The organism is Streptomyces viridiviolaceus (genome assembly GCF_014650995.1).
Classification (GTDB): domain Bacteria; phylum Actinomycetota; class Actinomycetes; order Streptomycetales; family Streptomycetaceae; genus Streptomyces; species Streptomyces viridiviolaceus.
The window spans coordinates 33658-87878 of the sequence record NZ_BMWA01000005.1 but is presented as its reverse complement, the minus strand read 5'-3'; the positions used below and the strand labels follow the sequence as shown (position 1 = coordinate 87878).

Sequence of the window (54221 nt, the reverse complement as noted above, 5' to 3'; positions counted from 1 at the left end):
GCGCGCTCCTGGCGGTCCAGGCCGGCGCGCTCCTCGAGGAGTTCGGCCAGGCGCTGTTCCGCCCGCCGGGCCGACTCCAGCCCGCCGAGTTCCTCGGCGGCCCGGCGCGCGGCGGCGGCCAGCCCGGACGCGCCGGCGTCCGCGAAGTCGTCCGGCAAGAGGGTGCGCGCGTGCGCCTCCGCACCGGCCGCGCGCCGGTGTTCGGCGTCGGCGGCGTCCCGCAGCTCCAGGGCGGGGGCGACGGTCTCGGCCTTGCGGGCGCGTGCCATGCGCTCCTCGGCCGCCCGGTGGGCGTCGGCCCGTTCCTGAAGCCGCTCGGCCCGCTCCCGCGCCTCGGCGAACCGCCGCTGCAACCGGTCCCGTTCGCGTACGTCGGCCAGGTCGCGCTCGGCGCCGGCCTGCGCGGACTCGGCGGCCGTGAGCCGGCAGTCGGCGACGGCCAGCTGCTCCCGGGCCGTGCTGCGGGCGACGGCGGCGGCGCTCAGGACGGCCTCGGCCAGTCCCGGCTCGCCCGGGGCCAGCTCCGGCAGTTCCATCGCGTCGCCGGCGGCCTGCTGCATGCGGTGCGCGTCGGCCAGCAGCGCGGCGTCGCCCTCGCGCACCCGGGCCTCGGTCGTGCGGCGCCGCTCGGCGAGGCGCTTCTCGACCTCGGCGAAGCGGCGGGTGTCGAACAGCCGGCCGAGCAGCTTGCCGCGTGCCTCGGCGTCCGCGCGCAGGAAGCGCGCGAAGTCGCCCTGGGGCAGCAGCACGACCTGGCAGAACTGCTCGCGGCTCATGCCGAGCAGCTGGGTGATCTCCTCGCCGATCTCCTGGTGGGAGCGGCTGAGGTCCTTCCACACCCCGGCCACCGCGTCGTACTCGCGCAGCCAGGTCTGGGCCTTGTCGACCGTCGTGCCCTTGCCGCGCAGCTTCGGGCGTTCCCACGGGGGCTGCCGGGTGACCTCCAGCCGCCGTCCCGCGACGGTGAGTTCGAGGCGCACCTCGGTGCGCGTGCCGACGGCGGCGTGGTCGCTGCGCAGGGTGATGCCCTGTCCTGCCTGGCGGGCGCCCGGCACCGAGCCGTACAGGGCGTAGCACACGGCGTCGAGGACGGAGCTCTTGCCGGCGCCGGTGGGGCCGTGCAGCAGGAACAGTCCGGCCGCCGAGAGGTGGTCGAAGTCGACGCTCTGCGACCCGGCGAAGGGCCCGAACGCGGTGATGTCCAGCCGGTGCAGCCTCACCGGGCCACCTCCCGTGCCGTCTCCTCCGCGCGCACCGCGTCGAACGCGTCCCGCAGCACGGCCCGCTCGTGGTCGTCGGGTCCCGCGCCGCGCACGTGGGTCACGAAGTCCTCGGCGATCTGCTGCTCGCTGCGGCCCGCGAGACGCCGGGCGTAGGACACGGCCGGGTCGTCCGGGGCCCGCTCCGGGTCGAAGACGAGGCTCAGCGTGTGCGGGAACCGCTCGGTGAGGCGGGCCATGGGGTCGGCGGGGCGGACCGGGTCGGTCAGGGTCGCCTCGACCCACGCCTCCTCGTGCCGGGCCAGCTCGGGGTCGGCGAGCAGCTCCTCGAGGGTGCCGCGCAGGCGGGCCAGCGGACGCGGTACCGGGCAGTCGACGCGCTCGGCGCCGACCGAGCCGTCCGCGCTCAGGTCGACGAGCCACATGCTCTTGCGGTGGCCCGCCTCGGAGAAGGAGTACGGCAGCGGGGAGCCGGAGTAGCGGACCCGGTCGGTGATGGCCTGGCAGCCGTGCAGGTGGCCGAGCGCCACGTAGTCGACGCCGTCGAAGACACCGGAGGGCACGGCGGCCACGCCGCCGACGGTGATGTCCCGCTCGCTGTCGCTGGGCTCGCCGCCGGTGACGAAGGCGTGGGCGAGGACGACGGACCGGGTGCCGGGCGCGCGCGTGGCGAGGTCGGCGCGGACCCGGTCCATGGCGGCGGCGAGCACGGCCTCGTGGCCTGCCCTGTCGACCCCGAACTCGGCTTTGACCAGGGCGGGTTCGAGGTAGGGGAGACCGTAGAAGGCGACCTCCCCGTGCGCGTCCGACAGCAGCACGGGGGTGGCGCACCCGGCGGGGTCGGTGCGGAGGTGGATGCCGGCGCGGCCGATGAGCCCGGCGCCCACGCCGAGGCGGCGGGCCGAGTCGTGGTTGCCGGAGATCATCAGGGTCGGCACGCCGAGGTCGGCCAGGCGGTGCAGGGCGTCGTCGAACAGCTCGACCGCGGCCAGCGGCGGCACCGCCCGGTCGTAGACGTCTCCCGAGACGACCACGGCGTCGACGTCGTGCTCGCGCACGGTCGCCACGAGGTGGCCGATGAACGCGGACTGGGCGCCCAGCATGTTCACCCGGTGGAAGGCCCTGCCGAGATGCCAGTCGGAGGTGTGCAGAATCCTCAAGGCGCCGCTCCGACCCGCATGCTCTTCCTCGCTCCCCCTTCGGACCGGCACGGTCCCCACTGTTTGGCACCGACCACGCTAACCCCTGCCGGCACCTGCCCCCTCACGGACCTCAGTGTGCCACCGGTCACGGGCGGCGGGTGGCCGTGGGCGTCCGGTACCGGGAGGCGCGCTCAGTTCGGGGAGGAGTGCCGCAGGTGTGCCGCGGCCGCGCTGCGGCCGGTCTCCAGGTGCTTGGCGACCAGACGCTCGACGCGCGGCACGTCACGGGCGGCGATCGCGTCGTAGAGGTCCTCGTGCTCCTCGGCGACGGCCGGCAGGTCGTCGTGCTGTCCGAGCAGCCAGCGCATACGGCTGCGCAGCGTGCGCTCCAGCTCGCTCAGCAGTTCGTTCGCGGCCAGCGACGTCACCGTCTCGTGGAAGTCGGCCGCGGCGCGCCTCGCCCGCACGGCGTCGCCGCTGCGCGCCGCCTGCAGCTCGGCGTCGACGTCGGCACGCAGCTTCTGCAGGCCCGCGCGGGTGCGCCGCTGGGACGCCAGCCGGAAGGTCAGGGTCTCCAGTGCGGAACGGACCTCGTCCAGGTCCGAGACGTCGGTGTCGCTGAACTCGCGCACCACCGCCCAGGTACGTGGCCGAGGGGTCACCAGGCCCTCGGTGACGAGCGCCTTCAGCGCGTCGCGGACGGGCAGGCGGCTCACGCCGAGCTCGGCGGCCAGCTCACGCTCGACGAGTCTGCTGCCGGGTCGGCGCACGCCGTCGAGGATGTCGTCCCGCACGTGGCGAGTGACCCGGTCCGACTCGGGCTCGAAGCCTTCGGAACCTGCCATGCCGCTCATTCTCTCATCGGATCCGCGCAGGTCGGATGCGGTGGCGCCGCCCGGCCGACCGCCCTCGGGCGGGATCAAGCCGGTGCGTAGCCCCGCTCGCGCACCAGGCGGACCGCGAGCTCCTCGAACGCGCGGGCGGCCGCGCTCCGGTACGCGCTGTCGCGGCGCAGGAGGGTCACCCTGCGCGCGGGCAGCGGCGGATCGAGGGGGACGGGCCTGAGGTGCGGGTGGTCGTCGGTGACGGCGTCGGGCAGCACCGTGGCCAGCGAGGGGGTGCGCTGCACGATCTCGGTGAGGGCCTGGATGGAGTTGGCCTCCACGGCGATGGGCGGGCTGATGCGGTGCTCGGCGAAGTAGCCGTCGATGTGTCCGCGTGTGACGAAGTCGCTGCTCAGCAGCGCCAGACGCTGCTCGGCGAGCCGGTCGACGGGCATCGTCCGGTGCGGCGCGGGGTCCGTGCCGTGGGCGGTCACCACCAGGCTCAGGTTTTCGGTGAACAGGGCGCGGGCGGTGATGCCGGGGGAACGAGGCCCCTCGAACGCGATCCCGAGATCGATCTCGTCGGCCAGCAGACCGGCGTCGATGCGGTCCTGTGCGGTCTCCCGCACCTGGAGGGTGATCCCGGGGTGACGGCTGTGCAGCTCCTGCACCAGGGGACCGACGAGGTAGGCCGTGAAGGTCGGTGTCGTCGCCAGGCGGAGGCTGCCCCGGGAGAGATCGGCGACGTCCCGCACGGCGCGGTCCGCCGCGGCCAGGTCCCTGAGAGCGCGCCTGGCGTAGTGCACGTAGGCGTCGCCGGCGTCGGTGAGGCGGACGCTGCGGCCGCTGCGGTCGAGCAGCTGGACGCCGACCACTCGCTCGAGCTGCTTGATCTGCTGGGACAGCGTGGGCTGGGAGATGCGCAGCTCCTCGGCGGCGCGCGTGAAGTTGCCGTGCTCGGCCACGGCGATCAGATAGCGGAGGTGGCGCAGCTCGGGGCCCATGGCCGGAACTATACGTTCGGCCACGCCTGCGAACCCGCCTGCACGGGCCCGCCCGGCGGGCAGGTATAGACGCCAGCAATAGCAGCCATGGGCATCAAGTCTTGGACTCTATAGATGCTCGTCATGCAGGGTGGACCACGTCAGCCCGCAGGGCACGGACAGCCACCGAGGGGGCTGCCTCTCGACCCGGGCACGCACCCCTGCGACACCGTGGCGTCGGCTCCGCCCCCCTTCGCCGCCGTCCCTCACCCGCCGAGCGCCGGTGAGGTCCGGCACCCCGAGAAAGGCATTCTCCCCATGCTTCACGCCCAGTTCTCCCCCGCCGCCCGTGAGGCCGTCACCGCGGCCGCCGTGGAGTCCAAGACCCGCAAGGACCTCACGTGGCAGCAGATCGCCGACGCCGCCGGCCTCTCGGTGGCCTTCGTGACCGCCGCGGTCCTCGGCCAGCACGCCCTGCCGAAGGACTCCGCCGAGGCGGTCGGCAAGCTGCTCGGTCTGGACGAGGACGCGGTGCTGCTGCTGCAGACCGTCCCGACCCGCGGTTCCATCCCGGGCGGCATCCCCACGGACCCGACGATCTACCGCTTCTACGAGATGCTCCAGGTCTACGGCACCACGCTCAAGGCCCTGGTCCACGAGCAGTTCGGCGACGGCATCATCAGCGCGATCAACTTCAGGCTCGACGTGAAGAAGGTCGCCGACCCCGAGGGCGGCGAGCGGGCCGTCATCACCCTGGACGGCAAGTACCTGCCGACCAAGCCGTTCTGACCCCGCGCCGGAGTGCGTCCGGCGCCCGGGAGCGCGGCGGTCAGGACGGCCTTGCCTGCCCGCCGCCCCCTGTGACCCACCGGTCGCCGCCGTCGGCGCGTACGGCCCGTGGCAGCGGCGCGACGGCGGTGACCGGCGGGTCAGCCGATCGGACGACACGGCCGTCAGCCGTTCCGCTCGCCGGTCCCAGCCGGTGCACCGACCGGGGAGCGGAGCCGGCGGGCGGAGGCTGGAGGCACAGCGCAAGAAGCGCTGCGTCGTCCACGGCCGGCGGGCACGGGCCCACGGGTCGCCCGTCCGGCGTCCGGGACGACGCGATACGACAGGGAGTTGCCTGCCATGCAGCACAGGGCCAAGAAGTTCTCCACCCGCGCCAAGGCCATCGCCTCGGCCGCGGCCGTCGCGGCGGTCGGCGCCGGGGTCGCCGGCGCGTTCTCGGCCTCCGCCGACACCACGTCCGCCGCCCCGGCGGCCGCCCCGATCGCGGTGGGGTCCGAGGCCACGACCACCAGCGCCCACCTCACTGCGGACGCGGCCACCCGGGCCGCCCGGGCCGCGCTGGACGCCGCCGAGCAGGAGGGGCAGCGGGTGACCGTGGCGGTGGTGGACCGCAACGGCAACACCGTCGTCACCCTGCGCGGCGACGGCGCCGGCCCGCAGTCCTACGAGTCGGCCGTGAGGAAGGCGTTCACCGCGGTCGCCTGGAACGCGCCCACCTCCGAGCTGGCCGAGCGCCTGGAGAACGCCCCGAACCTCAAGGACATCCCGGGCACGCTGTTCCTGGGCGGCGGCGCCCCGGTCGCCCACGACGACGCGCCGATCGCCGGCATCGGCGTCGCGGGCGCCCCCTCCGGCGACCTGGACGAGAAGTTCGCCCGGGCCGGCGTCGCGGCCCTCGGCGACGGCCGCTGACAGCACCGCCGAGCGCCCCGGAGTGAGCACATCCCTGCCCGGACGGGCCGCTCGGGCACCGGCGGCGTGCGGGCGGCCCCGTCCCGCCCGCCGCCGCCACCGGCCGCTCCGGTCCTGGAGCGCGCGCCTCGGTGCGGCCCTGCTGCCCGTCACCCTGCGAAGGAAAGTCGTCATGTCCGAAAAGTCACCTTCCCCGAACGATCTCGCCCTGCTGACCGCCGCTCGTCGCGGTGACGTCGACGCCGCGCGCGAAGCGCTGGCCGCGGGCGCCGACCCGGAGGCTCGCGACGCCGACGGCCGCACGCCGGTCCTGCGGGCCGCCCTGGCAGGTCAGGTGGCGGTGGCCGAACTGCTGGTCGCCGCGGGCGCCGACGTGAACGCGCAGGACCCCCGCGAGGACAGCGCGTGGCTGGTCACCGGCGTCACGGGCAGCGTGGCGATGATGCGGGCCCTGCTGCCCGGCGGTCCGGACGTGACGCTGACCAACCGCTTCGGCGGTGTCTCCGTGATCCCGGCCGCCGAACGCGGGCACGTGGCGTACGTGCGCGCCGTGCTCGCCGAGACGGACATGGACGTCGACCACGTCAACCGGCTGGGCTGGACGGCGCTCCTGGAGGCAGTGCTCCTCGGCGACGGCACCCGTCCGTACCAGGAGGTGGTGGAGGCCCTGCTCTCGGCGGGCGCCGACCCGCTGCTGCCGGACGGCGACGGCGTCACGGCCCGCACCCATGCCGAGCGCATCGGCTTCCGTGAGACGGCGGACCTGCTGCGGAAGGCCGAAGCACGGGTGACCGGCCTCCGCGGGAAGGGCCGGCAGCGATGATCAGGCACACCGCCACGGGCGCGCTCGCCGCACTGGCCGCCGCGGCGATGCTCGCCGGGTGCACGCCCAGCGGCGGGCAGGACGCACCACCCGCGTCGGCACCACCGGCATCCGCACCCTCGGGACCCGCCCCGGCGCGCACGCCCGAAGGCACCCTGCTGGTCACCGACTTCGAGGCGGACACGGTCACATTCGTCGACCCCTCCCGGCGGGGCGCGGCCGCCGACCTGGGCTCGGTGCGGGTCGGCACCGCGCCGTACGGGATCGCGCTCGGCGACGACGGCACGGCGTGGGTGGCGACCGCGGAGGGCGTCGCCGCCGTGGACACCCGCACCCGCGAGCGCACCGCGCTGATCCCGTACACGACGGACACGGGCCCGGTGACGACCGGCGAGTACCGCGGCGGCGGCATGGGCATCGCGCTCTCCCCGGACGGCCGGCAGGTCTACGTCGGCGTGAACGTCCCCGGCCGCCCCGGCACGCTGGAGGTCATCGACACCGGGCGGCGGAAGGTGACCGGGACCGTGCCGGTCGGCCGCCGCCCCTTCGACGTCGACGTCTCCCGCGACGGCCGCCACGTCTACGCCACGAACCACGACTCCTTCGACGTCACCGTCGTCGACACCGGCGACCGGACGGCCCGCCGCATCGAGGTCGCCCCGTACGGCACCGAAGGCGGCCTCGGTTCCTGGCTCAAGCCGCACTACACCGCCGTACGCCCCTCCGACGGCGCCCTGCTGCTCCCGTTCGAGGGCGAGCGCCTCGCGGTGGTCGACCCCGGCACCGGCCGGGTCCGCATCGAGCGCATGACCGCCAACACCCACCAGCACGGGGTGACGACGGGCGAGGACGGCACCCTCTTCGCGGTCGGTACCGGCCCGATCGACCCGTCGGAGGACGACGGCCCGTCCCTGACCGTCCGCACCCCCGACGGCCGCGAACGCGTCGTCCCCCTCGACGGCCCCCACGAGGACGTCGCCCTGTCGGCCGACGGCGCCACCGCCTACGTGTCCGGCGGGTTCACCCGCGACGGCTACTGGAACGGCCTGAGCATCGTCGACGTGGCCACGGGCGAGGTGACGCGCCTCCCGGTCGGGCGGCGCCCGCTCGGCATCGCGGTCCTCCAGGCCCGGTCAGGCGTCCCCGTACGCCTCTCCGCCCAGCTCGAGACCGGCCGTGCCGGCGGTGGCGTCGGCGAGCCACGCCCGGAAGGCGTCCACGTCGGCGTCCGGTAGGCCGATCTCGATGGTGACGGCCTCGGCGTACCGCACGTCGCGCACCGTGCGCCCGGTCGCGCGCAGGTCGTTCTGGAGCTTGCCGGCCCGCTGGTGGTCGACCGTCACCGTGGCCAGGCGGAACCGGCGGCGGGTGAGCGTACCGAGGGTGTCCAGTGCCTCGCCGACCGCTCCGCCGTAGGCGCGGATGAGTCCGCCGGCGCCGAGCTTGACGCCGCCGTAGTACCGCGTGACGACGGCGACCACGTACCGCATGTCGCGGCGCAGCAGCATCTGGAGCATGGGGACGCCGGCCGTGCCGCCGGGCTCGCCGTCGTCGCTGGCCTTCTGGACCGCGGCGTCGGCGCCGATGACGTACGCCCAGCAGTTGTGGGTGGCGTCGGCGTGCTCCTTGCGCACGGCCGCGATGAACTCCTGGGCCTCCTCCTCGGTGGCCGCCGGGGCGAGGGCGCACAGGAAGCGCGAGCGGTTGATCTCGGTTTCGTGCACGCCCGCGCGGGCGACCGTGCGGTACTCGTCCTGCATCCCGCCAGCCTATGCGCTCACCGTTTCGCGCCCCTCGGCACCGTCATCGCCGTCAGCAGCGCCGTGCCCGGGGCGAGCGCCCGCCAGGCGGTGCCGTGCCAGGCCAGGACGGCGATCGCCGAGGTGGGGAACTTCGCCCGGACCCGGTCCAGCGCGTCGTCCAGGTCGTCCTCGGCCAGGGTCAGGACCAGTTCCTCGAGACCGGGGTTGTGCCCGATCAGCAGCAGCGTCTCCACCTCGGCCGGCACCTCGCGCACGACCGTCAGCAGTTCGGGTACGCCGGCGGCGTACAGCCGCCCGTCGTGACGCACCGGCGGCGGGGTGCCCCACTGGGCGGAGGCCAGCTCCCAGGTCTGGCGGGCGCGCACGGCGGTGGAGCACAGGGCGAGGTCCGGCAGGCAGTCGGCCTCGGCCAGGGCCCGCCCGGCGGCGGGGGCGTCGCGCCGGCCGCGCCCGGCGAGAGGACGGTCGTGGTCGGCGACACCGGCGGGGCGGGCCGACTTGGCGTGCCGCAGGACGACGAGGCGGCGCAGCTGGCCGGGGCGCGCGCTCACGCCGGGGAGCCCAGGTCGCGGGTGAGGTCGAGACCGAGGAGCCGGTCGGCGTAGGCGTGGATCTCGAACCGGGCGCCGTCGGGGAGGTCCGGATCGGTCTCCACCTGGCCCAGCACCCGGAGGACCCCGGGGGTGTCCAGGTCGTCCTCCCAGGCGGTCCGGAGCCGGTCGCGCACCTCGTCGGGGACGGGGCGCGAGGGCTGCCGCGCCCAGGCGGCGACCGCGCGGCGCCGGCCCAGCAGCGCGGCGTGGGCGTCGTCCAGCACGGCCGTGTCGAGCCGCAGGCGCGCGTCCCGTCGCCGCCGGAGCAGGGCGAGGCGCAGGGCGTAGGGGTCGGCGGAGTGCGTGACGCCCGGTTCCGCCTGCTCGACGGGCGCGACGGCGACCGTCGCCCTGTCCGCGGCCGCGCCGCCCTCGCGCACGACACGGATGGTCTGCGCCGCGCCCGGTCCGGGGCCGGCGTCCCGGCCACGCTCGAAGGGCCGCACGCCGAGGGCCGCGGCGTCCGCGCGCAGCTCCGCCTGTTCCTCCTCGTCGGCCAGCAGCGCCCAGACGGGTGTGCCGCCTAGTTCCAGGGCACGGACGAGGACGTCGGCGACGAGCAGCACCCGCAGGCCGGTGGCGTCGCGGTCCTGCGCGTACGCCTCCACGCGGGTGGGGACTCGGGGGGCGGGGGCGGCGGGGACCGGCTCGCCGGTCCGGGCGTCGATGATGCGCAGCACGGGGTGAGCGTAGGCGGGTCCCGGTCCCGGCGCACAGGGAGCGCGCGTTCGGCGTCCGCGTCCTGGGGGAATCACCGCCTGCCGTCGTCCGTTGTGGCAGACGCAGGTCCGCAGACGCAGACCCGTCCAGGAGTCCAAGGAGGCCGCCGGATGTACGGCGACGACGCAACCGTTCGCAGGATCCTCAACGAGCTGGGCGACACCTGGGCCGTGGTGGGCCTGTCGTCCAACCGGCGGCGCGCGGCGTACGGCGTCGCCGAGGTGCTCCAGCGCTTCGGCAAGCGGATCGTGCCGGTGCACCCCAAGGCCGAGACCGTGCACGGCGAGCCGGGGTACGCCTCCGTCGCGGACATCCCCTTCGACGTGGACGTCGTCGACGTCTTCGTCAACAGCGACCTGGCCGGTCAGGTCGCCGACGAGGCGGTCGCGAAGGGCGCCGGGGCCGTGTGGTTCCAGCTCGGCGTCGTCGACGAGGCCGCCTACGGCCGGACCCGTGCCGCGGGCCTGGAGATGGTGATGGACCGGTGCCCGGCCATCGAGATCCCGCGGCTCCGGCTTCGTCGGCCGGAGTGAGCCGACGGGCCGTCAGCAGCCGGCGTTGACGTCGTCGGCGCCCTCGCGGACGCCGGGGTGGGGGCGGCGTCCGCGATGCTCGTGGTCGTCCCGTGGAGCCTGCTGCGCGAGGCGACGGACCTGCGGACCGAGCGCGCCGCGGTGGTCCGAAGCCGTCACCGGGTCGTCGCCGACGGGAACACCACCGCTCCGGTGACGACCGCGAAGGCCCCGGCCATCGTGTGCCGCCGGGCCCGGCGCAGCGCCCCGCGCACCTGCCAGGCGGGCGCCGGTTCCAGCAGTGCCCGGCGGCGCCGCAGGGCCTTGGTCGGCGTTGGCACGGGCCACGGCACCGGGGCCCCGGCGCAGGGTCAGGTGGGCGGCGGCCTGCGGCTGTGCGCCCATCTGCCGGCTGCGGCGCTGCTGGAGGCCTGCCGGGCGGTGGCCCCGGTCCGGCTGGACGGGCGCGCGGCGCCGGCCCGGCTGACGTAACCGGGCGCATCTGCGGCCGCTGTGGGCGCCGGGTGCCCGCCGAGCCCGCCGATCCGTCCCGTGCGGCGGCGCTCGCCCGGGACGCGGCACGCGCCCTGACGGCCGTGGACCCGGGGGGCCACGGACCCCGGCCCGGGCGCCCAGGCGCACCGCCGGCTCAAGCCCCCCGCAGTGCTCGCGGCGGGCCAGGGGGAGGGGCCGGTCCGGCCAGCCGCCAGGCGCGGGCCGCGGCGGCGGAGCGCTGGGCCTCGGCGGCCCTGCCGCTGACCCAGGTGCACGAGCCGCCGCTCCCGCTTCCCGGCTCCCTCACCCTGCGCGTCCACTGCCCGCACCACCCGGTGCCGCCCGACGGGCCGGACACCTGGGTCCTGGCCCCCGAGCCCGAACCGGACGAGCTGCGCAGGCTGCTGACCGCGAACCTCGGCAGGCTCCGGGAACCAGAGGCGGTCGACCGTCGCTCCGAGAGGTCTGGCGACGGCTGCCGGCGTCGGTCCCGGCGACGCGTCTGCACATGCCGCGACGGCCGTCACGACCGGCCCCCCTCACGGGTCAGGAAGTACGTGAGGGACACGGAGCGGTCTCCGCGTCCGAGGGGGTGGTTGAATGCCCCGGGGACAAGGGAGTTGGGGGCGAATGATCGGGACCATGTTCCGCAGCGAGGACCTGCCTGCGGAAGGACCACTGGCGGGAACCGCTCGACCCCTGTCGTTCGCGGCAGAGCCCGCGATCGCCGCCCTCCTCACCCGGTCCGGCACCGGACTGCGCCGTAAGGCGGGCGTGGCGGTCGCGGGGCCCGGGAGAACGACGATGCGCCGTCCTGGCGCCTCGCGTTGTGATGGGCCGTAGTGGCCGGCATGCCGTGCACAGACGGCCGCGAGCAGGTCTTCCATGCCGTCATCCACAAGGCAGCCGGGCCGGCACTTCTCATTTTCGTCGATACTCAAGGAGTAGTTGGTATGCGCCCTAAGCGAATCGTCGGGACCGCACTGGCCGCGGCGGCCGCCGGTGCCCTGGCATGGCTGGCGGTGCCGGGCGGCGCACCTGCCGCCGAGCGCGCCGCGTCCGAGCCGCTCACGTCCGTCGCCGACGAGGCTCCCGGCTATGCCGTGGAGGACTTCAACTACCCGCAGGCCGACAAGATCCTCGCGGAACAGGGCATCGTGCTGAAGCGCGGCGACGGCCGCATCGTGCTCGCCGACTGCGCGAGCGGCACCGACCTGCTGAGGGTCATGGCCCGCCGGAACGCGGAGACGATCTGCTTCAGAACCACCGGGAACTCCGGCTGGCTGACCCTGGAGATCCCCGCCGTGTACGTCATCCGCGGCAATGACTACAACACCGAGGTCGACATGACGGTCGGCTCCGAGGAGAAGACCTACTCCATCGAGAAGAACACCTGGACCGCGGTGGGCGAGAGCGCGGACGAACAGGGACGCGAGCACATGCTGGTGGAGATCAGGACGGCCAAGTAGCCGTGCCCTCCCCCATGTCGAACATCTTCCACAGGAATGAACACCACTTGATGTCTGCACACCGCTCACGCGCGGCAGTGGCCGCGTACCTCATAGCCGCGTCCGTGGCAGCCGCCGGAGTTCCCGCGTCGGCCCATGCCACCACCGGGACCGCCGTCTCGGACTCCTCGTACGCGTTCACGGCGCGACTGGAGATAGGCGACGGGGAGGACACTCTGCGGGCCTGCTCCGGTGCCCTGGTCGACACCCAGTGGGTGCTGACCGCCGCCTCCTGCTTCACCGGCGGGCTCAAGGAGCTCGCTCCGGGCAAGCCGGCCGAGAAGACCGTCGCCACGATCGGCCGTGCCGATCTGACGGGCACCGACGGCCATGTCAGCGAGATCATCGACCTCGTGCCCCGGCCGGGCCGTGACCTGGTCATGGCGCGCCTGGCCACACCGGCCACCGGCATCACGCCGGTCAAGGTGTCCGCCACCGCCGCGGCTCAGGGCGACACGCTCACGGCCGCCGGGTACGGCCGTACGAAGACCGAGTGGGCGCCCACCCGACTGCACACGGCCTCCTTCACGGTCGGCTCCGTCGGCGGGTCGGAGGTGAACGTCGCCGGCAAGACCGCGGATGACGCGATCTGCAAGGGCGACGCAGGGGGACCGCTGCTGCGCGTCAGCAACGGCATTCCGGAGCTCGTGGGTATCAGCAGCCGCTCCTGGCAGGGGGGTTGTTTCGGGAGCGACCCGGCGGAGACCCGGACCGACGCGATCGCCGCCAGAGCCGACGGCGTCGTGCCCGGTTCCCGGCTCGCCGCGGGTCAGCAGCTGACGTCCGGCGACAGCCTGGTCTCGTCCGGGGCCCGCGCGACCATGCAGACGGACGGCAACCTCGTCGTCACGTCCCCGGCCGGCCAGACGCTGTGGTCCACCGGCACCGCCGGCAACCCCGGGGCGACCGCCACGTTCGACGCCGGCGGCAACCTGGTCGTGCGCGACGCCGGGGGCACCGCGACCCTGTGGGAGTCCAAGACCGCCGCCGTGGGTGGTTCCGTCGTGCTGCAGGCCGGTGGAGACCTGGTCGTCCGCGACGCCCAGGGTGTCTCCCAGTGGTCCAGCAACAGCGCGCCGCGCCACGACTACAACGGCGACGGCCGCAGCGACATGGGCGCCTGGTACGACTTCACGGCCGGCACCGACGCGACCTACACGTTCTTCGGCAAGGAGGACGGCTCCATCAGCAGTTGGCTGAAGTCGTTCGCCTCTCCCGTCGGCGGCTGGGAGGCCAAGAACCACAAGCTGGTCACCGGTGATTTCAACGGTGACGGCCGCGGTGACATCGCCGCCGTGTACGGCTACAGCGACACCAGCGTCAAGATCTGGCTGTTCGCGGGCAAGCCCGACGGTGGTTTCAGCAACCCCGTCCAGGCCTGGAGCGCCGCGGCCGGCAGCTTCCACATCACCTACATGACGCCGCAGGCCGGAGACTTCAACGGCGACGGCCGCGACGACATCGCCGTCTGGTACGCCTATGCGGACGGGACCACCAAGCTGTGGACCTTCACCTCCACCGCCCAGGGCACCTTCAACGCTCCGTCCAGTTCCTGGTCCGCCCCCAGCGGTACCTGGGCGCGCACACGCGCGAAGTTCGTCACCGGTGACTTCACCGGTGACGGGCGCGACGACCTGAGCGTCTTCTACGGCCAGGGTGACGACACCGTCAAGACGTACGTCTTCCCCGCCCAGGCGAATGGCGGCTTCGCGGCACCGACCGTGTGGTGGCAGAGCCTGTCACTGGACTGGAGCCGTACCTATCCGCACTCGGGTGACTTCAACGGTGACGGCCGTGACGACGCAGCCGTCTGGTACGACTACGCGGATGGCAGTGACAAGGTCTCCACCATCCTGTCGGAGAACGTCGCGGGGACGGATCGGTTCGGCTCCGCCAGGGTCACCCTCAGCAGCGCCGCCGGCAACCTGGACGTCAAGCGCTTCCAGTTGGTCGTGGGCGACTACAACGGCGACGGCCGCGACGACCTGGCCATCATGAACCACCAGGCCGACCAGGCCGTGAAGATGTGGACCTGGACCGCCCGCCCCGACGCCGTGTTCAACAGCGCCGTGGCCGGCTTCACCGCCCCGGCGACCAGCTGGCTGTACGCCTCCACCACCTTCGTCAACACGTACAGGAACTGATCCGGCCCGTGGCACCCGACGGCCGGGGACGGCACGTGAGACACCGCGTCCCGTCCTCGGCCGACGGGCAGCGGCGTCGACACCGGGTGTCCCCGACGTCGCATCGTCCGCCTGCAGGGCGCGTCGCGCGGTGACCGGTGCGTGCTCTGGGGGGTCGGGGCCTGGTCCCGGTCCGCTCCAGCAGGGCTTAGAGCGCGTCCGGCCGGAGGGTGTCGGCCGGCGCCTCCACGCCCTGGTCGCAGCGGAAGGAGCAGCCGGGCCGCGCCGTCGGCGCACCTTGGAGGCGCCTGTGCCGCCCTCGCGCAGCCGGCACCGGAGGGGCACAGGGTGCACTGGAGACCGCCGTCGACGGGGCGGTGGAGCTTCGCCGGCGCCCATTCGCCCACCACGTCACCCCGCTCTGCGCGCCGCACCCGCCTCGGAACCCCGCCGTACCCGTTCCCGGGGCACTCGGGGCGTCGACATAATGTTCGGGTGACCCCCACGGACTCCCCCCTCAACTCCCCTGCCGCGCAACGTTTTCCGGTCGTCGTCGTGGGCGCCGGACCCGCCGGTCTCACCGTCGGGAGCGTCCTGCGCGCCGCGGGCGTGGACTGTCTGGTCCTGGAGACCGAGAGCCGCTCCTTCATCGAGCACCGGCCGCGTGCGGGGGTGATCGAGGAGTGGGCCGTACGGGGGCTGGAACGGCGCGGGCTGGCGCGGAACCTGCTGGAGCGGGCGCAGGTGCACGGCGAGTGCGAGTTCCGGTTCGGCGGGGAGCGGTACCGGTTCCGGTACGCGGAGCTGTCGGGCCGTCACCATTTCGTCTATCCCCAGCAGTTCCTGGTCGCGGACCTGGTGCACGAGTACGCGGACGTACGGGGCGGAGAGATCCGGTTCGGGGTGCGGGACGTGCGTCTGCACGGTCTGGAATCCGGCCGGCCGTCGGTGTCGTACATCTGCGCGGAGTCGGGTGAACGGCGCCTGGTGGAGTGCGACTTCGTCGCGGGCTGCGACGGTGCGCGGGGGGTGACGCGTGCCGCGATGCCGCCGCAGCGGGTCCGGGTCGCCCGGTACGACTACGGCGTCGGCTGGCTGGCGTTGCTCGCCGAGGCGCCGCCGTCCAGCGACTGCGTGGTGTTCGGCATGCATCGGCGCGGTTTCGCCGGGCACATGCAGCGCAGCCCCGAGGTGACCCGCTACTACCTCCAGTGCCCGCCGGGGGACGACCCGGGGAACTGGCCGCACGAGCGGGTCTGGGCGGAGCTGCGGGAACGGCTCGGGGCGGCCGGCGCACCGCCGCTCACGGAAGGGCGGCTGATCGAGAGGCGCGTCCTCGACATGCACAACTACGTCGTCGAACCCATGGCGTTCGGGCGGCTGTTCCTGGCCGGCGACGCCGCCCACCTCACCGCGCCCATCGCGGCGAAGGGCATGAACCTCGCCCTGCACGACGCCTTCCTGCTCGGCGACGGGCTGGTCGCGCGGCTGACGAAGGGCGACGACAGCGCGCTGGCCGGCTACTCGGCGACGTGTCTGGCCCGGGTCTGGGACTACCAGGAGTTCTCCCAGTGGCTGTCGGAGGTGTACCACGGCACGGCGGCCGGCGACCCGTACCGTGCGGGCACCGCGCTGGCCCGGCTGCGCCGGCTGTTCGACTCCCCCGTCGCGGCGGCGGCGTTCGCCGAGCAGTACATCGGCACGCGGACCACTGGCTGAGACACCGTCTCAGTCGTGGAGCGGCCGGTCGCCGAGCCGGTGGTCCGCCACGTTCAGCGCCTCGTCCAGGAGGCGGCGCAGGTGGCCGTCGCGCAGCGAGTAGACGACCCGGCGGCCCTCCTTCCGGGTGTCCACGAGGCCGGCCAGCCGCAGTCTCGCCAGATGCTGGCTGACGGCGGGTCGGGCGGCTCCGCATGCCTCGGTGAGGGTCGTGACGTCGGCCTCGCCGCCGGTCAGGGCGTGCAGCAGGGTGAGGCGGGTTCGGTCGCCGAGCAGGGCGAGGACTTCGGCGGCGAGCGCGAACTGCTCCTCGCCCGGCGTGCGCGGATGCGCATCGTGCGCAGGTGACAGGTGCATGCGTGCGCTCATACGCACATAATGACGCCATGGGCGCCGACGCGTCCACCCTGAGGACCGGAACAACGGAAGGGGAACCCCGTGAGCGACCCCCGGCACCGGCACCACCACCGTTCGGACCCGCGGCACCGCCTCGCCCATCTCCTCACCCCCCACTCCCACGAGAGCGCCGCCAGGCTGGACCGCGCCCTGGAGTCCTCGGCCCGCGGAATGCGCACCCTGTGGGTGTCGCTGGCGGTCCTCGGCGCGACGGCGCTGGCGCAGGCGGCCGTCGTGCTGGCCTCCGGTTCGGTGGCGCTGCTCGGCGACACGGTGCACAACGCCGCGGACGCGCTGACCGCCGTACCCCTGGGCATCGCCTTCGTGCTCGGCCGGCGCGCGGCCACCCGCCGGTTCACCTACGGCTACGGACGCGCCGAGGACCTGGCAGGCATCGTGATCGTCCTGACGATCGCCGCGTCCGCGGCCTTCGCGGCGTGGACGGCGGTCGACCGGCTGCTCGACCCGCGCCCGGTCGCGCACGTCCCGGCGGTCGCCGTGGCGGCCCTGGTCGGTTTCGCCGGCAACGAGTGGGTGGCCCGTTACCGGATCCGCACCGGCCGCGCGATCGGCTCGGCCGCGCTGGTCGCCGACGGGCTGCACGCCCGCACGGACGGCTTCACCTCACTGGCCGTGCTGCTCGGTGCCGGGGGCTCGGCACTGGGATGGCAGCTCGCCGACCCGCTGGTGGGCCTGGCGATCACGGCGGCGATCGTCCTCGTGCTGCGGGACGCGGCGCGCGAGGTGTTCCGCCGGGTCATGGACGCCGTCGACCCGGCGCTGGTGGACCGGGCCGAGCGGGTGCTGGCCGAGGTGCCGGGCGTGCGCGGGGTGGGTGAGCTGCGGCTGCGCTGGATCGGGCACCGGCTGCGTGCCGAGGTCGCCCTCGTCGTGGACGGCGAGACGACGGTCCGTCAGGCCCACCGCGTCGCCGTCGCCGCCGAACACGCCCTGCTGCACGCCGTGCCGCGGCTCACCGCGGCCCTGGTCCACGCCGACCCGGAGCCGGCCCCCGGCGAGCCGGACCCGCATCTGGCACTGGCCCACCACCTGTCCTAGACCGCCACCCCGAGCCCCTCCAGGACCACCGCGCCCGGCAGTTCCGCGAACGCCTTGCCCGGCACCAGCAGCTTGCCGCGCCGGCGTCCGCTGCCGACGAGGACGTACGGCAGGTCGACGACGGCCGAGTCGACCAGGACCGGCCAGTCCTCGGGCAGGCCGACGGGGGTGATCCCGCCGTACTCCATGCCGGTCGCGCCCGTGGCCGTGTCCATCGGGGCGAACGACGCCTTGCGGGCGCCGAGGTGGCGGCGGACGACCCCGTTGACGTCGACGCGGGTGGTGGAGAGCACCACGCACGCCGCGAGCGTGGTCTCGCCGCCCCGCTTGCCCGTGACCACGACGCAGTTCGCGGACTGCTCGAGCAGCTCACGGCCGTAGTGCTCGACGAACACGGCGGTGTCGGCCCGCTGCGGGTCGGTGTCGACGTAGACGATCTGGTCGGCGGGGACGCTGCCGCGCCAGTGGCGTACGGCGTCGGCGACCGGACGGGTCAGCTCGTCGAGGCAGTCGGGGGCGGGCGTCGCGCTGTCGAACTCTCCGATGGGTGCGTGCATGACCGCACGCTAACAACACCGGGCGACCCTGTGGACGGCCGTCTCAGCGGACGGGCGGCACCGAGACCGCCATGATCATCTCCATCGGTTCGTCGCCGTCGTTGCCGTACGTGTGCGGGGTGGCCGCCTCGAAGGAGGCGCTCGCGCCGGCCGGGACGCGGTGCGCCACGCCGTCGACGGTGAGCGTGAGTTCCCCGGTCCTCACATGGACCAGTTCGACCGTGCCGGCGGGGTGCGGATCGGACGGGCTGCTCTCGCCCGGCATCAGCCGCCAGTCCCACATCTCCAGCGGCCCGGGGGCCTCGGTGCCGGCCAGCAGCCGGTTGTAGCTGCCGGCGTCGGTGTGCCAGAGCCGCACCGCCTGTTCGGCGGGGACGATGCGGACCGCAGGGCCCTGTTCGTAGTCGAGCAGGGTGGTGATGCTGACGCCCAGCGCGTCGCCGATCTTGACGACCGTGCCGAGGCTGGGGTTGGTCCGGGCCTGTTCGATCTGGATGAGCATGCCGCGGCTGACGCCTGCCCGCGCGGCGAGCGTGTCCAGGGTGAATCCGCGCTCGGTGCGCCAGCGTTTGACGTTGCGCGCCAGGGACTGGGTCAGCAGGTCGAGGTCCGACACATTCCGTCCAATATTCTAGATGGCGCAGTGCAGTCTGTTGAACTATGGTCGACTGCACCTGATCGTTCACTGAACTGTACTGCGAGGCGACCGGACCATGACACCGCTCTTCGCCCTGGCCACCAGTCTCCTGTGGGGCCTGGCCGACTTCGGCGGCGGGATGCTGACCCGTCGCACGCCCGCGCTCACCGTGGTCGTCGTCTCGCAGTCGATCGCGGTCGTCGTGCTGGGCGCGATCGTGGCCGTCACCGGCGCCTGGAGCGAGGCGTCACCGCACCTGTGGTTCGCCGTCGCCGCCGGTCTGGTCGGGCCGGTGGCGATGCTCGCCTTCTACAAGGCGCTCGCCCTCGGTCCGATGGGCGTCGTCTCGCCGCTCGGCGCCCTCGGCGTGGCCGTCCCGGTCACCGTGGGACTCGCGCTGGGCGAGCGGCCGGGACTGCCGCAGTTCGCCGGCATCCTGGTCGCCGTCGCCGGGGTCGTGCTCGCCGGCGGCCCGCAGTTGCGCGGCGCCCCCGTCCAGCGGCAGGCCGTGGCCCTCACGCTGGTGGCCGCCTTCGGTTTCGGCGCGGTCATGGCCCTGATCGCCGAGGCATCGACCACCCTCACCGGCCTCTTTCTCGCCCTGTTCGTCCAGCGTGTCACCAACGTCGCCGTCGGCGGCCTCGCGCTGTGGCTGTCCGTCCGGCGCGGCGCCCCCGCGCTCGCCCCCGGCGGCTTCCCCTGGCGCCTGCTGCCCGCGCTCGCGTTCGTCGGTCTCGCCGACGTCGCCGCGAACGGTACGTACTCCCTCGCCGCCCGGCACGGCCCGGTCACGGTGGCCGCGGTGCTCGCCTCGCTCTACCCGGTGGTGACCGCGCTGGCCGCCCGCGGGTTGCTCGGCGAACGCCTGCGCGGCGTGCAGGCGGCGGGCGCCGGGCTCGCCCTGGTGGGCACGCTGCTGCTGGCGGCCGGCTGAGTCAGGACTCGGCCTCCACCTGGGCCAGCCGTTCCACCGCCTCCTCGTCCAGCTCCGACAGCCGCAGCAGCTGCTCCGGCGTGACCCCGTCCGGTATCGGCACCGGCGCCGGGGTGCGCAGCGGCGGCTGCCAGCCCTCGGCGGGGGTCCAGCGCCGGACGACCCGGGCGGGCGCGCCGGCCACCACGGCGTGGTCGGGCACCGAGCCCCGTACCACCGCGCCCGCGGCCACCACCACGTTCCGCCCTATGCGCGCGCCCGGCAGGATCACGGCCCCGGTGCCGATCCAGCAGCCGGAGCCGATCGACACCGGCTCCATCCGGGGCCACTGCTTGCCGATGGGCTCGTGCGGATCGTCGTAGGAGTGGTTGGTCGACGTGACGTAGACGTACGGCCCGAAGTAGCAGTCACTGCCGATCGTGACGGTCGTGTCCGCGATGACGTGGCTGCCGCGGCCCAGGACGACCCCGTCGCCGATGCGCAGGATCGGGTCCGGGCCGAGGTCGAGGTCGGGCATCAGCCCGGCGGTCAGCGTGACCTGCTCGCCGATGATGCAGTGGGCGCCCAGGTGGATCCAGGGCTCGCCGAAGACCGTGCCGAGCGGGAAGGCCAGCCGGGTTCCGGTGCCCAGCGCGCCGAAGCGGAAGCGTCCGGGGTTCGCGGCCGTGACGGAACCGGTGCGCTGCACCCAGGCCCAGCCCGCGTGGACGGCCCGCTGCGCGAGGCGGCTCCGCCAGGACGAGAACGTGTTCTTGCGCTTCGGCACCCGCACACCGTACTCAGCACGCGCGGCGGGGAAGTCGCCGGAGTGCTGTGATCTTCACCCCACCGGGTGGCGTACGGTGCCCTGTATCACCTGACCAGGAGGCGATGATGACGCACAGGGCGCTGATCACGGGCATCGGCGGCAAGGACCCGAAGGTGGACCCGGATGCCTTCGTGGCGCCGACGTCCTCGGTCATCGGGGACGTGACGCTGCACGCGGGTGCGAGCGTCTGGTACGGGGCGGTGCTGCGCGGCGACGTCGAGCGGATCACCGTCGGCGCGAGCAGCAACGTGCAGGACAACTGCACGCTCCACGCGGACCCGGGGTTCCCCGTCACGGTGGGCGAGCGCGTCTCCATCGGGCACAACGCCGTGGTGCACGGCGCGACCGTCGAGGACGACTGCCTGATCGGCATGGGCGCCACGGTCCTCAACGGCGCGGTGATCGGCGCCGGATCGCTGGTCGCCGCCCAGGCACTCGTCCCCCAGGGCATGCGGGTGCCGCCCGGCTCGCTGGTCGCGGGTGTGCCGGCCAAGGTCAGGCGGGAACTGACGGAGGAGGAGCGTCAGGGGGTCACGCTCAACGGGACGATGTACGCGGAGCTGGCGAGGGCGCACCGCGAGGTGCACGGGTAGCTCCGCGGTCGAACGGTCGGGGGCTGCGGGCGCTACCCCGGCCGCGGCTGGTCGCGCCCCCGCCGGGGACGCCTCTAGTCGCCGGCAGGGACCGGTTCCGTCTCCGGCCGTGCCCTCGACGCCCTGCGCTTGACGATCACCATCGAGGCGACGCCGATGCCGACCGCCGCCACCAGCCCCAGCCAGGAGAACCGCTTCAGCCAGGACTCGGCGACGACACCGACGTAGTAGATGACGGCGGTGGTGCCGCCCGCCCAGACGATGCCGCCGAGGACGTTGGCGATCAGGAACTTCCAGTACGGCATCCGCAGCACGCCGGCGAGCGGACCCGCGAAGATGCGCAGCAACGCGACGAAGCGGCCGAAGAACACGGCCCACATGCCCCACTTCTGGAAGGACCGCTCGGCGGTGGCGATGTGCCCCTCGCTGAAGTGCTTGGGGAACTTCCGCCCCAGCCAGGCCAGCAGGGGCCGTCCGCCCTTGCGTCCGATGGCGTATCCGATGGAGTCGCCGATCACCGCGCCCGCGCTGGCGGTGGCGCCCAGGATCACCGGGTCGATGCCGCCGTGCTGGGACGACAGCAGCGCCGCCGAGACCAGGATGATCTCGCCGGGCAACGGGATGCCCAGGCTCTCCAGACCGATGACCAGTCCGACCACGACGTAGACGGCCACCGCGGGCACCGTGTCGAGCCACTCCTGGACGTGCAACGCCAGACCCTCCGCATTCGCTTCCCGGGTGCGCGCGTGGCGCACCCGGGAAGCCTACCCGGTCGGGGAAGCGCGCCCGCGTCCCCCGGGTCGCGCCGTCGCGGGCACGGGGACGGCGCGGCTCAGCCGTTGGGGCGCAGGGTCCACATGACGGTCATCTCCCCCGTGACCGCGCCGTCCTCCCGCTGGATGGCGACGCTCACCGGGAACTCCGGCCGCTTGCCCTCGTCCAGCTCGGCGACGACCTCGGCGATCGGGCGGCCGAGGGTCGCGGTGGCCGTGACGGGACCCAGCGCGATCTTCTTGAACGCGATCTCGGCGGTGACCGGCAGCGGCACGGCACGGGAGAGCTGGTCGCCGAAGGCGGCCAGGACGATCGCGCCGCTGGCCGACTCGCCCAGCGTGAACATGGCTCCGGCGTGCGGTCCGCCGACGTGGTTGCGGTACTCGCTCTGGTCCGGGAGGGCCAGGACGGCCTTCTCCGGGGTGGTCTCCCGGTACTCGAGGTTCAGGGTCCGCACCATCGGCACCGTGGCGGCGAGCATCTCGCCGATCGACATCTGGTCTGCGCTCATGGCGGAAGGTTACCCATGAGTAGCATCCGAGGGCCAGGTGCCCGCGACGATCTCCGTATGCTTGCCGCCCATGCGGCCAGGAGAGCAGTCACCCACCGGGGGTCCGAACCCGGGACAGACCGACCCGTACCGGCAGCCCGGCCCGTACGCCGGGCAGCAGCAGCCCGCCCCCTGGAACGCCCCCACGGTCACCGGGCCGCCGCCGGCCGGCGGCGGCCCGGGGCCCCGCCGCACGAAGGCGGTGGCGATCGTCGCCGCCGCGGCCGTCGTGGTCGCCGCCGCCGTCACCGGTGTCGTCCTGCTGGGCGGCGGCGAGGCCGACCGGGCCGAACCCGGCCCCGCCCCGGCCTCCGGCTCCACCTCCGCGTCCCCTGCCGACGACCCGCGCAACGGGGACGACGACCTGAAGCCGACCGTCGACGGCTGGAACGTGGTGGCCAACCCGGACCTCGGCATCGCCTTCGACGTACCGGCCGCCTGGACGCGGCAGTCGCCGGACTGGGTCACCTACGTCGCCGAGGACGACGACCCCGAGGAGAAGCCCCTGGTCGCCATGAAGGCCCCTGCCGTCCTGGAGGAGCGGTGGTGCGGCTCGGACGACGACCGGGACGGCTCGGTCGACCACACACCACTGGCGTCCGTGGGCACGCGCGGCAACGACGGTGCGCACGACACCGAGGAGATCGCCCGGTCGGACTCGGCGCAGTGGGCCTACGGGGCCTATGCCCAGCCTGCCCGCGACAAGGTCTCGACGGGCCCGGTGACCTCCTTCACCACCGCGTCCGGGGTGACGGGCAGCCTGGCCACCTCGCGGTCCTCCGGTGTCGTGAAGAAGGGCACGTGCGACGGGGACGGCAAGGCCACGACGTTCGCCTTCGAGTCCGCCGACGGCGACCTCGTCTCCTGGTCGTTCTTCGGCGCCGCGGGCGTCGACGACGAGGTCCCGGACGCGACGGTCCGGAAAATCCTCGGCACCGTCAGGGAGTACGTGCCGGCGGACTCCTGAGGGAACGTGCGTTCCGACTTCCGTGCCCTGACTTCGGTACGTCCCTGACAAGGCCCGGTGACCGAATCGTGTCCTGGGCGGCACTAGGGTTGCTGCCCATGTGGCCAGGACAGCAGCCGCCCGGGGGCGAGCAGAACCCGCAGACGAACAACCCGTACCAGCAGCCGGGGTACCAGCAGCCGAATCCGTACCAGCAGCCCGGATACCAGCAGACGGGCCCCTACGGACAGCAGCCGCAGTGGGGGGCTCCCCAGCCCGCGGGCGCGCCCGCACCGCCCCAGGGCGGCGGGGGCGGCGGCAACCGGACGAAGCTGGTCGCCGTCGTGGCGGCGCTCGCCGTGGTCGTGGCCGCCGGTGTCACCGGGTTCCTGGTGCTCGGCGGCGACAAGGACGACACGGCGGACGACGGCAAGAGCAAGAAGCCGACGGCGACCGCTTCCACGGACGACAAGTCCGACGCGCCGACCACCGACCCGAGCGAGTCCGGTTCCGGGGACAATCCCCGGGGCGACGGCGAGTTGAAGGCGACCGTCCCTGGCTGGAAGGTCGTCGCCAACCCGCGCTTCGGCACCATGTTCGACGTACCTCCCGAGTGGGAGATCGAGAACACCGACACCAGCGTCGGCTTCGAGTGGGAGGAGAAGGACGGCAAGATGGACCGCACGACCGTCACCGCTCCGGCCTACCTCAAGTCCAAGTGGTGCACGAGCGACGAGAACAAGGACGGCCGCGAGGAGGACACCGCCCTCGCCACGGCCGGCACCCGCGGTGAGAGCGGCGCCAAGGACGCGGACATGGCGGCCGAGACCCGCGTGCCGTGGTGGATCTTCGGCGGCTACACGCAGCCGGACAAGAAGAGCGTGAAGTACGGCAAGCCCAAGCCCTACAAGACGGCCTCCGGCATCGAGGGCAGCGTCGCCACGGCGTACTCCCAGGGCACACCCCAGAAGGGCAAGTGCGACAGCGAGGGCAAGGCCATCACCTTCGCGTTCAAGAACGGCGCCGGCGACTTCGTCACCTGGAACCTGTACGGCGCCAAGGGCGTCGACGACGAGATCCCGGAGGCGACGGTCCAGAAGATCCTGAGCACCGTGCGCCTCACGGAAGCCCCTCCGACGGAGTCCTGAGGCCGGGAGGCGCGGGCGGGCACCCCATCGCATTTGGCAAGTCGGTCCCGCCGCGGCGATAGTCTCGAGGTGCTGTCTTCGCCCATGTCCCGCCGGCGCCCCGCCTGGGCGGGCCGCAACTACTCCCTGCTGACCGCCGCCGCCGTGATCACGAGCCTCGGCAGCAACGGTGCGCTGATCGCCGCCGCGTTCGCCGTGCTGGAGGCCGGCGGCGACGGCGGCGACGTCGGTCTGGTGGCCGCCGCCCGCACGCTGCCGCTGGTGCTGTTCCTGCTGATCGGCGGCGCCGTGGCGGACCGGCTCCCGCGGCATCGGGTGATGGTCGCGGCCAACGCCCTCAACTGCCTCTCGCAGGGCGCGTTCGCCGTGCTCGTGCTCGCCGGCGAGCCGCAGCTGTGGCAGATGATGCTGCTGACCGCGCTCGGCGGCACCGGCCAGGCGTTCTTCAGTCCGGCGGCCGAGGGCATGCTGATGTCCTCGGTCCAGGGCGAACAGGCCGGCCGTGCCTTCGCGGTGTTCCGGATGGCGATGCAGGGCGCCGGACTGGGCGGCGCGGCCCTCGGCGGCGCGATGGTCGCCGCGGCCGGACCGGGCTGGGTGCTCGCGGCGGACGCGGCGGCGTTCGCGGTCGCCGGGGCCCTGCGTGCCTTCCTCGACGTGGGTCACATCCCGCCACGGGCGCCGGGCGGCGGCCTGCTCGCCGACCTGCGGGACGGCTGGCGGGAGTTCGCCGGCCGGCCGTGGCTGTGGGGCATCGTCGTGCAGTTCTCCGTCGCCAACGCGGTCGTCGGCGCCGCCGACGCGGTCTACGGTCCGCTCGTCGCCCGCGATCACCTGGGCGGGGCGGGGCCCTGGGGACTCGCCCTGGGCTTCTTCGGGGCGGGCACGGTCGTCGGCGCCCTGCTGATGACCCGGTGGAAGCCGCGCCGCCTGCTGCTCGCCGGCACCCTGTGCGTCTTCCCGCTGGCCCTGCCGTCCGCCGCGCTCGCCGTGCCGGTGCCGGCCGCGGCGCTGTGCGCGGTGATGTTCCTGACCGGGGTGACGCTGGAGATCTTCGGCGTCTCCTGGATGACCGCGCTGCACCAGGAGATACCGGAGGACAAGCTCTCGCGGGTCTCGGCCTACGACTGGTTCGGCTCCGTCGCGCTGGTGCCGCTGGCGACGGCACTGGCCGGACCGGCGGAGGTCGCCTTCGGGCGGACGGCGTCCCTGTGGGGCTGCGCCGCGCTGGTGGTCCTGGTCACGGCGGCGGTGCTGTGCGTGCCGGACGTGCGGAACCTGCGCCGCCGGACGACGCCCGTGGCGCGGGGCGTCCCTGACGGCGCCGACGGCTCAGCCGATGCCGAACGACCCGTCGGGGGGCTCGGGTGACGGTACGGCGTCCTCGTCCCGCACCGGCCGGGCGGCGCCGATGAAGTCCCGCAGGGCCGGCCCGTGTTCGACCCGCGCCGGGAAGGCGTCGGCGGCCGCGCGCCGGGCCAGCGCCGCCGTGTCGAGGGGCCGGTGCGAGGCGACGACGACCGCGTTGCCGAAGCGGCGCCCGCGCAGCACCCCCGGCTCGGCGATCAGCACCAGCTCCTCGAAGAGCGTGGCGAACCCGGCGAGCTGCGAGCGCAGGAAGGCGAACGGCGCCGCGTCGGCCAGGTTGGCCAGGTGGACGCCGTCCGCCCGCAGGACGCGCTCGGCCTCTCGTGCGTAGCCGACCGAGGCCAACCCGGCGGGCACGCGGGAGCCGCCGAAGACGTCGGCGACGACGACGTCGGCCGAGTCCGAGGGCGCGTCCGCCAGCCAGGCCCGGGCGTCGGCGGCGTGCGCCTCGATGCCCGCGCCCGCCGGCAGCGGGAGGTGCTCGGCTACCAGCTCCAGCAGACCCCGGTCGGCCTCCACCACGTCCTGCCGGGAGCCGGGCCGGGTCACGGCCAGGTAGCGGGGCAGGGTGAGCGCACCCCCGCCGAGGTGCACCACGTCCAGCGGACGCCCCGGCTCGGCCACGGTGTCCAGCACGTGCCCGAGCCGCCGCGCGTACTCGAACTCCAGATGCGCCGGCTCGTCCAGGTCGACGTAGGACTGCGGCGCCCCGTCGACCGTGAGCAGCCACGCCCGCTTCCGGTCGACGTCCGGCATGAGCTTGGCGGTCCCCTGGTCGGTGACCCGGGTGACGGGTATCGCTTCGTTCACCTCCTCATTGTGCCTGTGTCCAGCCCCCGAAGAGGCGCGGGACTGCGTCGGCATGCGGCTCCGCCGCGCGGGCGCGACCGGCCACGACGCGTCCGCAGTCCCCGCGCACGGACCACGCTCAGGCCACGGACGTGACGGTGCCCGCCCCGACGGTCCGACCGCCCTCGCGGATCGCGAAGCCGAGCCCCGGCTCCAGGGGCACGTCACGTCCGAGTTCGACCGTCATGGTGACCGTGTCGCCCGGCCGGGCGACGGCCGTCTCGCCGAGGTCGATGTCACCGACCACGTCCGCCGTACGGATGTAGAACTGCGGCCGGTACCCGGTGGTCACCGCCGTCGCACGCCCGCCCTCGCGCGCCGAGAGCACGTACACCTGCGCCGAGAAGCGCCTGGCGGGCACGACGCTGCCCGGCGCGGCGACCACGTGCCCGCGGCGCACCGTGTCGCGGGCGACGCCGCGCAGCAGCAGCGCCACGTTGTCCCCGGCCTGCGCCTCCTCCATGGGCTTGCCGAAGGTCTCCAGGCCGGTGACCACCGTCTCCACGGACGCCCCGAGCACCTCGACCCGGTCGCCGACGCGGACTGTGCCCCGCTCGACCGCGCCGGTCACGACGGTGCCCCGGCCGGTGATGGTGAGCACGTTCTCGACCGACAGCAGGAACGGCGCGTCCAGATACCGCTCCGGCATCGGCACGTAGGTGTCCACGGCGTCGAGCAGCGCCTCGACGGACGCCGTCCACCGCGGGTCGCCCTCCAGGGCCTTCAGCCCCGAGACCCGTACGACGGGTACCGTGTCCCCGCCGTACCCGTGGGCGGTGAGCAGTTCGCGGACCTCCAGTTCGACGAGGTCGCTCAGCTCCTCGTCCCCGGCGTCGGCCTTGTTGAGGGCGACGACGATGTGGTCGACGCCCACCTGCCGGGCGAGCAGGACGTGTTCGGCGGTCTGCGGCATGATCCCGTCGAGCGCGGAGACGACGAGGATGGCCCCGTCGAGCTGGGCGGCGCCGGTGACCATGTTCTTGACGTAGTCGGCGTGGCCGGGCATGTCGACGTGCGCGTAGTGCCGGGTGTCGGTCTCGTACTCGACGTGCGCGATGTTGATGGTGATGCCGCGCGCCGCCTCCTCCGGCGCCCGGTCGATGCGGTCGAACGGGACGAACGTGCCGGCGCCGCGCTCGGCGAGGACCTTGGTGATGGCGGCCGTCAGTGTGGTCTTGCCGTGGTCGACGTGACCCATCGTGCCGATGTTGAGATGCGGTTTGGTGCGGACGTACGCCGTCTTGGGCATGGCGATACCTCGAAGCCTCGTGGTGGTGATGGGGACCCCGGGAACTCGCCGACCCTCCCCCTGCGGGGTCCGCCGGACGATCCGGGGAGAGTCAGCTTCGGGCGCCGTCGACGGCGGTCAGGAAGTGGGGAACGGCAGCCTTCGGGGCATCCGCTGCGGCGGATGCGGCGAGGAGGAAGGCGTACCGGAACATGACGCCGATCATTGCCGACGCCTGGTCCCGCGTCGAATGGTTTTCAGCGCACCGGAGTCCGAGCCGTCACGGCCCGATGTTCCGCAGCGCCTCCCGCACGGACAGCGGGGCGAGGGCGTGCCCGTGTTCGGCGACGAAGCCGCGTACGGCGTCCGGGTCGGTCTTGGCGTACTCGCGCAGGCACCAGCCGACGGCCTTGCGGACGAAGAAGCCGCCGTCCTGGGACCGGCGCAGGCAGTAGTCGAAGAGGCGGCCGGTGTCGGTGCGCTCCTTGTAGCGCAGTTGGTGGAGCAGGGCGGCGCGGGCGAGCCACAGGTCGTCGCCGGCGATCCACGCGTCCATGTCGGCCGTGAGCCGCCGGTCGGCGGCGACCAGCGTGCCGACCACGTGCGCGGCGAGCGGGTCGACGGTGTCCCACCAGGGCACGGTGGTCAGCAGGTGCCGGACCACGGGCAGCAGGCCGGAGGAGCAGTGCCGCGCGTGGCGGCACAGGAGGTCGACGGCGAAGTAGTGGTACTCGCGCTCGGGCAACCGCCAGCAGCGCAGCGCGATCGCGGTGCAGTCCGCCTCGTCCGGAGCCGGCGTGCCCTTCAGAACGGCGCGGGACAGGGCGCGGCGCTCGGGGGTGGCCAGGCCGAGGAAGGGGGCGACGTCCTTCATGTAGGCGCGCATGGCGAGGGCCCGCTCGGGGTCCGCCGCGGCCGCGTAGTGGGCGGTGAGCCGCTCCAGGACGGTGTCGGCGAGGGGGCTGCGTGGCGCGTCCGGAGTTCGCGCCGTTGTGACGCTCATGAGACGCACCATACGGCGATCACACACATTTGTCGGTTAGTGTCACCGGATGCTCGATGCCACCACCCGCTCTGGGGGCACCGCCACGGCCTCTCCCCGGGCCACCGCGACGGAACTCGCCGTCGCCGCGGTCACCGCCGCTCCGGCCGCCCCGGCCGGCTTCGCCGCCCGCGTGACGAGAGTGCTGCTCTCGCCGTGGTCCCGGCTGTCGCTGCTCGTCGCCCTGCTGGCCTCGGCCGCGGGGACGGTGCTGCTGTTCGAACCGCAGAAGCTGCTCGTGCACGGCTGGCCGCCGCAGCTCGGCGGAGCCGCGGCGGCGGTGGCGTACGCGGTGGCCTACGGCCTGTGCACCGTCGCGTTCGTGCCCCGCCCGCTGCTGAACCTCGCGGCCGGAGCCCTGTTCGGTTCGCAGTTCGGCCTCGCCTCGGCCCTGGCGGGCACGGTGCTCGGCGCCGGGATCGCCTTCTGCCTCGGCCGGATGCTGGGGCAGGAGGCGCTGCGTCCGCTGCTGCGGGGCAAGTGGCTGAAGGCCGCGGACGGGCAGCTCAGCCGGCACGGATTCCGCTCGATGCTGGCGGCGCGGCTGTTCCCCGGTGTGCCGTTCGCCGCCGCCAACTACTGCGCGGCCGTCTCCCGCATGGGCCTGCTGCCGTTCCTGTGCGCGACGGCCCTCGGGTCGATCCCGAACACCGCCGCCTACGTGGTGGCCGGCGCCCGCGCCTCCGCCCCCACGTCGCCGGCCTTCCTGATCGCGCTGGCCTGCATCGCCCTGCCGGGCCTTGCGGGCGTGGTGGTGGCCTGGCGCAAGCGCCACCGGCTGCGCGGGCGCTGACGGGGCGTCACCGGGGCCGTACGGCTTCCAGGACCATGGCGTTGGCGAGCCCGCCCGCCTCGCACATCGTCTGCAGGGCGTAGCGGGCGCCGCGCTCGCGCATGGCGTGGACGAGTGTCGTCGTCAGCCGGGTGCCGCTGGCGCCGAGGGGGTGGCCCAGCGCGATCGCCCCGCCGTGCACGTTCACCTTGGCGAGGTTGGCGCCGGTCTCCTGCTGCCAGGCCAGGACCACGCTCGCGAACGCCTCGTTGACCTCGAACAGGTCGATGTCGCCGAGGGAGAGCGACGCCCTGCGCAGCACCTTCTCGGTGGCCGGGACGACTCCCGTCAGCATCAGCAGCGGATCGGAGCCGGTCACGGCGAAGCTGTGCAGCCGGGCGAGCGGGCGCAGGCCGAGGCGGGCGGCGGTGTCGCTCGACGTGATCAGCACGGCCGAGGCACCGTCGTTGACCGGGCTGGCGTTGCCCGCGGTGATGTTCCACTCGATCTGCGGGAAGCGTTCGGCGAAGCCCGGGTCGTAGTAGGCGGGCTTGAGGCCGGCGAGGACCTCGGGCGTGCTGGAGGGGCGTACGCACTCGTCCCGCGTGACGCCCTCGAGGGGTGCCACCTCGGCGTCGAACAGGCCGGCGCCCCAGGCGTCGGCGGCCCTGCGGTGCGAGGAGAGGGCGAAGGCGTCCATCCGCTCCCGCGTGATCGACCACTTGGCGGCGATCAGCTCGGCGCTGATGCCCTGCGGGACGAGCCCCTCCGGGTAGCGCTCGGCGATCCCGGGGCCGAAGGGGTCCTTGCCGGCCGGCACGTTCGACCACATCGGTACCCGGCTCATCGACTCGACCCCGCACGCGACGACGAGGTCGTACGCGCCGGAGAGCACGCCCTGGGCGGCGAAGTGCACGGCCTGCTGTGAGGAACCGCACTGGCGGTCGACGGTGGTCGCGGGCACCGACTCGGGGAAGCCCGCCGACAGCAGGGCGTAGCGGGTGGTGTTCATGGCCTGCTCGCCGACCTGGTCGACGGTGCCGCCGATGACGTCGTCGATCAGCGCCGGGTCGACGCCGGAGCGCTCGACGAGGGCGCGCAGGGTGTGCGCGAGGAGCTCCACGGGATGGACGTGCGCGAGGGCGCCGTTCGGCCTGCCCTTGCCGATGGGGGTGCGTACGGCTTCGACGATGACTGCGTCACGCATGGTGCGGGCCTCCTTGGCCGCCGGGACGGTGACCGGTCCACCGCGGCGATTACCGGTGAGTAGGAAATCTGGACTCACCATAACCAGTCGAGTTGGAAAAACAAACCCACTGACGGGGGCGAGTTGGAAATCCGGACCCTCACCTAGACTGGCGCCATGCCCGCCGCCGCCAAGAACCCCCGCCCCTGCTCGATCGCCGACGCGCTGGCCCTGGTCGGCGAGAAGTACTCCCTGCTCGTCCTGCGGGAGGTCTGCCTGGGCAACGGCCGCTTCGACCAGCTGGTGCGCAACACCGGCGCGCCCCGCGACGTCCTGGCCACCCGGCTGCGCCGCCTGGTGGACGCCGGGATCCTGGCGAAGCGGCCCTACAGCGAGCGCCCGCAGCGCTTCGAGTACCGGCCGACCCGGGCGGGGCTGGAACTGGAGCCCGTCCTGATGACCCTCATGGCATGGGGCGACCGGCACCTGCGCGCGGACGGCGACCGGCCCATGGTGATCGAGCACGCCTGCGGCAGCGAGCTGGTCCCGCAGGTCACCTGTCGGTCGTGCGGCGACACCGTCCGCCACGAGGACCTGACCGCCCGCCCGCAGGCCCCGGGCTGGACGGTGACGGGGCCGACGGCGGCCTGACCCGCCCAACCCCTGTGCCGTTCCATTCACCCGGGGGCGCTACGCTGCCCCTCGACACGCTCGACCCTGATCACCGCACGCGGCGGCTCGGTGTGTCCACCGTCCGTTCCACGATCGGCACTTGGACTCCGTAACTTCATGTCTTGGTTTGAATCCCTCATCCTCGGACTCGTCCAGGGGCTGACCGAGTTCCTCCCCGTCTCCTCGAGCGCGCACCTGCGGCTGACCGCGGCGTTCTCCGGCTGGCACGACCCCGGAGCGGCCTTCACGGCGATCACCCAGATCGGCACGGAGGCCGCCGTACTGATCTACTTCCGCAAGGACATCGGGCGGATCATCTCGGCCTGGACCCGTTCGCTCCGGGACAAGACCATGCGCAAGGACCCCGACGCGCGCATGGGCTGGCTGGTGATCGTCGGCTCGATCCCGATCGGCGTGCTCGGCCTGACCCTGAAGGACCAGATCGAGGGGCCGTTCCGCGACCTGCGGGTCACGGCGACCATGCTGATCGTCGTCGGTGTGATCATCGGCGTCGCGGACCGGATGGCCGCGCGGGACGAGACCGGCGGCCGGCACCGCGCGCCCAGGCGCCGCAAGGAACTGCAGGACCTCGGCGTCCGCGACGGCCTGATCTACGGCCTCTGCCAGGCCATGGCCCTCATCCCCGGCGTCTCCCGCTCCGGTGCGACGATCAGCGGTGGCCTGTTCATGGGGTACCGCCGCGAGGCCGCGGCCCGGTACTCCTTCCTGCTCGCGATCCCGGCGGTGCTCGCCTCCGGCCTGTTCGAGCTCAAGGACGCGATGGAGAGCGACCACGTCACCTGGGGGCCGACGATCTTCGCGACGGTCATCGCCTTCGCCACCGGCTACGTGGTCATCGCCTGGTTCATGAAGTTCATCTCGACCAAGAGCTTCATGCCGTTCGTCTGGTACCGGGTCGCGCTCGGCGTGGTCATCATCGCCCTCGTCGCGATGGGCGTGCTGAGCCCGCACGCCGCGGAGTCGGCGGGCTGACGCACGCGGTCCTGTAGCCGTCCGGTAGCGCACTGTCAGTGCTTGCCCCTAGGCTTGTCCGCATGTCCCCCGATTTGGTTACCCCTGGTTCCGTGCGGTCCGCCGCGGAGCTGAACGAGCAGATCCGCGCCCTGTGGCGGCGCGCGGGCGGAACCCTGTCGTCCCAGGAGCGCGCGGAGTACGAACTGCTGGTGGTCGAGTGGGCGGCCGCGATCCGGGGCGAGGTCATCGAGGCCGCCTGACCCGCGGGGGGCCGGAGCGGAGGGCACGGCTCCCGGACGACCGGCCCGCACCACCGCCCCCGAGCCCCACCGGAAGCGCGCCCCTCAGCGACCGCCCGCCACCCTCAGCACCGCCCCCGTCGTGTACGACGCGTCCGGTGACATCAGCCAGGCGATGGCGGCGGCGATCTCCTCGGCCCGGCCCGCCCGGCGCAGCGGGATTCCCGGAGCCATCCGGCGGGCCCGGTCCGGATCCCCCATCGCGGCGTGCATCTCCGTGTCGACGAGGCCCGGCGCGACCCCGTTGACGCGGACGCCGTCCGGGCCCAGCTCCTTGGCGAGCCCCAGCGTCAGGGCGTCGACGCCGGCCTTGGTCGCCGCGTAGTGGACGTACTCCCCCGGGCTGCCGAGGGTCGCCGCGCCCGACGAGACGTTCACGATCACGCCGCTCCCCCGGGCAGTCATGAGCTGCGCCGCACGGCGGGCGCACAGCAGCGTCCCCAGCAGGTTGACGTCGAGGACGCGGCGCAGGTTCGCGGTGTCGCTGTCCGCGAGCCGGCCCAGCGGACCGGTCACCGCCGCGTTGTTCACCAGCCCGGTCACCGGTCCGAGGCCGCTCTCGGCCACGTCGAAGAGCCTGTCGACATCGGCCTCGGACGACGTGTCCACCCGGACCGTGACAGCGCGGCCGCCCGCCTCGCGCACTCCGGCCGCCACCGCCTCCGCGGCCGCCGCGTCACGGACGTACCCCACGGCCACGTCGTGCCCGTCCGCCGCGAGGCGCAGACAGGTCGCCGCGCCGACCCCCCGGCTGCCGCCGGTGACCACCGTGATGGGACGCGACATGAGGACCTCCTGAAGACGACGATGTCTGATCGATCATCGATCATCTTAGGGAGAACAGATGCGCTGTCATCCCCTCCTCCAGCGGAGACGGCCGCCCGTGCGGCAGCAGAGCCGTGGCACGCCCCGTGTCTCCGACGCGCGCGAGCCCGTGGATCTCCGAGGCCGGCGGGGTGACGTCCGCGGGCGCCTGCCGCAGCTGCCGCTTCCACGTGGCCGGGTCGCCGTGCAGCTCGGGGACGTGGTGGGACAGGCACGCCTTGCGCAGCGCCCAGACGAAGACCTCCCGGCTGATCTCGACGGCCGGGACCGTCTCCTGGCCCTCCTTCGTGCCCCAGCCGCAGCGGCGCATCATCCACAGGAACGTGGCCCCTGAGCCCCGTCCCGCCCGGGGGCGCGTTGACGTGTGACGGTGTGTCAACCCGTGAACCCGGCACTGCTGAATCCTCGACACGGCCGGGTTCCACGACCACGCGCTCCAGCTGCCCGACCAAGCGTGCTCGCTTGCCCGGATGCCGCCGAGCGACCTTCCCCCGTTCTTGGCCATCCGGACGGCCTTTCGCTGTTGTCGTCGAAGGGCACCGCCAGTCGAAGGCGCACGGAAACACCTGGTCGCATTCGCGACCCTGCCCCATCGCAGAGCGGTTCGCCGGGGCCCGGGGCGGGTGCAGGGGACGTCCGGCGGTGATCTCCCCTCACCGGGCGGTGAGGTGTTCGAGAGCGCCCAGCCCTACCCGGTTCGCGGCGAGTTGTCTTGCTCGCCCAGTGGGCTGTTGCTAAGCCTTGGACACTCGACTCCAGGGAGCAGGCTGTGCATCGAGAGCCCCTTCTGCCCGTTCCTCCGCGTTCACGTGTCCGGGGATTCGTCTGCGCCGTCGCAGCCATCGCCCTCGTGACGCTCACCGCCGCGACCCGTCCCCCCGACGCGGACACCCGGACCGCGGCGGACCCGGCAGCCGTGGTCCGCGAGTGGAACGCCATCGCCACCGACACGATCAAGACCAGCCTCGGCCCACGCCCCTCCGGGCAGGTGGCGATCTGGGAGGGCTTCGTCTCCGTCGCCGTGTACAACGCGGTGGTGGGCATCGAAGGCGGCTACGCCCTGTACAAATGGCGCGAGCGCGGTCCGGCCAAGGCATCCTCCGCGGCGGCCGCCGCCACTGCGGCCCACGACGTGCTGCTCACCTACTTCCCTGCCTTCAAGGAGCGGCTCGACACCGCCTACGCGGACTCGCTCGCCGCTCTCCCGGCCGGTCGGGCCAGAGACCGGGGCGTCGACTACGGAAAGCGCGCCGCCGCCCGCATCATCGAACTCCGGGAAGGGGACGGAAGGTTCGCGGACGTTCCTTTCACCGCTTCCCCGGCACCGGGTGTCTGGCGGCCCACCCCGCCCGCGTTCCAGCCCTTCATCGACACCTGGCTCGCCAGGCTCCGCCCCCTCCTGCTCACCTCCCCGCAACAGTTCCGCCCCGGCGGACCACCCTCCATCTCCTCGGCCGCATACGCCGAGGACATCCAGGAACTGAAGGTCATGGGCGCGAAGACCGGCTCGGGCAGGAGCGCGCAGCAGACCGAGACCGCTCTCTTCTTCAGCGGCAACCTGGTCGACCAGGTCCAGACAGCCCTACGGGACCACGCCGCCCGGCACGGGCTCGACATCGCCGAGACGGCCCGGCTGTTCGCCGCGGTGAACGCGTCGGCGACCGACGCCGTCGTCACGGCATGGGACTCCAAGCTGCACTACGGCTCCTGGCGGCCGATCACCGCCATCCGCCTCGCCGACACCGACGGCAACCCCGCGACGACGGCAGACCCGGCCTGGGAGCCGCTGCTCATCACCCCACCGCACCCGGACCACCTCGCCGGCCACACGACCGTCACCGCCGCCGTGGTGCGCGCCCTGACCGGCGTCCTCGGCACCTCGCACATCGACCTCCACGTCCCCTCCGAGGTCACCGGCACCACACGGTTCTACGGGTCCGCCGACGAACTCAACCGGGACGTCGTCGACGCCCGTGTGTGGGGCGGCGTCCACTCCCGCGCGGCGGACGTGGCCGGCTGCCGGACCGGCACCCAGGTGGCTGCCTGGGCGCTGGACCACTACTTCCAGCCGGTCGCCGAGGACGGCACCCGGCCGTCCCCGCCGCCACGAACGGTTCGGCAGGACGGGCTCGCCGACCTCGCTCACAGCCCCTTCTGCGACTAGCGCGTGCGGCGGGGGTCGACGCCGGGTCGGCGACCGTCTGACGGTGCGGCCCGGCGCGGCACCGGCCTCGCTTGACGTTGTTGGCCAACAGCGTCGTCCCCGGGCCGCCGCACAACGACGCAGGCGCACGAGCACGGCGAGGCCCGGCGCAAGACCACGTCACCGGCGCTGCGGGTGCCATTCGAAGAGCAGGATGGTCACGTCGTCCCGCAGTTGGTTGCGCTGGTAGTCGAGAATGGCGTGGATGAGCAGTCGCAGCGTCTCAGCCGGGCGCTGCCCGGCGGCGGAGGAGCGGATGATGAAGTCAGTGAACCGGTCGAGGCCGAACTCCGCACCGTCCGCGTCACGAGCCTCCACGACACCGTCGGTGTAGAGCAGGACGCAATCACCTGGTTCCAGCGTCGTCTCATGGACCTGCCGGGCTGCGGGAGCGAGTGGACCAGCCAGGCCGATCGGCGGCTGCGGGGGTCTGTCCAGCGCCCCGGCGAGCACACGTTCGGCACGGATCAGCAGCGGTGGGGGGTGACCGCAATTGACCCAGTGCAGCACCCCGGTCTCGGCGTCGAGCCGACACAGCACGCCGGTGCAGAAATGGTCGGGCAGCCATTGGGCGAGGGCCTGGTCGACGGAGGCGACGACGTCGACCGTGTCGCCACCACCCCGGCGGGCGTTGCGCGCCGCCGCCATGGCAACCGACGTGGTCAGGCCGGCTGTCAGATCGTGACCCATGGCGTCGAGGATCATGGTGTGCAGCACGTTCTTGACCACCGAGTGGTCGAAGGCGTCGCCGGCGATGTCGTAAGCCGGTTCCACGACCGCGGTCGATACGCACCTGCTGCTGCCGATGGTGCGGGGTGGCAGGAAGGCCCGCAGCATCTCCGTGGGCAACCGCATGGTCGCGGTGCGGGTGCGGGCGGCGAGCCAGTCGCTGTAGGCGCGCTTGGAGGTGACCAGCATGGCGAACAGATGGGCCAGCATCCGGCTGCGGCGCATCCGCACCGCGTCGAGCGAGGCGGTCCGCACCGCCAGAACGCCCAGCCGCTCCGCACCGTCGACCAGAGGCATCCAGAGGATCAAGCCGTCGTCGCCCTCGGCCACCCGCGGGGAGACCGTGCGGTACGCCCAGCCGGCCGACGAGCGGTCCACCGGCAGCGGCTCCAAGGCCTCGTCGAGTGGGATGAGCAGCCGTTGTTGCAGGTCGACGAGGTAGATCAGCGCGGTGTCCAGACCGAGGGCCGAGGCGCACTGGTTCGCCAGGGCGGGCAGTTCGACCGGCAGAGCGGTCTGCGCCTGGATGATCAGCTCTTCCAGCCGATTCTCGTCAACGGCAGTGTCGGGGCCGGAGGACACGGGCGGTGGGTCCGACACTGGGATCACCCCTTCCGTGCCCAGTCTCACACCGATCCCGTCCTCTCTCACGTCAGGCAAGCCCTGTCTCACGTCGGACACGCCCGTGGCGAGGGCGAGAGCGGCGGCCAGGGCGGTCAACCGAGCTCGACCGAGGGCACCTCGTGCGTCGGCCATATGATCAGCCGGTCCGGTATCGAGATCATCGCGCCACCGCCGAGAAGTGCCACCGAATGTCGCCGCGCCCCTTGGCTGGGCACCTCCCATGCCCAACACTGAGCCGATGACGCAGCGTGTGGAGCTCGCGACGGTGAGGGACCGGCTGGCCGTCGACCACCTGGTGACCGACTACGCGGTGGCGCGGGACGACGGGGACTGGACGACGTACCGGGAGCTGTTCGCACCGGGCGGCCGGGCCGACTACCGGGCGGCCGGCGGCATCGCGGGTGACGCCCGGCAGGTCGCCGAGTGGCTCGCCGAGAGTCTGCGGCCGTTTCCGGCTCGGCAGCATCTGATCGTCAACCGCAGGGTGCGCTTCGGCGTCTGGGATCAGGACACCGGCGACACGGCCCACGTCCAGGCCGACTACGTCAGCCCGATGGGCGCGGCGGGCGGGGACGCCGGCCCGGGCGCGCCCGACTTCGTCTCCGGTGGCCGGTACGCCTTCGCGCTGCTGCGGACGGATGACGGCTGGCGGATCGGCGAGGTGGTGGCCCGGGAGAAGTGGCGGCGCCTGTGATCGACTGAGCCGGTGCCGGCGGCCCCGCCGGATCTTTTGTTCCCGATCCCCCGCCGGGGCGCACACTGAAGGCCCCACGGGGTAGGGAGGCGCCTATGAAGACGCTCGGCCACTGGCTCGCCTCCCCGTGGCGCCGTTCGGCCGTCGCCGCGGTCGCCGGGGCGCTGCCCGTTCTCGCCTTCCCGGCCCCGTCCCTGTGGTGGTGGGCCTGGGTCGCCCTGGTCCCGTGGCTGCTGCTCGCCCGGACCGCGCCCAGCGGGCGGCGCGCGGTGTACGACGGCTGGTGGGGCGGGTTCGGGTTCATGCTGGCCATGCACCACTGGCTGCTGCCCAATCTGCACGTGTTCACGTTCGTCATCGCCGCGCTGCTGGGCGCTCTGTGGGCCCCGTGGGGCTGGCTGGTGCGCCGTCTGCTGGGTGGAGCGCCCTCGGGCGGCCGGGCCGCGGCGGCGCTGCTGGTGCTGCCGTCGGGCTGGCTGGCGGTGGAGCTGGTCCGCTCCTGGCAGGGGCTCGGCGGTCCCTGGGGCATGCTCGGCGCGAGCCAGTGGCAGGTCGCACCGGCGCTGCGGCTCGCCTCGGTCGGCGGGGTGTGGCTGCTCAGCTTCCTGGTGGTCGCCGTCAATGTGGCCGTGGCGGTCCTGGTCGCCGTCCGCCGGGCCCGGGTGCCGGCCGTGGCCGGGCTCGTCGCCACCGCCGCGGCCGGCTCGGCGGTCTGGGTGTGGTCACCGCGCCCCGACGCCGGCGAACGGGCGGCGGTGGCCGTGGTGCAGCCGGGCGTCGTCGCCGGGCGGGACAGCGCCGACCGCCGGTTCGACCGCGAGGAGCAGCTGACCCGCCGGCTGGCCGGCCGGGACGTCGACCTGGTCGTCTGGGGCGAGAGCAGCGTCGGCTTCGACCTGGACGACCGGCCGGACCTGGCGCGCCGGCTCGCGGCGCTGTCGCGGGAGACCGGCGCGCGGATCCTGGTCAACGTGGACGCGCGGCGCTCGGACAGGCCCGGCATCTACAAGAGTTCGGTGCTCGTCGGCCCGGACGGTCCGACCGGTGACCGGTACGACAAGATGCGCCTCGTGCCCTTCGGTGAGTACGTCCCGGCCCGGTCGCTGCTGGGCTGGGCGACGTCCGTCGGCGAGGCGGCGGGCGAGGACCGCAGGCGCGGCTCACGTCAGGTGGTGATGGACGTCGGGGACGGACTGCGGATCGGGCCGATGGTGTGCTTCGAAAGCGCGTTCCCCGACATGAGCCGTCGTCTCGCCGCGGACGGCGCCGAGGTGCTGCTCGCCCAGTCGTCGACGTCGACGTTCCAGCACTCCTGGGCGCCGGAGCAGCATGCCTCGCTGGCCGCGCTGCGGGCCGCCGAGACCGGCCGTCCGATGGTGCACGCGACGCTGACCGGGGTCTCCGCGGTCTACGACGCCGAAGGAGCGCGCATCGGGCCGTGGCTCGGCACGGATGCGATCACGGCCCAGGTGTACGAGGTCCCGCTCACCCACGGGAGCACGCCCTACGTCCGCCTCGGCGACTGGCCGGTGCACGCGGCGCTGGTGATCCTCGTCGTCTGGGGCGCCGCCGAGGGCGTACGGACGGTGCGGCTCAGGCGTACCGCTCGCGCACCGCGCGTACCACCCGCTCGCACAGCTCATGGGTCTCCAGCGCGTCCCGGGCGCTGAGCACCTTGCCCGCGCGCACGGCGTCGAGGAAGGCCAGCACCGCCTGCTCGATGCCGCGCTGCCGGGCCACCGGCACCCAGTCGCCGCGCCGCCGCACGGTGGGCTGGCCCCGGTGGTCGATCACCTCGGCGAGGTTGACGACCTGCCGCTTGGTGTCCTGGCCGGAGACCTCCAGGATCTCCTCCGTCGAGCCGCTGAGGCGGTTCATCACGCCGAGCGCGGTGAAGCCGTCCCCGGCGAGCTGGAGCACGACGTGGTGGAGCAGACCGCCCTCGACGCGGGCGCGGACGCTCACGTCGTCGATCTGTCCGGGCACCAGGAAGCGCAGCGTGTCGACGACATGGATGAAGTCGTCGAGGATCATCGTGCGCGGTTCCTCGGGCAGCCCTATGCGGTTCTTCTGCATGATGATCAGCTCGCGCGGATGCTCGGCGCACTGCGCGTAGCCGGGGGCGTAACGCCGGTTGAAGCCGACGGCGAGGCTCGTGCTCCGCTCTTCGGCGAGCGCCACCAGCCGCTCGGAGTCGGCGAGTTCGTAGGCGAGCGGCTTGTCGACGTAGGTGGGGACGCCCGCCCCGAGCAGCCGGGTCACGATCTCGGGGTGGACGGCCGTCGGCGCGTGCACGAAGGCGGCGTCGAGGTCCTGGGCGAGGAGTGCGTCGAGGTCGGCGTGCCGCTGGGCCGGCGGGAGGTGGAGGCCGTCAGCGACCCGGGTGAGCGTCGCCGGGGTGCGGGTCTGCAGGTGCAGCTCGACCCCGGGCAGACCGGCGAGCACCGGAAGGTACGCCTTCTGCGCGATGTCGCCGAGTCCGATGCAGCCGACCTTCACGGGGTGTTCTCCTCTAGCGCTCGCCGAGCCGTGTCCGCTGCGAAGCATACGGCGACTGCGGGGGCCGCCAGTCGGCGATGCCGTCGAAGCTGCGCAGGAAGAGCGCGGGTCCGGTCTTCGACAGCGCGGTGATCGCGGCGTTGCGTACGGCGATCCCGGCGCGGTTGCTCATCATGTTGAGCCGGGCGACCTTGACGGCCTGGCGGGCGACGGCCGTCGTACGGGGCAGCCGGGCGGCGGTGTAGGCGGCGAGGTCGGCGTGGTGGTGGGCGAGCACGATGGCGTCCTCGACGGCCTGGTTGCCGCCCTGTCCGAGGGTCGGTGGCATGGCGTGCGCGGCGTCGCCGAGGAGGGCGACCCGGCCGCGGTGGTAGGCGGGCAGCGGTTCGGCGATGTGGTGCACGTCGTGGCGCAGCACGTCCTCGGGGCGGGCGGCGGCGAGGACGGCCGGGATCGGGTCGTGCCAGTCGCCGTACCGGCGCAGCAGCTCCGCCCTCTCGTCGTCGGGGGCGTGGCCTTCGGCGGGGGTGACCGCGGCGGCGTACGCGTAGACCCGCCCGTCCTTGAGCGGATGCGTGCCCCAGATGCGGCCCGGCCCCCAGCTCTCGTGCGAGGCGAACCGGACGCCGGGCACCGGGATCACCACCCGCCAGGTGGTGAAGCCGGAGTAGACGGGGCCGGGGTGCCGCGGGAACAGCACCCGGCGGACGGCGGAGTGGATGCCGTCGGCGGCCACGACCAGGTCGGCTTCCAGTTCGCCGTCGGGCGTGCGCACCCGGGCCGGCCGGTCGGCGTCGCCGGGGTCGGCGACGCTCGCGGTGACGGCGGTGCGGACGGCGTCCGGCGGCAGCAGGGCGGCCAGGCTGTCGATGAGGGTGGCCCGGTGCAGCAGCACGAGCGGGCCGCCGAACCGTTCGGCCGCGGCGTCGGCGTCGGAGCGGGAGAGCCAGCGGCCGCCGGGGGTGCGCAGTCCGCCGTCGCCCTGCCAGGCGGCGAGGTCGCGGATCTCGTCGCCGATGCCGATGACGTCCAGGGCGCGCAGGGCGTTGGGCGACAGCGAGATGGCCGCGCCGATCGGCTGGAGCGAGCCGGCCCGCTCCAGGACGGTGACCTGCAGTCCGCCGCGGTGCAGGGCCGCCGCCGCGGTCAGCCCGCCGATTCCGCCGCCGATCACGACGGCCCGCTTCGCCCGGCTCATGGCTCCTCCTCGCGCTCACCGAAGCCTCACTACAGGTGTAGTGAAGCGCTGCTCCGACCTTACTACGGCTGTAGTGGGACGGACAGGGCGGCAGGTAGGTTGACGTCCATGCCCGTACACACCGCGGGTGCCCCGCGCACCGATCTCGTCGCCGACGCCGCTCTCTCCCTGCTCGCCGAGCGCGGGATGCGCGGGCTCACGCACCGGGCGGTCGACGAGGCGGCGGGCCTCCCCCAGGGGTCCACGTCCAACCTGGCGCGGACCCGGCAGGCGCTCCTGGAACTGGCCGTGCGGCGGCTGGCCGAACGGGAGGCGCGGGTGCTCGCCCTGCACGAGATGCCGGACCCGAGCGGCGGCCTCGACGCCCTGGTGGACGCGCTCGCGCTGGCCACGCACCGGGCACTGACACGTAACCGCGAACTGACGCTGGCCCGCTACGAACTGGCCCTGGAGGCCACCCGCCGCCCGGAGCTGCGGGCCCACTTCGACGCGGCGGGCGCCCGCTTCCGCGACCAGCTCGGCGCCCTCGTCACGGCCATGGGCTCGACCGACCCCGGCCGGCACGTGCTGTCGCTGGTGGCCTGGGCGGACGGGCTGATGTTCTCCTGCGTGGCCGGGTCCTTCCACGCCGAGGTCCCGGGTCTCGGGGAAGTGCGGGCGGGCCTGCGCGAGTTGCTCCACGGCATGCTGGGAGTCTGAAATCCGTTGGTGCGGACCGGGCCGACGTGGGTCAGGATGCCGACATGACTTCCGAACGCCGTGAACCCGCGAGCGACGCCGACGAACGCACCATGCTGGAGGGCTGGCTGGACTACCACCGCCGAACCCTCGCGTGGAAGTGCGAGGGCCTCACCGACGCCCAGCTCAGGACCGCCCCCGTGGCGCCCTCCGCACTGTCCCTGATGGGACTGGTCCGGCACATGGCCGAGGTGGAGCGCGGCTGGTTCCGCAAGGTGCTCGTGGACGACGACCCGGGACCGATCTACTACACCGAGGAGGACCGCGACGGCGACTTCCGTACCACCGAGGCGGACACCTGGCAGGAGGCGTACGCCACCTGGCAGGCCGAGATCGAGGTCGCGCGGCGCAACGCGGCCGGCTTCCGTCTCGACGAGATGTCCCGCGGGAAGCACCGGCGCACCGGCGAGCGGTTCAGCCTGCGCTGGATCTACACGCACATGGTCGAGGAGTACGCGCGCCACAACGGACACGCCGACCTGATCCGCGAGTGCATCGACGGCGCCACCGGCGACTGACGGCGTCAGCCGCAGCGGCCCCGGGGACCTCCGTACGGGGCCGGAGATCACCCGTGCGGGGCATCCTCCGCCTGTTCCGGCGCCGCGCCCGGCGCCGGAACCACCAGAGTGGCGCGCGTGCATCGAACGACCACCACCGCAGCACTCCTGGTGTCCGTGGCTGTCTCCGCCCTGACCGGCTGTGTGACGGTCCAGCGTCCGTCCGCGTCCGACCCGGCGGCGGCCGGCGCCCGCTCCTCGGCGCCGCGACCGGACGGCCCGACGACGCCGCGGGCCGTGCAGGCCCCGGCCCGCGAGGCACTGGAGATGATCGCCCCCTCCCGGGCCCCGGAGCGCCCCTCCGGCGAGCCACGGCGCGCGGCGCCCCCGGCCGCGCCGTCGCAGCGGACGGCACCGGCGGCCCGGCCGGAACCGCACCCGCGGCCCGCCCGCCCCGAACCGCGCAGACCGCAGCACGATCCCGCGCGGGGACCCCGCGCCGGCGCACCCGGCCGCTCGGGGCCCGTCGACGGGCGGACCGGCGCGGACGCGGACCTGTGCTCGCTGGGGAAGAGGTACGGCGGCTGGCGACCGGACAGCCCCGAGGCGGTCATCTGCGAGCAGGCGTACGGCGGCTGAGTCCGCCCAGGGGGGTGGCCGCGAAGTCGCCTCGTCCGCCCGGTGGTCCTGCGACGTCCGGTGCGTGTTCTGCGCGTCCCCCGGACGGAGCCAGGGGTTGCCGGGCGGACGCCCACGTACCGGTCGCATGCGGGTGTTCGCCCTGCGTGGCGGCGAGGGCACCGGGCAGCCCGGCGGACGAGCTGCACCCGATGCGGTCCCGTGAGGAGCCACGTGCCGCCCCGCTGCCACGTTCCCCGCGGGAGCGCGCCGGGCGTCGTGTGCCAGGCGGGACTCGCGGTCACGCTAGGGCCGCTGCCGGGGCGGTCCCCAGAAGCCGGGCCCGTCCGCGGAGGGTCCGTCGTCCCCGAGCCGCAGCTCCAGTCGGCCGATCGCCGTGCGCACACCCTCGCCGTAGCGGTCGTCGCCCAGTGACTCGGCCGCGCCCCGGGCCCACCGCAGATGCGCGCGGGCGGCCTCACGGTGGCCGAGCCTGTCGTAGTCGGCGGCCAGGTTCAGGTGCAGTGTGGGGTAGAGGGCCCGGGCGGCGAGCGCGCCCGGGTGCTCGCCGAGCCGGTCGGAGGTGAGCTCCTCGGCGGCCGACAAGGCCCTCAGGTCCCACGCCAGTTCGTCCCCCGGGTCGTCCTGGGTGTCGGCCAGGTAGTGCGCCAGGGTGCATCGGTGCAGCGGATCGCCGTGCTCGCCGATCTCGGCCCACAGGTCGAGGAAGCGGCGCCGGGCCTCCTCCCGGTCGCCCGCGTGATGCAGCATGACGACCTGCCCGATCCGCGTCGGCACGGCGTCCGGCGCCGCCTGCTCCTGTCCCTTGGCCACCACGTCCTCCGTACCACTCGTCGGCTGTCCCGACGAACGCTAACGGCACGCACCGGCAAACCCGGTCAGGCGGCTCCGTGGGTCCGCTGCGGACCGGCGTGGAGCCGGTCCGCACGGCCCGGATCAGCCCAGGTTGGGGATGCGCCAGTCGATCGGCTCGTGGCCCTGCCGGGCGACCGCCTCGTTGATCTGCGTGAACGGGCGGGAGCCGAAGAACTTCTTCGCCGACAGCGGCGAGGGGTGCGCGCCCTTGACCACGACGTGCCGCGTCTCGTCGATCAAGGGGAGCTTCTTCTGCGCGTAGTTGCCCCACAGCACGAACACCGCCGGGTCCTGCCGGCCGGCCACCGCACGGATCACCGCGTCGGTGAACAGCTCCCAGCCCCGGCTCTTGTGCGAGTTGGCCTCACCGGCCCGGACCGTGAGCACGGCGTTGAGCAGCAGGACGCCCTGCTGCGCCCACGGCATGAGATAGCCGTTGTCCGGGATCGGGATGTCCAGCTCCGCGTGCATCTCCTTGTAGATGTTCCGCAGGGACGGCGGGACCTTCACGCCCGGCCGGACCGAGAAGCACAGGCCGTGCCCCTGGCCCTCGCCGTGGTACGGGTCCTGCCCGAGGACCAGCACCTTCACCCGGTCGTACGGCGTGGCCTCCAGAGCGGCGAAGACCTCCTCGCGCGGAGGGTAGACGGGTCCGTTCGCCCGCTCCTCCTCGACGAACTCCATCAGCTCCTTGAAGTAGGGCTGCTGCAGCTCGCCGCCCAGCACCCCGCGCCAGGACTCGGGCAGCATGGCGATGTCGGTCACGTCAACTTCCTTACGCTGTGCGGTCGCTTCCAGGCCACAGAACCTACAGGCGACCACTGACAACCGGCCCCCGGGGTGGTTCGGCGGGGGCGGGGGCGGCCCTTACCAGCTGGTCTTCCGATAGAGCTGCCACATCATCATGATCGTCGAGGGGTCCAGGGCCCGCTCGGCACCCGAGATGTCCTCGCTCGCGGCCACGTACTGCTTGCCCTGCCACAGCGGCAGCAGCCGCACGTCGTCCACGAGGATCTGCTGCGCCTCCTCGAACTCCTTCACCACGTTGGCGCGGTCGCCCTCGCGGCGGGACCGGGGCAGCAGGTCACCGGTGATCTCGGGCGCCGGGTAGGGCGTGCCGAGCGCGTTCTGGTCGCCGACGAAGGGCGCGATGAAGTTCTCGGCGTCCGGGAAGTCGGGCGACCAGCCGCGCCCGAACACCGGGTACTCGCCCTTCTGGTAACCCGTCACGTACGTCTTCCACGGGCGGCTCTTGAGGGTCACCGTGAACAGCCCGGAGGCCTCCAGCTGACGCTTGAGCTCCTTGAACTCCGCGGCCGTCTCGGAACCGTAGCGGTCGGTGGTGTACCAGAAGGTGAGCGGGACCGGCTCGGTGATGCCCGCGTCGGTGAGGATCTCGCGGGCCTTGGGGACGCTGGGGTCGCCGTAGTCGTCGAAGAAGCCCGTGGTGTGGCCGGTCAGCCCCTTGGGGACCATCGAGTACAGCGGGTCGACGGTGTCCTGGTAGATCGTGTGGGCTATCGCTGCCCGGTCGATCACCTGGGCGACGGCCTGGCGCACGGCCTTCCGGCCCGCCCAGGGGTCCTCGGGGTTGAAGACCAGGTAGCTGATCTCCGTACCGGTGCCCTCGACCAGCTGGAGGTCCTCCTCCTTGCTGGCCCTGCCCTGGAGCGTGATGATGTCGTCGGCCGCGAGGCCCCGGTAGGTCACCTGGATCTGCTTGTCGCGCAGCGCCTTCACCATGGTGGCCGAGTCCTTGAAGTAGCGGATCGTCACCGCGTCGTTCCGGAGTTCCGCGAAACCCTTGTAGCGGTCGTTGCGGACGAGTTCGGCCCGCTTGCCGTCCTCGTAGGACCGCAGGGCGTACGGGCCCGAGCCGACGACGCCGCCGTCCTCGCGCAGGGAGTCCGCCGGGTAGGTGTCGGGGTCGACGATCGACATCGCGGGCGTGGCGAGCACGAAGGGGAAGGTGGCGTCGGGCTTGTTGAGGTGGAAGACGACCTCGTGCGCGCTCGGCGCCTGTACCCGGTCGAGGCTGCCCAGCAGCCCGGCGGGACCGCCGTTGACCTTGATCTTCTTGATCCGGTCGATCGAGTGCTTGACCGCCTTGGCGTCCAGCGCGTCCCCGTCGGAGAAGGTCAGACCCTCGCGCAGCTCGCAGCGGTACACCTGGTTGGTGCTGTCGGTGAACGCGCATTCCTTGGCCGCGTCGGGCTCGGGCGCGGTCGCACCGCTCGGATAACTGAGCAGCGTCTGGTAGACGTTGCGGAACAGCTCCCAGGAGCCGTCCCAGGACGCGGCGGGGTCCAGCGTGCTGGGGGCGCTGGTCGTCCCCACGACGATCGGCTTCTCGTCGTCGGAGGAGTCGGACGACAGGATGCCGCATCCGGTCACCAGCGAAGACATGGACGCGATGGCCGCCACCCGCCGCAGGCATCGGTTCCGGTAGAACACGCGCACGCTCCTCGATCTGCCTTACCAAGGGTCGGCAGACCATACCGCAGCGCCACGCCCCCTGAACCCCCTTCTGAACAGGGGTTTTGATCATTTGGGTGATGACTACGTTGTCATGCCCCCTGGAGTCTCGAAACGCGGACACGGGCGCCGTCGTCGCGACGACGCCCGTATCCTCCTCGCGGCTGTCAGCCCACGCCGGCGTTCAGGAAGACGCCACCGTCGACCACCAGCGTCTGACCGGTGATCCAGTCGGACTGGTCGGAGGTGAGGAAGGCGGCGGCACCGCCGATGTCGGAGGGCACGCCGAGCCGGCCCAGCGGGTAGCCCGCGGCGGCCTCCTCCTCCCGTCCCTCGTACAGGGCGGCGGCGAACTTGGTCTTCACGACGGCCGGGGCGATCGCGTTGACCCGCACCTTGGGCGCGAACTCGTGCGCCAGCTGCGCGGTCAGGTTGATCAGGGCGGCCTTGCTGACGCCGTAGGCGGCGATGAAGGGCGAGGGCGCCAGGCCCGCGACGGAGGCGATGTTGACGATCGCTCCGCCGTTGTCCTTCTGCCAGGCGTGCCAGGTGCGCTGGGCGAATCCGAGCGCCGAGATCACGTTGGTCTCGAAGACCTTCCGCGCGACGTTCAGGTCCAGGTCGGCGATCGGCCCGAACACGGGGTTCGTACCGGCGTTGTTGACCAGGAAGTCGACGCGGCCGAAGGCCTCCATCGTGCGCTCGACGGCGACGGCCTGGTGCTCCTCGTCGTGCGCCTTGCCCGCGACGCCGATGACCCGGTCGGCGCCCAGCTTCTCGACGGCCTCCTTCAGGGCCTCCTCGTTGCGGCCGGTGATGCACACCCGGTCGCCACGTGCGATCAGTGCCTCGGCGACGCCGTAGCCGATGCCGCGGCTGGCGCCCGTGACGAGCGCGACCTTGCCGGAGAGTTCAGTCATGTCAGTGTTCCCTAGTCGAGCGGGCCGCCGGCCACGTACAGCACCTGGCCGGAGACGAATCCGGCCGCCTCGCCGGTGAAGAAGGCGATGGCGTTGGCGATGTCGTCGGGCTCGCCGACGCGCTGCACCGGGATCTGGGTGGCGGCGGCGGCCTTGAAGTCCTCGAAGCCCATGCCGACGCGCTCGGCGGTCGCGGCGGTCATGTCGGTGGCGATGAAGCCGGGGGCGACGGCGTTGGCGGTGATGCCGAACTTGCCGAGTTCCTTGGCGAGGGTCTTGGTGAAGCCCTGGAGGCCGGCCTTGGCGGCCGAGTAGTTGACCTGCCCGCGGTTGCCGAGCGCCGAGGAGGAGGAGAGGTTGACGATGCGGCCGAAGCCGGCGTCCACCATGTGCTTCTGGCAGGCCTTCGACATCAGGAAGGCGCCGCGCAGGTGCACGTTCATGACGGTGTCCCAGTCGGAGACGCTCATCTTGAACAGCAGGTTGTCGCGCAGCACGCCCGCGTTGTTGACGAGGATCGTCGGCGCGCCCAGCTCCTCGGCGATCCGCGCGACGGCCGCCTCGACCTGCGCCTCGTCGGAGACGTCGCAGCCGACCGCGATCGCCTTGCCGCCGGCCGCGGTGATCTTCTCCACGGTGTCCTTGCAGGCTGCCTCGTCCAGGTCGATCACGGCGACGGCGCGGCCCTCGGCGGCCAGTCGTACGGCGGTGGCGGCCCCGATGCCGCGCGCGGCACCGGTGACGACGGCGACCCGCTGCTCAGTGGTGGACATTGCTGCTTCTCCTCGACCTAGGGGTGCGGCTCATGCGGAGCGCCCTGCGGTGAGCGACCGCTTAGTACCTTCAGCAGACGTGACGCTAGAAGCCCTGGCACCCGGTGTCAACGGGACATCTGCCGGGTGTGATCCATTACCTGGCCCCACGGCCCTGTATCCGTCCCCGAATCCCCCGTTCGGCCCAGCGCTGCGCGCCACGGCGGCGCCCCGCCCATAGCGTCGGAGCGCGAGCCACTCGTGGCCGAAAGGAGTCGTCCATGCGCCGTCGCAGCGGTGTCGCCGGCCTGGTGTTCGCGATCACGGCGCTCGTGCCGCCGGTCCTCCCCGCGCAGGCGCAGGCGCGGGACCTGGACCGGTCCGGCCTGGCTCACCGGGAGGCGGCCCGGGCCGTGCCGGCCGGCGGCCCGAGCGGTCCGCGTCGCTTCGTCGGGGGCCGGAGCCCGCACGACGGCGCCCCGATCTCCGCCTCGTCCGGGCCCCGGCCCCCCGCCATCTCCGCCTCGTCCCGGCCCCGGCCCCCCGCGTCCGCGCCGCTCCCGGCCGCACCCGCGCCGCTGCCGGAGGGCTCCGCTCCCGTCGTTGTGGCCCCGGCGCACGGCGTGCGGGCCGGGGTGGGTGGCGCGTCGAGCACCGGGCCGAGCGGCTGGGACATCGGCGTCGGACTGGCCTGCGTCGCGGGCGCCACGCTGGCCGTCGGCTACGTGCTGAGGAGGCGCCGCCGCACCGACGGCGAGAGCCGGCCTACCGCACCAACAGGTCCAGGAGCCGCTCGGTCTCGGCCGCCGGATCGGCCGTGAGACCGGTGTGGACGGGGCCCGGCTGGACGATGGTGGAGCGGGGGGCGATCAGCCACCGGAAGCGGCGGCCGGGATCGTCGCCGGACGCCTGGCCGGCGGCGGCCCCGCCGGTGCAGACCCCCTCCACGGCCCGCAACGCGGCCCGCACGCCGGCCAGGTCCACGTCCGGGTCCAGGGCCAGCAGCCGCGCCTCGTCCAGGTGGGTGCGCGCGCCGACGTACGCCTTGGCGCGGCAGTACACCAGCACGCCGGCGTTGACGCACTCGCCGCGCTCGACGCGGGGCACGACGCGCAGCAGCGCGTACTCGAAGACGTGCCGTTCGCTCACCGGTGCCCCTCCGTGCGGTCGGTGCCCTTGATGTGCTCGTGGACGACCGCGGCACGGGCCAGCAGCGGGCGGGCGTAGGCGCGCCGGAGGTCGTCGGGTGTGGCGAATCCGGGCTCGCCGGCGAGCCAGACGTCCGGGATCTCGGCGGTGACCTCGGCGAGGAGTTCCTCGGTGACCAGGGGCGCGAGGGCCGCGGCTGCCGCGCGGACGTCCGGCGCGAACGGCGCGAGGGCGTGGTCGGAGGCGTCGTAGGGGCGGGCGGCGGAGGTCTCGGCGCCGGGCCAGTTGTGGTGCCAGATCATGGTCGCGCCGTGGTCGATGAGCCACACCTCGCCCCGCCAGCGGAGCAGGTTGGGGTTCCGCCAGGACCGGTCGACGTTGTTCACCAGCGCGTCGAACCAGACGATCCGCCCGGCCTCCTCGGGGCTCACCTCGAAGGCGAGCGGGTCGAAGCCGAGCGCCCCGGAGAGGAAGTCCATGCCGAGGTTGGTGCCACCGCTGGACTTGAGCAGCTCCTGCACCTCCTGGTCGGGCTCGCCGAGGCCCAGCACCGGGTCGAGGCCGACGGTCACCAGCCGTGGCACCCGGAAGCCCAGCCTGCGTGCGAGTTCGCCGCAGACCACCTCGGCGACGAGGGTCTTGCGGCCCTGCCCGGCGCCGGTGAACTTCAGGACGTACGTCCCGAAGTCGTCGGCCTCGACGAGTCCCGGCAGCGAGCCGCCCTCACGCAGGGGCGTGATGTAGCGGGTCGCGACGACTTCCTTGAGCATCGCCCCAGGTTACCGGCGTACGGGCGGCAGGCGGACCCCCGGTCGGCGGCAGGCCGGCGCTCGGCCGACAGCGAAACGACAGGCGTGTCTTACGCCCGCCCGACCCGGCACGGGACAGCATCTGGTGACGGTCTGAACAGCACTTGCCCGTCGGCCGTACCTGTCGGCAGATCACGCATCCACCCGGAAGGAAACGTCAGCATGACCAGCGCACCGTTTCAGCCCGCAGCGGGACCGGCTCGTCGTACCGTCGTGGCGGCGGCCGGAGCGGCGGGGCTCACCGTCGCGCTGACCGCGTGCGGAGGCTCGGACGACGACGCGTCCGGCGGCACCGGATCGACGGCCTCCGCCGGCGCCGCCGACGGCGCCCAGAACAACGGCGAGACCGACAGCGGCACCTCCGGCGGAGGCGAGAGCGCCGCTGCCGGGCCGGCGCTGGCGGCGACCGCCGACATCCCCCAGGGCGGTGGGAAGGTCTTCGCCGATCAGAAGGTCGTGGTCACCCAGCCGGCCGCCGGTGAGTTCAAGGCATTCTCGGCCTCCTGCACCCACCAGGGCTGCGCGGTGAAGAGCGTCGCCGACGGCGTCATCAACTGCCCCTGCCACAACAGCAACTTCTCGATCACCGACGGCAGCGTGCAGAGCGGTCCCGCGACCCAGCCGCTGCCCGCCGTGCAGATCACCGTCAGCGGCGACTCGATCCGACTGGCGTGACCGGGGGTACGGTCACGGGCGACACCCCCACGAGATCACCCGGGCAGCGGGAGAGGAAGGGGCCGTATGACCGTCACTCAGCGCCGGGGCCGGAAGATCATGATGACACCCGGCGAGCTGGAGGCGTTCCTCACCACCCAGCGCACCTGCCGGGTCGCCACGGTCTCGGCCGACGGCGCCCCGCACGTGAGCACGCTGTGGTTCGCCTGGGACGGCGCCGCGATGTGGCTGTACTCGGTCGTGCGCAGCAGGCGCTGGGCCGACCTGCGCCGCGATCCCAGGGTGGCGGTGGTGGTAGACACCGGCGAGGAGTACGACGAGCTGCGGGGCGTCGAGCTGTCCGGGAGGGCGGAGATCGTGGGCGAGGTTCCGCGCACCGGCGAGCTGTGCGCGGAGCTCGACGTGCCCGAGACGCTGTTCGCCCGCAAGAACTTCGGCCTGGAGGAGATGCCGCACGACGGCCGGCACGCCTGGCTGCGGCTCGTCCCCGAGAAGGTCGTCTCCTGGGACTTCCGCAAGCTGGCGTCGCCGTAGGCACGGTCCCCCGCGGGCTGGATGACGCCGGAGCCCGGCCGGGTCAGCCCACCTCGGACGCCGATGTGTGCAGCGCCCGCACCGCCGCCCGGATCGACGGGCGGCGGTCGGCGTCCGCGCGCCAGACGACGTACACGTGCCGGCGCACCCGCTGCCGCAGCGGCACGGTGACGACGCCGGCGGGCATCGGACGGCGCCCGAGCAGCGGGGCGATGCACACGCCGAGCCCGGCGGCGACCAGTCCGAGCTGGGTGTGGGTCTCGGCGGCGCGGTGTCCGATGATCGGCTCGATGCCCTTCGAGCGCAGGGTGAACATCAGCCACTCGTGGCAGAACTCGCCCTCCCCCCAGGTGATCCACTCGTCCTCGGCGAACTCGGCGAGGTCCACCTCGTCCCGGCCGGCCAGCCGGTGGCTCTCCGGCATCGCCACATCGGCCGGGTCGTCCAGGAGCGGCGCCTTGACCAGGCCGTCGGGCAGCGGCATCGGCTTGTTGTACCAGTCGAGCACGACGGCCAGGTCGAGGTCTCCGCGCACCACCCCGGCGATGCCCCGTTCCGGCTCCAGCTCGCACGAGCGGATCCGCAGGGCGGGGTGCTCGGCGCGCAGCGCCGCCAGCGCGGCCGGGAACAGCCCGCGCGCGGCGGTCGGGAACGCCGACAGCCTGAGTTCCCCCACCACCTGTCCGCGCTGGGCCTCCAGGTCGGAGCGGGCCAGCTCGACCTGGGAGAGGATGCGCGCCGCGTGCTCGGCGAGCAGCCGGCCCGCGTCGGTGAGCCGTACGCCCCGGCCGTTCTTGGCCAGCAGTTGCTGGCCGACCTCGCGCTCCAGCTTCGCCATCTGCTGGGAGACCGCCGACGTGGTGATGTGCAGCCCCTCGGCGGCTCCGCTGACCGATCCGTGCCGGGCCAGGGCGTCGAGGGTGCGCAGGCGCTCCAGGTTCAACATGTAAGCGATACTACGAGATACCGCGTGCGAATTCTCGATTGTGCTACGAGATCGATTGCCCCATCGTTGCCTGCATGAGCAGCGTTCCCGTACCTTCCCCGCCCCGCCGCGCCCTCGACTGGCGGCTGCGCTTCGGTCTCCTCTCCCTGGTCTGGGGTTTCAGTTTCCTCCTCATCAAGGTGGGCACCGAGGGCTACGCCCCGTTCCAGGTCACACTGGGCCGGCTGGTGTTCGGCACGGCGGTGCTGGCGGTGGCGATGGCCGTCAAGCGGGAGCGGTTGCCGCGCGGGGCCCGGACGTGGGTACATCTGGCGGTCGCCGGGTTCCTGCTCAACGCGCTGCCGTTCTCGCTGTTCGCGTACGCGGAACTGACGATCCCCTCGACGCTCGCGGGGATCTGCAACGCGACCTCGCCGCTGTGGGGCATGGCCCTGTCGCTGGTCGCCCTCTCCGAGGACCGGCCGACGCGGCTGCGGGTCGCCGGGCTGGGCATCGGCTTCCTGGGCGTCCTGACGGTGCTCGGCGCCTGGCAGGGCTTCCACGGCCTGGACGTCACGGGCACCGCGCTGGCCCTGCTGGCCTCGCTCAGCTATCCCATCGGCTGGATCTACGTGCGCCGCACGCTGGCCGGCTCCGGCCACTCCCACCTCTCGCTGACCGGCGCCCAGTTGCTGCTGGCGACGCTGCAACTGGCCTTCGTCACCCCGCTGTTCACCTCCCTTCCGTCCGGCTTCCCCCTCGTGCCCCTGCTCGCGGTCGCCGCCCTGGGCGTCCTCGGCACCGGGCTCGCCGTCCTCATCCAGTACGGGCTGGTCGCCGAGGTCGGCCCGACGACGGCCCAGATGGTCACGTACTTCATCCCGGTCATCGCCACGGCGGCGGGCGTCGCGATCCTGGGCGAGTCGCTGACCTGGTCCACTCCGGTCGGCGCGCTGATCGTGCTCGCGGGAGCGGCACTGACACAGGCCCGGCCGAAGGCCACCGCGTCCGAGCAGGCCCCCGCCGCCGGGCCGGACCGGCCCGCACCGGCCGCCCGCCGGAAGGCCACGGCCGCCTAGACGCGTCCGACACCGCTCCGACGCCCTGGCAGCGACGCCTCGTCGATGCCGGGCGGGCCAGGCGAGAGCATGCATGGCGATGACGGGCGCCCACGGACGGCGGCGCACCGGGCAAGCACGGGCACGACCGGGCCGTCGGCCCGCGGCATCCGCAGGTGGACGGCCGGACCGCGACGGCCGGACCACGGCCACCATCCGCCGGTCGTCATCCGGCCCGCGGCCCCGCAGGTGGACGGCCGGACGGCGACGACCGGACCACGGCCACCAGACCACCGGACCACTGGTCACCGACGCGCCGATCTCCCGGTCCGCCGGTCGTCACCACCGGGCCATCGGGCCACCGGCCCCCGTCCATCGGTCACCGCCGACACGCCGATCCTCCAGCCCGCCGATCGTCACCACCGGGCCACCGGCCCCCGTCCATCGGTCACCGCCGACACGCCGATCCTCCAGCCCGCCGATCGTCACCACCGGGCCACCGGA

General features: G+C 73.4%; 59 protein-coding genes (1 of these 59 running past the window's edge). 29 read left to right on the top strand and 30 right to left on the bottom strand.

Annotation, left to right across the window (positions count from 1 at the left end):
• The 4 genes from IE260_RS08195 to cynR all read right to left on the bottom strand — a co-directional run.
• Positions 1-1220: the 5' end (the start) of an AAA family ATPase gene (locus IE260_RS08195; RefSeq protein WP_189869814.1), read on the bottom strand. Its footprint begins 1774 nt before the window's first position; 1220 of the gene's 2994 nt are visible here — the first part of the coding sequence; the start codon lies at positions 1218-1220; its stop codon lies off the left edge, out of view.
• Positions 1217-2380, bottom strand: a complete 1164-nt coding sequence (locus IE260_RS08190; protein WP_189869813.1) for an exonuclease SbcCD subunit D — start codon at positions 2378-2380, stop codon at positions 1217-1219. The genes IE260_RS08195 and IE260_RS08190 overlap by 4 nt, the downstream gene beginning before the upstream one ends.
• Before the next feature lie 173 nt (positions 2381-2553).
• A complete protein-coding gene (locus IE260_RS08185; RefSeq protein ID WP_189869812.1) occupies positions 2554-3207 on the bottom strand; it encodes a GntR family transcriptional regulator in 654 nt (217 codons plus the stop codon).
• A gap of 74 nt (positions 3208-3281) precedes the next feature.
• A complete protein-coding gene (cynR, locus tag IE260_RS08180; protein ID WP_189869811.1) occupies positions 3282-4190 on the bottom strand; it encodes a transcriptional regulator CynR in 909 nt (302 codons plus the stop codon).
• A gap of 297 nt (positions 4191-4487) precedes the next feature.
• Here cynR and cynS point away from each other — a divergent pair, with 297 nt between their 5' ends.
• From cynS to IE260_RS08160, 4 genes are all read left to right on the top strand, one after another.
• A complete protein-coding gene (cynS, locus tag IE260_RS08175; RefSeq protein ID WP_189869810.1) occupies positions 4488-4958 on the top strand; it encodes a cyanase in 471 nt (156 codons plus the stop codon).
• Between the two features lie 339 nt (positions 4959-5297).
• Entirely contained in the window at positions 5298-5870 is a 573-nt protein-coding gene (locus IE260_RS08170; protein ID WP_189869809.1) for a GlcG/HbpS family heme-binding protein, read from the top strand.
• 172 nt (positions 5871-6042) lie between these two features.
• Entirely contained in the window at positions 6043-6693 is a 651-nt protein-coding gene (locus tag IE260_RS08165) for an ankyrin repeat domain-containing protein (protein WP_189869808.1), read from the top strand.
• Positions 6690-7928 carry a YncE family protein gene (locus IE260_RS08160; RefSeq protein ID WP_229880536.1) on the top strand — a complete coding sequence of 413 codons (1239 nt, stop codon included), beginning with the start codon at positions 6690-6692 and terminating at the stop codon, positions 7926-7928. Before IE260_RS08165 ends, IE260_RS08160 begins: the two co-directional genes overlap by 4 nt.
• On the opposite strand, the gene IE260_RS08155 is transcribed toward IE260_RS08160, so the two are convergent.
• Genes IE260_RS08155 through IE260_RS08145 form a run of 3 tightly spaced genes read right to left on the bottom strand, consistent with a single transcriptional unit; the run spans position 7827 to position 9729 of the window.
• Entirely contained in the window at positions 7827-8453 is a 627-nt protein-coding gene (locus IE260_RS08155) for a YigZ family protein (RefSeq protein WP_189869807.1), read from the bottom strand. The two genes, IE260_RS08160 and IE260_RS08155, sit on opposite strands and share 102 nt — an antisense overlap.
• 17 nt (positions 8454-8470) lie before the next feature.
• Positions 8471-9007: a SixA phosphatase family protein gene (locus tag IE260_RS08150; RefSeq protein WP_189869806.1), complete on the bottom strand. Its 537-nt coding sequence runs from the start codon at positions 9005-9007 to the stop codon at positions 8471-8473.
• Positions 9004-9729, bottom strand: a complete 726-nt coding sequence (locus IE260_RS08145) for a hypothetical protein (RefSeq protein ID WP_189869805.1) — start codon at positions 9727-9729, stop codon at positions 9004-9006. The genes IE260_RS08150 and IE260_RS08145 overlap by 4 nt, the downstream gene beginning before the upstream one ends.
• A gap of 150 nt (positions 9730-9879) precedes the next feature.
• Here IE260_RS08145 and IE260_RS08140 point away from each other — a divergent pair, with 150 nt between their 5' ends.
• From IE260_RS08140 to IE260_RS08120, 5 genes are all read left to right on the top strand, one after another.
• Positions 9880-10302 carry a CoA-binding protein gene (locus IE260_RS08140; RefSeq protein WP_189869804.1) on the top strand — a complete coding sequence of 141 codons (423 nt, stop codon included), beginning with the start codon at positions 9880-9882 and terminating at the stop codon, positions 10300-10302.
• Positions 10303-10359: 57 nt separating this feature from the next.
• Positions 10360-10773 (top strand): hypothetical protein, encoded by a 414-nt coding sequence (locus tag IE260_RS08135; RefSeq protein WP_189869803.1) that lies wholly within the window; start codon positions 10360-10362, stop codon positions 10771-10773.
• Between the two features lie 956 nt (positions 10774-11729).
• On the top strand, positions 11730-12245 hold the full coding sequence (locus IE260_RS08130) for a hypothetical protein (RefSeq protein ID WP_189869802.1): 516 nt from the start codon (positions 11730-11732) through the stop codon (positions 12243-12245).
• A gap of 50 nt (positions 12246-12295) precedes the next feature.
• Positions 12296-14428: an FG-GAP-like repeat-containing protein gene (locus tag IE260_RS08125; RefSeq protein ID WP_189869801.1), complete on the top strand. Its 2133-nt coding sequence runs from the start codon at positions 12296-12298 to the stop codon at positions 14426-14428.
• A 474-nt stretch (positions 14429-14902) separates the two neighbouring features.
• Complete coding sequence (locus IE260_RS08120) at positions 14903-16126, top strand: 4-hydroxybenzoate 3-monooxygenase (protein ID WP_189869800.1); 1224 nt, start codon at positions 14903-14905, stop codon at positions 16124-16126.
• Positions 16127-16135: 9 nt separating this feature from the next.
• On the opposite strand, the gene IE260_RS08115 is transcribed toward IE260_RS08120, so the two are convergent.
• Positions 16136-16495 (bottom strand): ArsR/SmtB family transcription factor, encoded by a 360-nt coding sequence (locus IE260_RS08115; protein ID WP_189869799.1) that lies wholly within the window; start codon positions 16493-16495, stop codon positions 16136-16138.
• Between the two features lie 69 nt (positions 16496-16564).
• Between IE260_RS08115 and IE260_RS08110 the strand changes: the two genes are divergently transcribed.
• Positions 16565-17581, top strand: a complete 1017-nt coding sequence (locus tag IE260_RS08110) for a cation diffusion facilitator family transporter (RefSeq protein ID WP_189869798.1) — start codon at positions 16565-16567, stop codon at positions 17579-17581.
• On the opposite strand, the gene IE260_RS08105 is transcribed toward IE260_RS08110, so the two are convergent.
• Entirely contained in the window at positions 17578-18138 is a 561-nt protein-coding gene (locus IE260_RS08105; protein ID WP_189869797.1) for a YbaK/EbsC family protein, read from the bottom strand. The two genes, IE260_RS08110 and IE260_RS08105, sit on opposite strands and share 4 nt — an antisense overlap.
• 43 nt (positions 18139-18181) lie before the next feature.
• Entirely contained in the window at positions 18182-18754 is a 573-nt protein-coding gene (locus IE260_RS08100; RefSeq protein ID WP_189869796.1) for a helix-turn-helix domain-containing protein, read from the bottom strand.
• 97 nt (positions 18755-18851) lie between these two features.
• Here IE260_RS08100 and IE260_RS08095 point away from each other — a divergent pair, with 97 nt between their 5' ends.
• A complete protein-coding gene (locus IE260_RS08095; RefSeq protein ID WP_189869795.1) occupies positions 18852-19709 on the top strand; it encodes a DMT family transporter in 858 nt (285 codons plus the stop codon).
• Position 19710: 1 nt separating this feature from the next.
• Here IE260_RS08095 and IE260_RS08090 read toward each other — a convergent pair whose 3' ends face one another.
• A complete protein-coding gene (locus tag IE260_RS08090; RefSeq protein ID WP_189869794.1) occupies positions 19711-20475 on the bottom strand; it encodes an acyltransferase in 765 nt (254 codons plus the stop codon).
• 107 nt (positions 20476-20582) lie between these two features.
• Here IE260_RS08090 and IE260_RS08085 point away from each other — a divergent pair, with 107 nt between their 5' ends.
• A complete protein-coding gene (locus tag IE260_RS08085; protein ID WP_189870041.1) occupies positions 20583-21110 on the top strand; it encodes a gamma carbonic anhydrase family protein in 528 nt (175 codons plus the stop codon).
• 74 nt (positions 21111-21184) lie between these two features.
• On the opposite strand, the gene IE260_RS08080 is transcribed toward IE260_RS08085, so the two are convergent.
• Together IE260_RS08080 and IE260_RS08075 are read right to left on the bottom strand one after the other, a co-directional pair.
• A complete protein-coding gene (locus IE260_RS08080; protein WP_189870040.1) occupies positions 21185-21820 on the bottom strand; it encodes a DedA family protein in 636 nt (211 codons plus the stop codon).
• Between the two features lie 122 nt (positions 21821-21942).
• Positions 21943-22380, bottom strand: coding sequence for a DUF4442 domain-containing protein (locus tag IE260_RS08075; protein WP_189870039.1), 438 nt, complete (start codon positions 22378-22380; stop codon positions 21943-21945).
• Between the two features lie 85 nt (positions 22381-22465).
• Here IE260_RS08075 and IE260_RS08070 point away from each other — a divergent pair, with 85 nt between their 5' ends.
• From IE260_RS08070 to IE260_RS08060, 3 genes are all read left to right on the top strand, one after another.
• A complete protein-coding gene (locus tag IE260_RS08070) occupies positions 22466-23401 on the top strand; it encodes a DUF8017 domain-containing protein (protein ID WP_189869793.1) in 936 nt (311 codons plus the stop codon).
• Positions 23402-23499: 98 nt separating this feature from the next.
• The gene (locus IE260_RS08065) at positions 23500-24528 is read left to right on the top strand and encodes a DUF8017 domain-containing protein (protein ID WP_189869792.1); all 1029 of its coding nucleotides are present in this window, start codon (positions 23500-23502) and stop codon (positions 24526-24528) included.
• Between the two features lie 84 nt (positions 24529-24612).
• A complete protein-coding gene (locus IE260_RS08060) occupies positions 24613-25899 on the top strand; it encodes an MFS transporter (protein WP_189870038.1) in 1287 nt (428 codons plus the stop codon).
• Here the strand turns inward: IE260_RS08060 and IE260_RS08055 are convergent.
• The 3 genes from IE260_RS08055 to IE260_RS08045 all read right to left on the bottom strand — a co-directional run bounded on the left by IE260_RS08055 (position 25861) and on the right by IE260_RS08045 (position 28976).
• Positions 25861-26706 carry a spermidine synthase gene (locus IE260_RS08055; RefSeq protein WP_189869791.1) on the bottom strand — a complete coding sequence of 282 codons (846 nt, stop codon included), beginning with the start codon at positions 26704-26706 and terminating at the stop codon, positions 25861-25863. The genes IE260_RS08060 and IE260_RS08055 overlap by 39 nt on opposite strands.
• Before the next feature lie 118 nt (positions 26707-26824).
• A complete protein-coding gene (gene tuf / locus IE260_RS08050) occupies positions 26825-27994 on the bottom strand; it encodes an elongation factor Tu (protein ID WP_189869790.1) in 1170 nt (389 codons plus the stop codon).
• 259 nt (positions 27995-28253) lie between these two features.
• Positions 28254-28976 (bottom strand): DNA alkylation repair protein, encoded by a 723-nt coding sequence (locus IE260_RS08045; RefSeq protein ID WP_189869789.1) that lies wholly within the window; start codon positions 28974-28976, stop codon positions 28254-28256.
• A gap of 49 nt (positions 28977-29025) precedes the next feature.
• Here IE260_RS08045 and IE260_RS08040 point away from each other — a divergent pair, with 49 nt between their 5' ends.
• Complete coding sequence (locus IE260_RS08040) at positions 29026-29808, top strand: TVP38/TMEM64 family protein (protein WP_189869788.1); 783 nt, start codon at positions 29026-29028, stop codon at positions 29806-29808.
• Between the two features lie 7 nt (positions 29809-29815).
• On the opposite strand, the gene IE260_RS08035 is transcribed toward IE260_RS08040, so the two are convergent.
• Positions 29816-30994, bottom strand: coding sequence for a thiolase family protein (locus IE260_RS08035; protein WP_189869787.1), 1179 nt, complete (start codon positions 30992-30994; stop codon positions 29816-29818).
• Positions 30995-31150: 156 nt separating this feature from the next.
• Here IE260_RS08035 and IE260_RS08030 point away from each other — a divergent pair, with 156 nt between their 5' ends.
• From IE260_RS08030 to IE260_RS08020, 3 genes are all read left to right on the top strand, one after another.
• Positions 31151-31624 (top strand): winged helix-turn-helix transcriptional regulator, encoded by a 474-nt coding sequence (locus tag IE260_RS08030; RefSeq protein WP_189869786.1) that lies wholly within the window; start codon positions 31151-31153, stop codon positions 31622-31624.
• Between the two features lie 138 nt (positions 31625-31762).
• Positions 31763-32638 (top strand): undecaprenyl-diphosphate phosphatase, encoded by an 876-nt coding sequence (locus tag IE260_RS08025; protein WP_189869785.1) that lies wholly within the window; start codon positions 31763-31765, stop codon positions 32636-32638.
• Positions 32639-32700: 62 nt separating this feature from the next.
• The gene (locus IE260_RS08020) at positions 32701-32880 is read left to right on the top strand and encodes a hypothetical protein (RefSeq protein WP_188183490.1); all 180 of its coding nucleotides are present in this window, start codon (positions 32701-32703) and stop codon (positions 32878-32880) included.
• An 84-nt stretch (positions 32881-32964) separates the two neighbouring features.
• On the opposite strand, the gene IE260_RS08015 is transcribed toward IE260_RS08020, so the two are convergent.
• Together IE260_RS08015 and IE260_RS41530 are read right to left on the bottom strand one after the other, a co-directional pair.
• Positions 32965-33705 (bottom strand): SDR family oxidoreductase, encoded by a 741-nt coding sequence (locus IE260_RS08015; protein WP_189869784.1) that lies wholly within the window; start codon positions 33703-33705, stop codon positions 32965-32967.
• 40 nt (positions 33706-33745) lie between these two features.
• On the bottom strand, positions 33746-34057 hold the full coding sequence (locus IE260_RS41530; protein WP_308434649.1) for a DUF4291 family protein: 312 nt from the start codon (positions 34055-34057) through the stop codon (positions 33746-33748).
• A gap of 537 nt (positions 34058-34594) precedes the next feature.
• Between IE260_RS41530 and IE260_RS08005 the strand changes: the two genes are divergently transcribed.
• Positions 34595-35908, top strand: a complete 1314-nt coding sequence (locus IE260_RS08005) for a vanadium-dependent haloperoxidase (protein WP_189869782.1) — start codon at positions 34595-34597, stop codon at positions 35906-35908.
• A gap of 159 nt (positions 35909-36067) precedes the next feature.
• On the opposite strand, the gene IE260_RS08000 is transcribed toward IE260_RS08005, so the two are convergent.
• Positions 36068-37285 (bottom strand): PP2C family protein-serine/threonine phosphatase, encoded by a 1218-nt coding sequence (locus IE260_RS08000; protein ID WP_373303323.1) that lies wholly within the window; start codon positions 37283-37285, stop codon positions 36068-36070.
• Between the two features lie 253 nt (positions 37286-37538).
• Here IE260_RS08000 and IE260_RS07995 point away from each other — a divergent pair, with 253 nt between their 5' ends.
• Both IE260_RS07995 and lnt read left to right on the top strand, forming a co-directional pair.
• Complete coding sequence (locus IE260_RS07995; RefSeq protein ID WP_189869781.1) at positions 37539-37994, top strand: nuclear transport factor 2 family protein; 456 nt, start codon at positions 37539-37541, stop codon at positions 37992-37994.
• Between the two features lie 95 nt (positions 37995-38089).
• On the top strand, positions 38090-39664 hold the full coding sequence (gene lnt, locus IE260_RS07990; protein ID WP_189869780.1) for an apolipoprotein N-acyltransferase: 1575 nt from the start codon (positions 38090-38092) through the stop codon (positions 39662-39664).
• Here the strand turns inward: lnt and IE260_RS07985 are convergent.
• Positions 39588-40493: a Gfo/Idh/MocA family protein gene (locus IE260_RS07985; RefSeq protein WP_189869779.1), complete on the bottom strand. Its 906-nt coding sequence runs from the start codon at positions 40491-40493 to the stop codon at positions 39588-39590. The two genes, lnt and IE260_RS07985, sit on opposite strands and share 77 nt — an antisense overlap.
• Positions 40494-40506: 13 nt before the next feature.
• Positions 40507-41691, bottom strand: coding sequence for an FAD-dependent monooxygenase (locus IE260_RS07980; RefSeq protein WP_189869778.1), 1185 nt, complete (start codon positions 41689-41691; stop codon positions 40507-40509).
• Positions 41692-41799: 108 nt separating this feature from the next.
• Between IE260_RS07980 and IE260_RS07975 the strand changes: the two genes are divergently transcribed.
• From IE260_RS07975 to IE260_RS07965, 3 genes are all read left to right on the top strand, one after another.
• Positions 41800-42390, top strand: a complete 591-nt coding sequence (locus IE260_RS07975) for a TetR/AcrR family transcriptional regulator (RefSeq protein ID WP_189869777.1) — start codon at positions 41800-41802, stop codon at positions 42388-42390.
• Positions 42391-42434: 44 nt separating this feature from the next.
• Positions 42435-42947: a DinB family protein gene (locus IE260_RS07970; RefSeq protein ID WP_189869776.1), complete on the top strand. Its 513-nt coding sequence runs from the start codon at positions 42435-42437 to the stop codon at positions 42945-42947.
• A gap of 117 nt (positions 42948-43064) precedes the next feature.
• Positions 43065-43565, top strand: coding sequence for a hypothetical protein (locus IE260_RS07965; protein ID WP_308434648.1), 501 nt, complete (start codon positions 43065-43067; stop codon positions 43563-43565).
• A gap of 285 nt (positions 43566-43850) precedes the next feature.
• Here the strand turns inward: IE260_RS07965 and IE260_RS07960 are convergent, their stop codons facing one another.
• The 5 genes from IE260_RS07960 to fabG form a co-directional block, all read right to left on the bottom strand.
• Entirely contained in the window at positions 43851-44378 is a 528-nt protein-coding gene (locus tag IE260_RS07960) for a hypothetical protein (RefSeq protein ID WP_189869774.1), read from the bottom strand.
• Positions 44379-44501: 123 nt separating this feature from the next.
• On the bottom strand, positions 44502-45185 hold the full coding sequence (gene ung / locus IE260_RS07955; RefSeq protein ID WP_189869773.1) for a uracil-DNA glycosylase: 684 nt from the start codon (positions 45183-45185) through the stop codon (positions 44502-44504).
• A gap of 102 nt (positions 45186-45287) precedes the next feature.
• On the bottom strand, positions 45288-46874 hold the full coding sequence (locus tag IE260_RS07950) for an ABC transporter substrate-binding protein (RefSeq protein ID WP_189869772.1): 1587 nt from the start codon (positions 46872-46874) through the stop codon (positions 45288-45290).
• A gap of 188 nt (positions 46875-47062) precedes the next feature.
• A complete protein-coding gene (locus IE260_RS07945) occupies positions 47063-47815 on the bottom strand; it encodes an SDR family oxidoreductase (RefSeq protein ID WP_189869771.1) in 753 nt (250 codons plus the stop codon).
• An 11-nt stretch (positions 47816-47826) separates the two neighbouring features.
• Positions 47827-48588, bottom strand: coding sequence for a 3-oxoacyl-ACP reductase FabG (gene fabG / locus IE260_RS07940; RefSeq protein ID WP_189869770.1), 762 nt, complete (start codon positions 48586-48588; stop codon positions 47827-47829).
• Positions 48589-48848: 260 nt separating this feature from the next.
• Between fabG and IE260_RS07935 the strand changes: the two genes are divergently transcribed.
• Entirely contained in the window at positions 48849-49388 is a 540-nt protein-coding gene (locus IE260_RS07935) for an excalibur calcium-binding protein (protein WP_189869769.1), read from the top strand.
• On the opposite strand, the gene IE260_RS07930 is transcribed toward IE260_RS07935, so the two are convergent.
• On the bottom strand, positions 49333-49716 hold the full coding sequence (locus IE260_RS07930; protein WP_189869768.1) for a DUF3037 domain-containing protein: 384 nt from the start codon (positions 49714-49716) through the stop codon (positions 49333-49335). The two genes, IE260_RS07935 and IE260_RS07930, sit on opposite strands and share 56 nt — an antisense overlap.
• On the bottom strand, positions 49713-50486 hold the full coding sequence (locus IE260_RS07925) for a HipA family kinase (protein WP_189869767.1): 774 nt from the start codon (positions 50484-50486) through the stop codon (positions 49713-49715). Before IE260_RS07925 ends, IE260_RS07930 begins: the two co-directional genes overlap by 4 nt.
• Before the next feature lie 201 nt (positions 50487-50687).
• On the opposite strand from IE260_RS07925, the gene IE260_RS07920 reads away from it, so the two are divergent.
• Together IE260_RS07920 and IE260_RS07915 are read left to right on the top strand one after the other, a co-directional pair.
• A complete protein-coding gene (locus tag IE260_RS07920; RefSeq protein ID WP_189869766.1) occupies positions 50688-51200 on the top strand; it encodes a Rieske (2Fe-2S) protein in 513 nt (170 codons plus the stop codon).
• A 66-nt stretch (positions 51201-51266) separates the two neighbouring features.
• Positions 51267-51734, top strand: coding sequence for a pyridoxamine 5'-phosphate oxidase family protein (locus IE260_RS07915; RefSeq protein WP_189869765.1), 468 nt, complete (start codon positions 51267-51269; stop codon positions 51732-51734).
• Positions 51735-51777: 43 nt separating this feature from the next.
• On the opposite strand, the gene IE260_RS07910 is transcribed toward IE260_RS07915, so the two are convergent.
• Entirely contained in the window at positions 51778-52680 is a 903-nt protein-coding gene (locus IE260_RS07910; RefSeq protein ID WP_189869764.1) for a LysR family transcriptional regulator, read from the bottom strand.
• A gap of 74 nt (positions 52681-52754) precedes the next feature.
• Between IE260_RS07910 and IE260_RS07905 the strand changes: the two genes are divergently transcribed.
• Positions 52755-53738 carry a DMT family transporter gene (locus tag IE260_RS07905; protein ID WP_229880528.1) on the top strand — a complete coding sequence of 328 codons (984 nt, stop codon included), beginning with the start codon at positions 52755-52757 and terminating at the stop codon, positions 53736-53738.
• Positions 53739-54221 lie beyond the last annotated feature (483 nt).

What these genes read in the sequence shown, in the direction of transcription:
- IE260_RS08185 (WP_189869812.1), bottom strand. Translation starts at nt 3,207, where the DNA reads ATGGCAGGTTCCGAAGGCTTCGAGCCCGAGTCGGACCGGGTCACTCGC.
- cynR (WP_189869811.1), bottom strand. Translation starts at nt 4,190, where the DNA reads ATGGGCCCCGAGCTGCGCCACCTCCGCTATCTGATCGCCGTGGCCGAG.
- cynS (WP_189869810.1), top strand. Translation starts at nt 4,488, where the DNA reads ATGCTTCACGCCCAGTTCTCCCCCGCCGCCCGTGAGGCCGTCACCGCG.
- IE260_RS08170 (WP_189869809.1), top strand. Translation starts at nt 5,298, where the DNA reads ATGCAGCACAGGGCCAAGAAGTTCTCCACCCGCGCCAAGGCCATCGCC.
- IE260_RS08165 (WP_189869808.1), top strand. Translation starts at nt 6,043, where the DNA reads ATGTCCGAAAAGTCACCTTCCCCGAACGATCTCGCCCTGCTGACCGCC.
- IE260_RS08160 (WP_229880536.1), top strand. Translation starts at nt 6,690, where the DNA reads ATGATCAGGCACACCGCCACGGGCGCGCTCGCCGCACTGGCCGCCGCG.
- IE260_RS08155 (WP_189869807.1), bottom strand. Translation starts at nt 8,453, where the DNA reads ATGCAGGACGAGTACCGCACGGTCGCCCGCGCGGGCGTGCACGAAACC.
- IE260_RS08140 (WP_189869804.1), top strand. Translation starts at nt 9,880, where the DNA reads ATGTACGGCGACGACGCAACCGTTCGCAGGATCCTCAACGAGCTGGGC.
- IE260_RS08130 (WP_189869802.1), top strand. Translation starts at nt 11,730, where the DNA reads ATGCGCCCTAAGCGAATCGTCGGGACCGCACTGGCCGCGGCGGCCGCC.
- IE260_RS08125 (WP_189869801.1), top strand. Translation starts at nt 12,296, where the DNA reads ATGTCTGCACACCGCTCACGCGCGGCAGTGGCCGCGTACCTCATAGCC.
- IE260_RS08115 (WP_189869799.1), bottom strand. Translation starts at nt 16,495, where the DNA reads ATGAGCGCACGCATGCACCTGTCACCTGCGCACGATGCGCATCCGCGC.
- IE260_RS08105 (WP_189869797.1), bottom strand. Translation starts at nt 18,138, where the DNA reads ATGCACGCACCCATCGGAGAGTTCGACAGCGCGACGCCCGCCCCCGAC.
- IE260_RS08095 (WP_189869795.1), top strand. Translation starts at nt 18,852, where the DNA reads ATGACACCGCTCTTCGCCCTGGCCACCAGTCTCCTGTGGGGCCTGGCC.
- IE260_RS08085 (WP_189870041.1), top strand. Translation starts at nt 20,583, where the DNA reads ATGACGCACAGGGCGCTGATCACGGGCATCGGCGGCAAGGACCCGAAG.
- IE260_RS08075 (WP_189870039.1), bottom strand. Translation starts at nt 22,380, where the DNA reads ATGTCGATCGGCGAGATGCTCGCCGCCACGGTGCCGATGGTGCGGACC.
- IE260_RS08070 (WP_189869793.1), top strand. Translation starts at nt 22,466, where the DNA reads ATGCGGCCAGGAGAGCAGTCACCCACCGGGGGTCCGAACCCGGGACAG.
- IE260_RS08065 (WP_189869792.1), top strand. Translation starts at nt 23,500, where the DNA reads ATGTGGCCAGGACAGCAGCCGCCCGGGGGCGAGCAGAACCCGCAGACG.
- IE260_RS08060 (WP_189870038.1), top strand. Translation starts at nt 24,613, where the DNA reads ATGTCCCGCCGGCGCCCCGCCTGGGCGGGCCGCAACTACTCCCTGCTG.
- tuf (WP_189869790.1), bottom strand. Translation starts at nt 27,994, where the DNA reads ATGCCCAAGACGGCGTACGTCCGCACCAAACCGCATCTCAACATCGGC.
- IE260_RS08045 (WP_189869789.1), bottom strand. Translation starts at nt 28,976, where the DNA reads ATGAGCGTCACAACGGCGCGAACTCCGGACGCGCCACGCAGCCCCCTC.
- IE260_RS08040 (WP_189869788.1), top strand. Translation starts at nt 29,026, where the DNA reads ATGCTCGATGCCACCACCCGCTCTGGGGGCACCGCCACGGCCTCTCCC.
- IE260_RS08035 (WP_189869787.1), bottom strand. Translation starts at nt 30,994, where the DNA reads ATGCGTGACGCAGTCATCGTCGAAGCCGTACGCACCCCCATCGGCAAG.
- IE260_RS08030 (WP_189869786.1), top strand. Translation starts at nt 31,151, where the DNA reads ATGCCCGCCGCCGCCAAGAACCCCCGCCCCTGCTCGATCGCCGACGCG.
- IE260_RS08025 (WP_189869785.1), top strand. Translation starts at nt 31,763, where the DNA reads ATGTCTTGGTTTGAATCCCTCATCCTCGGACTCGTCCAGGGGCTGACC.
- IE260_RS08020 (WP_188183490.1), top strand. Translation starts at nt 32,701, where the DNA reads ATGTCCCCCGATTTGGTTACCCCTGGTTCCGTGCGGTCCGCCGCGGAG.
- IE260_RS08015 (WP_189869784.1), bottom strand. Translation starts at nt 33,705, where the DNA reads ATGTCGCGTCCCATCACGGTGGTCACCGGCGGCAGCCGGGGGGTCGGC.
- IE260_RS41530 (WP_308434649.1), bottom strand. Translation starts at nt 34,057, where the DNA reads ATGATGCGCCGCTGCGGCTGGGGCACGAAGGAGGGCCAGGAGACGGTC.
- IE260_RS07995 (WP_189869781.1), top strand. Translation starts at nt 37,539, where the DNA reads ATGACGCAGCGTGTGGAGCTCGCGACGGTGAGGGACCGGCTGGCCGTC.
- lnt (WP_189869780.1), top strand. Translation starts at nt 38,090, where the DNA reads ATGAAGACGCTCGGCCACTGGCTCGCCTCCCCGTGGCGCCGTTCGGCC.
- IE260_RS07980 (WP_189869778.1), bottom strand. Translation starts at nt 41,691, where the DNA reads ATGAGCCGGGCGAAGCGGGCCGTCGTGATCGGCGGCGGAATCGGCGGG.
- IE260_RS07975 (WP_189869777.1), top strand. Translation starts at nt 41,800, where the DNA reads ATGCCCGTACACACCGCGGGTGCCCCGCGCACCGATCTCGTCGCCGAC.
- IE260_RS07970 (WP_189869776.1), top strand. Translation starts at nt 42,435, where the DNA reads ATGACTTCCGAACGCCGTGAACCCGCGAGCGACGCCGACGAACGCACC.
- IE260_RS07945 (WP_189869771.1), bottom strand. Translation starts at nt 47,815, where the DNA reads ATGACTGAACTCTCCGGCAAGGTCGCGCTCGTCACGGGCGCCAGCCGC.
- fabG (WP_189869770.1), bottom strand. Translation starts at nt 48,588, where the DNA reads ATGTCCACCACTGAGCAGCGGGTCGCCGTCGTCACCGGTGCCGCGCGC.
- IE260_RS07935 (WP_189869769.1), top strand. Translation starts at nt 48,849, where the DNA reads ATGCGCCGTCGCAGCGGTGTCGCCGGCCTGGTGTTCGCGATCACGGCG.
- IE260_RS07925 (WP_189869767.1), bottom strand. Translation starts at nt 50,486, where the DNA reads ATGCTCAAGGAAGTCGTCGCGACCCGCTACATCACGCCCCTGCGTGAG.
- IE260_RS07920 (WP_189869766.1), top strand. Translation starts at nt 50,688, where the DNA reads ATGACCAGCGCACCGTTTCAGCCCGCAGCGGGACCGGCTCGTCGTACC.
- IE260_RS07915 (WP_189869765.1), top strand. Translation starts at nt 51,267, where the DNA reads ATGACCGTCACTCAGCGCCGGGGCCGGAAGATCATGATGACACCCGGC.
- IE260_RS07910 (WP_189869764.1), bottom strand. Translation starts at nt 52,680, where the DNA reads ATGTTGAACCTGGAGCGCCTGCGCACCCTCGACGCCCTGGCCCGGCAC.
- IE260_RS07905 (WP_229880528.1), top strand. Translation starts at nt 52,755, where the DNA reads ATGAGCAGCGTTCCCGTACCTTCCCCGCCCCGCCGCGCCCTCGACTGG.